Below are 45,227 nucleotides of genomic sequence, written 5' to 3'. Positions count from 1 at the left end.
CAGTACGAGAAAGTACGCAAGAAATATATACAAAAATTTGACAAAAAAATAGCGCTATATCAACGATTAGAGCACTTTTGTGTCATTCAAACTGTCAAACTCCCGAGCTGAGAAAACTTGAAACAGGAAGGCTATTTTTCTAGGAATTTGATTCCATAAATAAACATGCAAGGATAGGTATGAGACGGACTCGCTATTTAATGAAAAGGAAGTTGGAGGAAGAAAGTCGCGATGGTGACAGAAATTAGAGTAGGAACAAGTGAAGGTAGTCTGAGCTTTCATGATGCAGTATTGAATCACTCAGGCGATGTCAGAATATATCTAGAACCAGGTCACTATGAGTTTGACAATGGTTTTATCCTGCGAAGTAATTATGAGTTTATTGCTGAAGGTGATGAACTCGGATCGGTCGTATTTCAAGGTACATTTAGGCTCGAAAATAACGCAAACCTTATCCTTCGCAATATTCTCCTAGCTGGAGATTTTAAAAATAATATCATTCATGTTACTTCGGGCTGTTCACTGACCTTGGATAATTGTGAAATACATCGAACAGAATTGGCCCAAGATTATCCGGATTATCCTAACTCTACCTACTATCCACTTGTTTATGTTGATGGTGGAACAGCAACCTTAGAACAGACCAATCTTTTTGATGATCATTTTCAATATCCAATTCAAGTTCAAAATAATGGGATGATTCATCTTAATCAGTCCAATTTAGATGCCCTTCATCTAATAAACCAATCACAGGCCGACGCTATCGACTCGACGATTTATCGAATTTTGTCGGTTGAAGGTCAGTCCACCCTCCAAGCAAGTGGTTTTCTATCTATTTTTCAAGAGGATAATCGGTGGGTAGGCTTGCATGCAACAGGTCAGAGTAATATTCAGATTGAACACCTTCACTGTGGAAGCCATCACCGGCTTGAAGCGAAAATTTTTAATAGTCAATTACAGATAAATGAGCTAGAATTACAGGAAGAACAAACTTTTCTCATCAATCGAACGGAAACTTCAGGGGTTTATGCAAATTTTGAGACAGTTCAATGGGGAATCCTGCCTCCGACGCAACCAGTGGTTAAGGAAACGTTACCTCCACAAGCTAAGAAACCTGCAATTGAAGGAGAGTTAGTTGAAATTGATGTCCGTCCTATCAACCAATATGAACGAACTGAGTTAATGGATGTTTTTGTTTTCTTGGAACACCATTTGGCTAATGTCCAGGCTCTTCGAAATCGAAATCAAGAGATAAGAAATTGGTATGCAAATCAAATTGAAATTGCAGGGACGGAGACTTTTTCTGAAAAAGTGGGATCAGGTATTATTACTGCCACATTAATTATTAGTGCAATCTTATTTATTTCAAATTTCTTTACAGGAGTGGGTGCATTTGGGGTTATTGTTTCCATAATATTCCTATCTGTTGTAATTTATGTTGTTGCAGAATATGTTGCGCCGATTATTTCCAGTATCGTTAGAGCGATTGATCCTACTAAGGGAGCCCGTGAAAATGAAATGAATCGATTACGTGACGAGTTGAATCAGAGTGCAGAAATTGCAGCTAATAATAGAGAAATCTCAAATATTCTAAATGAAAATGCCTACCAATTTTACATTAAAAAAATCCCTGAAAGTTTTCAGAATCTGAATGACATTGTTGGAATTTGGGTTTTGTTGAGGGATTTGCGTGCTGATAATTTTAAAGAGGCTGCAAATCTAGTAAGGGAAGAACAATTTAGAAATAAGATGTTGTCCTCACTCAATATCTTTCAGCAACAATTGGCAAGCATTTCTGTCCAATTGGATGAAGTTAACGAAAATATTACTGAGTTGAATCGTTTAAATAAAGCTCAACTTGCAATGCTGGCGAAAGTTGATGCTTCAATTTCGGCTGGTAATCACCTTGCTAAAGAAAATAATAGAATTGCCGAGGAAAGAAATAGATTATTAGAGCAAGGGATTACTATTAAGTGGTAGTATACTAAACTATCGATATATTAGTTGTAACCAAGTCTCTGAGGGGGCTTGGTTTTATCTGTAACTTGATTTTTGCGAATTGCCGTATTGTTCGGATTTTTCAGAAAATTTCCATTTTTCTGTTGACAAGTGAAAATAAGTGAGGTATCATAGTAAACAATTAGAACACAGAGAGGAAAAGTCAAATGAACACTGTCACTACAAAATTCTTTACTTTGTTGTTGCGACGGTCGGGCTAGTGCTGAAAGAATGCATTAGTCCTGTTTGGCATACCAGGCGGGCGCTGTTGACAACATCTCGCGGGTAGTAATCCTCGAGGTGTTTTCTTTTATTTGGTTTGCTTAGAAAACTAAGAAAGAGAACCAAATATTTACGTTAGGGTTATTTAGAAAGGTATTCTTATGCGTGTGATTGAATTTTTAGATACGACTTTACGGGATGGTGAACAGACGCCTGGTGTGAATTTTTCAATCAAGGAAAAAGTGACCATTGCCAAGCAGTTGGAGAAATGGGGAATTTCTGCCATTGAAGCGGGTTTCCCAGCGGCCAGTCCTGATTCTTTTGAAGCGGTTCGTCAGATTGCGGCGGCTATGACCAAGACGGCTGTGACAGGTTTGGCTCGGTCAGTCAAATCAGACATTGATGCTTGTTATGAGGCTCTGAAAGATGCCAAGTATCCGCAGATTCATGTTTTCATTGCGACCAGCCCCATTCACCGTGAATTTAAACTTCAAAAGTCCAAAGAAGAAATTTTGGCACAAATCACTGAACATGTCAGCTATGCACGCGAGCGTTTTGAGGTAGTGGAGTTCTCACCAGAGGATGCGACGCGGACGGAATTGGATTATTTGTTAGAAGTGGTGCAGACAGCGGTAGATGCAGGTGCGACCTATATCAACATTCCAGATACAGTCGGCTTTACGACACCTCAGCACTACGGAGAAATTTTCCGTTACTTGACAACAAACGTCAAATCGGACCGTGAGATTATTTTCAGTCCGCATTGCCACAATGACCTAGGTATGGCTGTTGCCAATACCCTTTCAGCTATTAAAAACGGTGCCGGTCGTGTTGAGGGGACAATCAACGGTATCGGTGAGCGAGCAGGAAATGCGGCCCTTGAAGAAGTAGCTGTTGCCCTTGAAATTCGGAAAGATTTCTATGATGTGACTAGTCCGATTGTTCTAAAGGAAACGCTCAATACTTCGGAATTAGTATCTCGTTTTTCTGGGATTGCCATTCCACGCAATAAGGCGGTAGTTGGTGGCAATGCCTTCTCTCATGAGTCAGGTATCCACCAAGATGGTGTCTTGAAAAATCCATTGACCTATGAAATCATTACACCTGAGTTGGTAGGGGTCAAGAAAAATTCTCTGCCATTGGGTAAACTTTCTGGTCGCCATGCCTTTGTAGAAAAACTGAAAGAACTAGACCTGTATTTTGAAGAGAGTGATGTTGCTGGTCTCTTTACTCGCTTTAAAAATCTGGCAGATAAGAAAGAAAAAATCACGGACGCAGATATTCGTGCCTTGGTAGCTGGGACAGAAATCAGCAATCGTGATGGTTTCCAATTTAAAGATTTGCGTTTGGATAGTCAGTCTGACGGAAGCATTCAGGCACAAGTTACCTTTATCAATCAAGATGAGGAAGAAGTGGTGGTTGTTGAGTCAGGCAAGGGTTCGGTTGAGGCTGTCTTTAATGCCATTGACCAATTCTTCCAGCAGGAAATCAGCTTAGAACGCTATCATATTGACGCTATTACCGATGGAATTGATGCCCAAGCGCGTGTGCTTGTCGCCGTAGAAAACAAGGCAACAGAAACCGTCTTTAACGCCTCTGGTATTGACTTTGACGTATTGAAGGCTTCTGCAATTGCCTATATTCATGCCAATGTCATGGTACAGAAAGAAAATAGCGGACAGATTGATAAGAAACTATCTGAGAAAGAGTTGCCAACTAGCTAGGAGGAAATATGACGAAAAAAATTGTAGCCTTGGCTGGTGATGGAATCGGTCCTGAAATCATGGAGGCTGGCCTAGCAGTCCTCGAGGCTGTTGCTGGGCAAGTAGGATTTGATTATGAGATTGAGGAGAGAGCTTTTGGTGGCGCTGGGATTGATGCGGCTGGCCATCCTCTACCAGATGCTACCTTACAAGCCTGCCGTCAGGCGGATGCGATTTTGTTAGCAGCTATCGGTAGCCCTCAATATGATGATGCAGCTGTTCGACCAGAACAAGGCTTGCTTCAACTTCGGAAGGAATTGGGTCTCTTTGCCAATATCCGTCCGGTGAAAATTTTTGATAGCCTGAAAGACTATTCTCCTCTGAAAGCTGACCGGCTGGATGGTGTGGATTTGGTCATGGTACGGGAGTTGACAGGCGGGATTTATTTTGGAGAGCATATTCTGGAGACAGACCAAGCCAGCGATAGCAATACCTATCAAGCTGAGGAAATCGAACGAGTTGTCCGCTCTGCCTTTGACCTAGCCCAAAAAAGACGGAAAAAAGTCACCAGCATTGATAAACAAAATGTACTGGCGACGTCAAAATTGTGGCGGAAGGTAGCGGATGAGGTGGCTAAGGACTACCCAGATGTGACCTTGGAGCACCAGTTGGTGGACAGTGCAGCCATGCTTTTGATTACCAATCCTAGTCGATTTGACGTCGTGGTGACGGAAAATCTTTTCGGAGATATTTTGTCGGATGAGGCCAGCGTATTAACAGGAACGTTAGGGGTTCTGCCTTCTGCTAGTCATGCGGTGGCAGGTCCCAGTCTCTACGAACCTATCCATGGTTCGGCACCCGATATTGCAGGTCAGGGCATTGCCAATCCTGTCAGTATGATTCTATCTGTTGCCATGATGTTGGAAGAAAGTTTTGATTTGGTCCAAGCAGGTCAGACCGTTCGCCAAGCTGTTGAAGCGGTCTTTGCCAAGGGGATTTTCACTAAAGACCTAGGTGGTAGCGCCTCTACCAAAGAAATGACAGCGGCTATTATTGAACAGCTTGAAAGGAGGTCAACATGAGTGGCAAATCCATTTTCGATAAGCTCTGGGATCGCCATGTGATTACAGGGCAGGAAGGTCAGCCCCAGCTCCTCTATGTCGATCAGCATTATGTTCATGAGGTGACCAGTCCCCAGGCCTTTCAAGGATTGAGGGATACAGGGCGACCTGTTCGGCGCCCAGACTTGACCTTTGCGACTTTTGACCACAACGTACCAACCGTTGATATTCACAATATCCGTGATGTCATTTCCAAAGCTCAGATGGACGCCTTGGCGAAGAATATAGAAGATTTCGGCATTCCCCATGCAGCCCATGGTTCGGAATATCAGGGGATTGTCCATATGGTTGGACCAGAAACAGGTCGGACCCAGCCAGGGAAGTTCATCGTCTGCGGAGATAGCCATACGGCGACTCACGGAGCTTTTGGAGCCATTGCCTTTGGGATTGGCACTTCCGAAGTGGAGCACGTTCTCGCTACCCAAACAATCTGGCAGGTTAAACCCAAGCGACTCCTAGTGGAGTTTGTCGGTCAGGCCCAAGCAGGTGTCTATGCCAAGGACTTTATCCTGGCTCTGATTGCCCGCTACGGCGTGGATTGTGGACTCGGTCATGTGGTGGAGTTTGCTGGTCCAGTCATCGACCGACTCAGCATGGAAGAACGGATGACCATTTGCAATATGTCCATTGAGTTCGGCTCTAAGATGGGCATTATGGCTCCAGACCAGACCACTTTTGACTACCTGCGAGGTCGTGAGTGTGCACCAGCGGACTTTGAGGCGGCGGTGGCAGACTGGAAGGAGCTCTACTCAGATGCCGACACCGTCTATGACAAGCATCTAGTCCTTGATGTGTCGGACTTAGCACCGATGGTCACTTGGGGAACGACGCCTGCTATGGGGGTTAGCTTTGACGAAACCTTCCCAGCCATCCGTGACCACAACGACGAGCGGGCCTACGCTTACATGGACTTGGCTCCAGGGCAAAAGGCTGCGGACATTCCCGTTGGCTATGTCTTCCTAGGCTCCTGTACCAATGCTCGCCTCAGCGATTTGCAGCTGGCAGCTAGGATTGTTAAGGGGCGGAAAATAGCAGAGCAGGTTACGGCCATTGTCGTTCCAGGTAGTCGCCCTGTCAAGCGGGCTGCAGAAAAGCTTGGGCTAGACAAGATTTTTATGGAGGCAGGCTTTGAATGGCGAGATCCAGGTTGCTCCATGTGTCTGGGTATGAATCCAGACAAGGTGCCTGCAGGTGTCCACTGCGCCTCTACAAGTAATCGAAACTTTGAAGACCGACAGGGCTTTGGGGCCAAGACCCACTTGTGTAGTCCTGCTATGGCTGCCGCAGCGGCACTTTATGGACGTTTTGTCGACACTAGACAGCTAGACATTCTCAAGGAGGGAGTTTAATGCACCAATTTACCACATGGACTGGAACGACCGTTCCGCTCATGAATGATAATATTGATACCGACCAGCTCCTGCCCAAGCAGTTTCTCAAGCTGATTGACAAAAAGGGCTTTGGCAAATATCTACTCTATGCTTGGCGGTACTTGGATGATAACTACACGGACAATCCTGATTTCATTCTCAATCAGCCTGAGTATCAAGGAGCTAGTATCCTCATATCTGGGGACAACTTCGGAGCAGGTTCCTCTAGGGAACACGCTGCTTGGGCTCTGGCAGATTATGGCTTCAAGGTCATCATTGCAGGCTCCTTCGGAGATATTCATTACAACAATGACTTGAACAATGGGATTCTGCCCATTATCCAGCCCAAAGAAGTCAGGGACCAACTAGCTCAGCTGGCTCCTGACCAAGAAATCAGGGTTGACTTGGCAGATCAGTTGATACGGACGCCTTTTGGGGAATTCCCATTTGACATCGAACAGGACTGGAAACACAAGTTGCTCAATGGCTTAGACGATATCGGTATTACCTTACAATATCAGGATTTGATTACTGAGTATGAGGGGAATCGCCCAAGTTACTGGCAAGAATAGAGTCTTTCATTTTATCTTTTATTACTGCGACGAACGAGGAAACTCCGTTTCCCTATTTCCAACTTCAAATAATTTCATCATTATTTGAACTCGCTTTGCCGTACTTTACAAGCGTGACTTACTATCGTAAGTATGATTTTAAAACTTCAACAGTCACTACTCTGACTGTTGAATCTATCTGCGGCTCGTTGACACGAACAATGTTCGTTTTATCTCCAACCTCTAACTGTCTCCCAGACAGTTAGAGCTAGTACTAAAAGCAAACTGAAAGACTCCTACAAAATATGAAGAAAACAAGCAGTTAGCTCTGCTATGAAATAAAAGAAAAGAGGAAATTATTATGACGAAACAAATTCACTGGGATGGCGCACTTTCACAAGAAGGTCTTGACATTATCAAGGGTGAGGGGGGCGTGATTGTCTGCCCGACTAAGGTTGGCTACATCATCATGACATCTGACAAGGCTGGCTTGGAGCGTAAATTTGATGCCAAAGAGCGCAAGCGTAATAAGCCGGGTGTGGTCCTTTGTGGTAGCATGGAGGAGCTTCGTGAGTTGGCTCAGTTGACTCCTGAGATTGATGCTTTCTACCAAAAACATTGGGATGAGGACATTTTGTTGGGTTGTATCCTGCCTTGGAAACCAGAGGCTTACGCCAAGTTGCAGGCTTATGGCGATGGTCGTGAAGAGTTGATGACCGACGTTCGTGGTACTTCATGCTTTGTTATCAAGTTTGGTGTGGCTGGAGAGCAGATTGCCAAGGAAATGTGGGAAAAAGAAGGCCGTATGGTCTACGCTTCATCTGCTAACCCGTCAGGCAAGGGAAATCGTGGTAAGGTAGAAGGTATCGGTGAGCGTATCGCGTCTAAAGTAGATTTGATTATCGAGGCGGATGACTATGTGGCATCTATCCAGCCAGACAAGACCATTGAAACCCGCTATGAGCAAGGGGTTATGGTGTCTATGGTAGACAAAGATGGTAAACTGATTCCAGAACAAGGTGCAGATAGCCGTTCTATCAGCCCATGCCCAGTTGTCATCCGTAAGGGTCTGGACATCGATAAAATCATGATGCACTTGTCAGACCATTTCAACTCTTGGGACTATAGACAAGGGGAATACTACTAAGATATCGTCATTTAGTTTATCTTTTATTACTTCGTTAACTCGCTTTGCCGTACTCCAGTACTGTCTGCAGCTCGTTGCCTAGTACTAAAAGCAAACTGAAGACTATAAACTATAAATAGGAACGATCCGAAAGGGTCGTTTTTTGCTCTAATCTATCTAGTATTGGTTTACAATTTTCGCAAAATGTGTTACAATGTAACACAAAGAAGTGAGGTGAACTGATGAGTACAGTAACTATCCGATTAAACAAAGAGGAAGAAGTATTTTTCAAGAGCTATGCTCAATTGACTGGTCAAAGTCTTTCAAGTTTATTTAAGAAGGCGCTTGAGCGTGATATTGAGGATGAGTATGATTTGAGCATTTACCATCAAGCCTACGAGGAGTATCAGAAAGATCCTGAAACCATCAGTCATGCTGATTTCAAGAAGGAACTTGGTCTGTAATATGTTTCATGTAGAGTATTCTAAGAAGGCGCAGAAACAAATCAGAAAATTGGATAAGCAAATCCAAAGATTATTATTTGCATGGGTGGATAAACACTTAGACGGTACAGTTAATCCGAGGTTGCATGGCAAGGGATTGACAGGGGACCATGCCAATGAGTGGCGTTATCGTATCGGTGATTATCGGCTGATTTGCGTTATTCAGGATAATAGGATGGTTATTCTGGCACTTGAATTTGGTCATCATAGAGATAGTTATTAAAAGCTGGTCTAATATAAGGTAGAACGATCCGAAAGGGTCGTTTTTTTGTACCAGAAAAAAACTGACCGAGATTTCAGTCAGTTTGGTGTTGTTTGATAAGTGATTGGAGGTTGTCGACTAGTCCTTTCTCGTCCGTCAGTTCCAAGATTTGTAGTCCTTTGTCAATTAGTTCCTGCTTATTCTCAGCAAGTCCGAGGTAAACATAGGCACGGGCTAGTTGATCATAGCGTTTTTCTTTCTTAGCTAGTTCCATGAGTTTGGTGGCAAAAAAAGTAGACTTGCTGTACTGTTTTTGTTCAAGGGAAAAAAGGGCTAGTTGTTGGTAGAAAGATAGAATGGTTGGCTGAATCCGCTTGTAATCCCTGTATTTTTCTAATCTCTCTAAGATGAGTTTGGCAGTATCTTCGATAACATCATGAGAGAGCGTGTGTGACAAGAGTGTACCTACCAAGATAATATCGTTATGGTACCAGTTGTCGTATTGTTCTAGTTGAGACCATAAAAGTTTAGAAAGGGCTCCGGCCTCGTCTGAAAACTGGGTGATAGAAGAACTTTTTCGGATAGCTACAACGGTCTCCAGGAGGTGGCACTTTCTTTGAATAGGAATATCACTGGGTTCTTTCATTAAATGGTCATGGCAACGGTTTATCAAATCCTCCATCATCTTTGTGGTTGGATTTTTGAGATTATCTATATCGTAGAGTAATTGTTGGCGTTGGCTGGGCTGGTAGTAGTTACAGAGGTATTCAAACTCTTCAAAAGTCATATCTACTTGTTTGAGCAAGAAGCGCATGAGCTCATAGCTAGGAATAGTCTGATTTTTCTCGAAGCGAACCAAAGTAGTCCGATTGATAAAATCTCCACATACTTGCTCTTGACTCAAATGCTTGCTTTTCCGAATACTTTTATAAACACTTCCGTAATCCCATCTCATGTTCAAACTCCTTCAAAAAATGTGATTATTTGCAACAAAATAAATAAACTTTATAAAAATAGTATATCATATTGGTAGAAAATATACAGAGATTTCTATCAAGTGGAAAGGAAAAAGAAGAGCGGAAACGATATTCTTGGTAGGAGTTGAGGTATTTAAGAAAAATTCCATCAGAGAGGAGGAAAGGGAAGGATGAAAAAGAAGGTTGCATATATGACAATTGCCATATTGGTCATACTTATCTCGGCCATTCGTATTTTAGGGGAAAATGAAGTACTTCCGTTAGAAACCCAACTGGCAACTCATCTGGTGGGGTAGGAAGTTACCATGTGTAAACAAAGTAGTTTGATAACGACGGGATATGAAATAGTTATCACTACTGTCTTTAATACAATCGCTCAATAATTCAGAGTAAAGGAGAAATCACTATGAAAAAAATAATATTAACTATGTTGCTGTTTGGATTTTCGCTACCGAGTGTAAATGTGTTAGCTGAAACGTCACATGATCATATGAAAAGTGAAATAGTTAGTGAAATGATGGAAAATCAGATGCGAGTGGAGGCTCAAATTGAGGTTGCTTCTGAAACTGAGACTCTATACAGTTATGAAGAGATTTTAGAAATCCCAGCTTCTGCTTTTCCAAAATCAACTGAACATGAGGTTGAAATCATTAAAGAAATGATTAGACAAACTTTATCTGAGACAGGTCATAGTAGAAAAATTCCGCTATCTATGGTCTATATTGATAAGAGCGAGGAAAATTCAGACGCTATTCTGTCCGGAGGTGGTCTTCCTTATTGTCTTGATAATAATGGTTGGGGGCCAGCAAATTTTCTTTCTTCTGATTGTGATATGGCGATGCTAGTTGTACCACAGTGCATCTACGAATCAATCATAAAAAAACCTGAGTGGCGTTATTGTCGTGCGGATTTAAATAGGAATTGCTCTCCAAGAATTGGGCATAGTCCATATTGGCATACACATTGATAATTTAGTGAATTTGAAAAATTATATTGGTGAGTAGTTTATGAAAAAATTGATAATTTTACTAGGAAATATTGCATTAATATTTGCATTTTTATTCACAATCATTTTCAATAAAGGATTGACAAGTAACCCAATTGGGCAATTCACCGGTTTTCAAATTAATCATCAGCAAACGGGTTGGGGAACTTACTTATATTATCTAAGTATAAATCCATTAGAAAATAAGTCGTCTGAAGTCAAGATTGCTGTAATAGATTCTGGAATTTCAAATGATTCATTAGATGAGTTTAATTTACAATCTGTACAGAATTTTTCATCTTCTAGTCACCCTTATGATGTGTTCGGGCATGGGACCAAAATTTCTAGTATAATTGGCGCTAAGGATAATCATGTTTTGACGCTGGGGCTTTCACCAGATAGTGCTATATTTTCATATAAAGTAGTTGATGATGATGGTATCATCAAAAATGATTACATTATTAGGGCGTTTGAACAAGCGATTAAAGATCGGATTGATATTATAAATTTAAGCATGGTACTTAAAAATCCTAGTCAAGAATTGAAGAATATTATCAGTTCATTTATTGATCAGGGGGGGTATGTGGTAACACCTGCTTATGACTTAAAAAACATTAATGCTCTAAACCCTTTAGTTGAGATTGAAGGTGTTATTAGTGTGGGCACTTTTAATGACTTCTTCCATATTTTTAATCCTCAAAAAAACATTGATTATTATGCCCCCTACTCCCAAGAAACACTTTCACTGAATAATGAAATTGTTAGAAGTGATGGTTCATCTTTTAGCACAGCATTTGTATCTGGTACGATTGCTAATTTGATGTCACAGGGAAAAACTGATTCTGAAATAACGGAACAACTACAAAAATATTTTGGAGAAGAATCTATTTATTCAAAAAGAAATATTTTTATGAGATTTTATGAGGAACACCTGGATTTAGTTAATGATTCATATATGATTTTATCAGTTGGTTTGATTTTATTATTTGTCCTAGAGGTTGTCTTAGTTATTATAGTATCTATTAAAGTAAAAAATGAAGGGAAATGGCAAATAATGGAGACGGGGTTGAGCTTTGTTGTTCTGCTTATTCTAGCTTTTCTTTTATTGCCGATGCAGATGTGAGGATATGAGATGATTTATTTGATATTATTTATGTTAACAATCTATATCTTCATGCAATTTTACTTTTCTTTGAGAGTTATAAAAAGGAAACAAAGTAGCATAGAAGTTGTTATAACGATTACGAGAACGATATTTCAAATAGTTTTTGCTATATGGCTAATATTGTTTACAGTTTTAGGTTATTTAGGAAACATTCACTTCTGATAAGGTCAGTCTAATACATTTTTAAGAATCGGATGTTCATAGGTAATGTTTATATTTTTGAGAGATTGAAACAGGCGGTGTTGATAATGCCAATGTTTCGGTATCTTCAACGTCCATTTTTGTAAAATCCCTTTATTATCGTGGAAATGTGGGCTATTAATCAATAAACAAAAAATGATTGGTATCTAACAGATTATTCTGTACTTGCTATCCTCTTTTATCGCAAGATTTTGCTGTACAAACAAATGCAGTTGACTTTTACTTTATTGTTATGTTTGTGGCTTTCCTTATCTCTGAATGGTTAGTATCTATTTTCTGGGGGCGATAGCAGAAAAGTAAGATGGTGTTTTACTAAAGGGGACAATCAATATACAAATGCTAGAGAAGATTATAACAGTCTTCTTTTTTTGCCACAGTAATACTTATTTTTACTTGTTTGTATAAACAAAAAATGCTATTGTTATTATATTGAATGGTTAACGAGAGTGTAGACTTGAATTGGAATTAGTCAGTTATGAAAAGGAGTAACCTAATGAAACAGATTGATAAAAGTACTTTATTTTTAAGTAGTGTCATTGTTCTTTCGTGTAGTGTCCTATTGTTTCATATGGACCCGATTCAGATTGTAGATAGAGAGATTTGGCTCTGGCTAAATTCATTTATTCATGTACTATTTTTAAAACCTGCTGCTAGTCTAGGCGTTCTTGTGGGGCTTTATTTGCTGTATAAGGCTTTCAAGAAGTAGTCTAGCCAATAATATGCTGATGAAAGGCTGTTGTTTTGCTCTGCCATTTCTCCAAAGAAAGGAGTTTCTATGCTAAAAGTAGTCGATGTCTGTAAGCGATACGGTGCCCACCAGGTCTTGTCCTATGTGTCCTTTGAGTTGCAAGCGGGGGACTTGGTAGCCCTAGTCGGTCCCAATGGTGTGGGAAAATCCACCCTCCTAAATATCATCAGCAATACAGAAACCGTTGATCGTGGGTCGGTAACTATCAATGGTCGGCCCAATAGTGACCGAGCGATTTTTCAGGATATGTCTGTCATGTTGGATGCTCAAGCTCTTTATCCACAGTTGACGGGTTATGACCATCTGACTTATGTGGCTGCCACCCACAAGCTGGGGAAAAAGGAAGTGGATGTCCTAGTGGAAGAACTGGGGATGGGCTACTATGTCAAAAAGCGGGTGGCTGGCTATTCCATGGGTATGAAGCAGAAGCTGCTCTTTGCCATGGCTGTCCTTCCCAAGCCCAAGCTCTTGTTGCTGGATGAACCCCATATCGGCTTGGACCCGACCAATATCATCCAGCAGCGGGAATTTCTTCTGAATTTACAGGCAGAAGGTGTTGCGATTTTGCTTTCTTCCCACCATCTGTCGGAGATTGAGAAGCTGACCAATCAGGTTTATTTTCTCAAGGCCAGCAAGTTGATTGCCACAGAAGTGGAGTTGACGGCGGATTATGATTACCATCTTGCTGTGGAAAACTCCAAGCAGGTTCAGGAATTTTTACGGGATTATCCTCAACTCTTGTGGAAAAAGGCAGAGCAGGGTCTGGTGGAAATCTTCTTACCCGAGCGAGATTTACTGGATTGTTTGGATCGTATTCCAATCCAGCAGGTGGCTGGCCTTACAAAAGCCAGCGACTATATGGAAACCCTCTATCGTGATCTCTACGTGGAGGAAGGTGGTGAGGGGATATGAGGCTGAACTTTGAAATCAAGAAAATCCTCTGGTCGCCTCTCTACTGCTTGCTCGTGCTGGTTTTTTTAGGTCTGGCCTACCTTCCCATCTCGCAAAGGCAAGTCCACCAAGCGGCCTATGTGGAAACCTATAAAGAAGAACTGAGTGAATTGGTTAGTGTCTTGGCAGATATAAAAATTGAGGAGGAGTCAGAAGAAGCACCACGGATGCTGGGCTTGAAATCCGATATAGAAAGTGTCGGTCAGGCCTTAGATGAGGGGAAGTTTGAAGCTATCCCCAACTACCGCAAACTCATGTATCAGGATTTGGACTATTTTATCAGTCGCAATCGGCAGCTTTTTCAAACGCGACAATCCTTGACGCTTAGTGAAGTCGAGTGTTTGGCCAGATGGAATGACTGGTTGCTTGCCTACCAATTGCCTGATGGTCCTGAAAACAAGGCTTGGTCAACAGGGCGTATTGTTCAAGCCTACTTAGAAAGTTTGTTTGGTTTTCTTCCTGTATTTTTGGTGCTTGGTTTTCTACTTGTCAATCAACTGTCGGAAAAGACACTTGCGCATCAAGTTTGGCAGTTGCGGCAATGGGATAGTCTGAGTTTGCAGGGGGTCAGGCGTTTGGCTGCTTCCTTGCTTTCGCTTCTGCTGGCTGTGGGGATAGGTTTGCTCTTTATCCTGGTCTATGATGGGCTGACAGGTCAGTTGGATCTATCTAGTTTTCAAGCTCCTGTTGAGATTTTGGGTCAGAGTCAGTTGATAGGCTCTTGGCTTTACGGGCTTATCTTGCTTGGTTTTTGGCTGGTCTTGCTTCTAGCTGTTCGCCTACTTTTTGGATTTTTGGACCACTTGTTAGCCAGTCGGCTGACTTTTGTGGTGACGGGGTTAATGTTAGCTCTGGGGCTTTCCTATCAGGCAGGTGCAGTAGCAGGTTGGTCAGGTCAAATTCTGCCCTTGCTTGCCTTTCCTGGTTTTTTAGACACAGCTGCATTTTCACAGGTCTTTGTAGCGGTGGATGTCTTGCTCCTGCTGACCATTGGGCTTTTCCTTGCTTATTATGCGCTGACAGAAAAGAAAAGGCTGGTCCTGACCGTGGGGCATCAGAAGGAGTTAGACACAGGGCGTTTGGACAAGGTTTGGTCTTTTGATGTTCTCATCCTTAGTCGGCTCAATTCTTGGAAGGGGCTCGTCTTAGGAAACTTGCTCCTAGCTCTGCTATTTTCCCTACTGACGGGACTAGAAAAGCAAGAGGTTGCCCAGGAGGAGAGGGTTTCGATGGAGTTGGTTGCCCAGTCCTATGAGCAAGATGGGGCCTATGTGGAGAGTTTGCAGTCGGAAATCAACCGTCTGAGGCAGTTGGTCAAAGAGGATACGAGCTATCAAGAGGAGTTGGAGCTGAGGCTTGGTCTCTTGCAAGAATATCGTGTCTATAAGGACCTCTATGTCAAGCAATGGCAGGTATATCAGGAAAAACCTCAGGCTCTGCCGGCTAGTCACCTTGCTATGCTGGAGGCAGAGCAGGTCTATCTATGGGCTAGAGAGGAGAAGGCTTTTGCCAATGGTGATATTGGGGCCAGTCAGACGGTAGATAATCTTCGCCGTTACCAGACCCGCAATCAGGTCAGTCAGTATTACTGGCAGCAGCTGATGGAGGCTGGGGTGCCTGCTACCAAGCGGGGCAAGGATGTCATTTTGACCAGCTTGGAAAATCGTTTTGATACCAATGATGCCTCGGTTCCAGTAGACGATCCTTCTTGGGACCGTTCCAGAGATCTGTCAGGTATTGGCAGTCTGCGCTCTCTCTTTGATGGTCCGGCCTATTTGTTGGTGCTCTTGCTGGCGGTTTGGCTGGGCAGTCGAGGTAAGGCGGTGGAGGTTGCAGGGAAAAACTGGCGTCTCTATCAGATCCAGCCTGTGGATTTGCGCAAGGTTCTACTCACCAAGTGGTTGCTGGGACTGGGGCAGACTCTTTGTTTTACAATGCTCTTTCTAGCTAGTCTTTTCCTAGTCAATAGTCTGGTCGGAGGAATCGGTTATCTGGAAGATGGCCTTATCTTGCTTTCGCATTCGGAGAGGGGGATTTTCCTTAATCGCTTGAGTAACCAGGATTTATGGGCTTGGTTCCTTCCTAATGCTAAGTATCTCTTATTTATGGTGCTTGGCTTGCTTGTCTTGGAAATTGTCTTGGTTAGTCTCAATCATCTCTTGCAAGTTCGGTTTTCAAATCGCTTAGTGGTTTTCATCCTACTAGCTGGTTTGCTGGCTCTGCTGGACTATCTCCTCTTTCAAGACCTGATTTTGGATGGGCAGGAAATTTTTAGGCAGTTAGCTCTGCTATTTTCATGAAAAAAGAAAAACTGGCTGAAATTCAGTCAGTTTCTTATGTTTACTCAATCACCAACATGCCTTCTTTAACGGCAAATGGGTGTTCTGGGTCAATGCGGTCGTAGAACATGACACCGTTGAGGTGGTCGATTTCGTGTTGGACCACAATGGCATTATAGCCCTTGAGCTTGATGCGGTGGGAATTGCCATTTTTGTCCAGATAATCTACAGTTACACGCGCGTGGCGGACTACGTAGCCTTGGACTTCGCGGTCAACAGATAGGCAGCCTTCTCCTCCTTCAAGGGCGGCTTCTTGGACAGAATGAGCCACGATTTTAGGATTGTACAATACTTCTTGTAGAGAGTAGGCTTGGGCAGGTGGATTTCCTTCCTCATCCTCTGGGTTTGGTACTAAAACAGCGATGATGCGTTTAGAAACATCCAATTGGGGAGCTGCAAGACCAACTCCGCCACGGAGTTTCATTTTTTCAGCCATGACAGGATCCTGCGAATGTTTGAGGAATTGCATCATTTTCTCACCTAAAATCACTTCTTGATCAGAAAGTGGAAATTGGACTTCCTCTGCAACTTGGCGTAGGGTTGGATGCCCTTCACGGATGATGTCATCCATGTCAATCAAATGGGCAGGTTTTGTAAGGTTTTCAATTACAGACATACTTCTCTCCTTTGGGTATTATTAAAATAAGTATAGCATGAAATGAGAGAGAATAAAAGCCTCACTCGCCTATCTATTCTGTAGCAAATCTGCTATACTAGTAAAAGACGAACGTTGAAAGGGAGAATGATGAAAAGAATTTTAGAAAAAGCTAGCCTATTGGCTTTATCCACCATGCTGGTATCAACATTTGCAGTATCCCCTGCTATTCCACAGATGATTGACCATTTTGCCCAAGAAGGGATTGCGGCCAGTCAAGTAGAAAACTTAATTACAGTTACCTCATTTGCTATTATGGCAGCTCTCTTGATGAATGGTCTGATTGTTCGATTTATTTCTGAACGGAATATTATCATTTTTGGGTTGTTACTCCTTGCTATCGGTGGTTCCATGCCTATGTTTTTGTCGGCTTTCCCAATGATTTTCTTGGCTAGGATTTTGCTGGGATTAGGGATTGGCTTGATAAATGCACGGGCCATTAACATTATTGGTAATTTTTTCACTGGTCAAGAACGTGTGCAGATGATGGGATTGCGTGGCTCGGCAGAAGTGTTGGGGAGTGCAGGCTTGACCCTATTGGTAGGATGGTTGACTCAATTTGGCTGGCAACCAGCCTTTATGGTCTATCTCTTTGCTTTGGTCGTTTTAGCCCTCTTTTTATTGTTTGTACCTCAAGAAGAGTTTGTGGCCCATAGCGAGTTGAAAAACGATAGTGGTTCTAAGGTCAAACTGGATAAGAAAATGTGGCAAATGGGAATCTACCTCGCATTTTTAGCTTTCTTTGTTATCAATGTCAATACTTTCTTGACCATTCGGATTCCACAGATTGTTTTGGATAAGGGAATTGGGACTGCTCAGCAAGCTAGTCTGATTCTCAGTTTGATGCAAATAATGGGGATTGTGGCAGGAACGGTTTTTAGTAGCTTGGTTGGCCGCTTGAAGGACTGGCTTTTAGCAGTTTCCTATGTAATCTTTGGACTCGCAGTTATCGGCATTGCCTTTGCGGATAATCTTTGGGTATTGGGCCTAGGCGGTATGGTATCAGGATTTTTCTATAGTATCGTTCTGACCATAGTTTTCAGCCAAGTAACGGACAGAGCACCCAAAGCTCTTCTTAATACAGTAATGACGATTGTTTTGATGGGCTGTAATATTGGTGGGGCAACATCGGCAATCTTACCAACTTTTCTGGAAAAACTCAACCCAACACCAACGGGTGCCTTTGGTATCTACGCCATCGGTTGCGCCTTGATAAGCGCAGGTTTAATCTATCAACAAATAAAGAAATAGGGAGTGGATTTCCGCTCCTTTTGGTATAATGGTCTTATGTTAGAAAACAATCAGCTCAATCAATTAATGTTGCGTTTCCCTGAAGATGTCCAATTGATTTTTAATGAAATGATCCCTTCTTATCAATTGGGTTATGCCGACTATGTCTATCAGACAGACGATGTTGCTACTCAGAACCGACGAATTAAAAATCTTGCTAAAAATTTTCGCAAGATGGATTACTTTTACATCATGCCCTTGCCCCAGGATCTGGCATTGGAAATTGCCAACCAGTGGCAGTATCCGTCGCCATATGATTTTTATTCAGTGAGCTCTCAATCAGAAACGTATACCCAGTTCATAACGCCAGAGGCGCGTGAAGACCGATTTTTTGCAGTCATTCGCAATGCAGCCCTCATGGGTTACTTTCAAGTGGAGCAAGTTGATAAGGAACTCAGCCTTCACTTAGGGATGAAGCCGTCTTTGATGGGACAGGGAAATGGCAGAGCTTTCTATCAGACGATTGAAGACTACATTGTTGAACATTATCATCCAGAGCAACTTAGCCTAAGTGTAGCCATATATAACCAACGAGCTCAAGCTCTCTTTCGAGCAGTTGGATTTTCTGTAAACGGTCATAGTATTCAAGTTTGTGATGGAAAACAGTATGAATGTGTCAGAATGGAAAAGAAATTAACATGAGATTAGATAAATTTTTGGTAGACTGTGGTGTTGGTAGTCGGACAGAAGTCAAGAAACTTTTGAAAAACAAGCAAGTCGCAGTCAACGGCCAAGTAGAGACGTCTCCTAAACAACAAATAAATGAACAGGTGGATCAGGTAGCAGTAGCTGGCGACATTCTCCACCATGAACAATTTGTTTACTACCTTCTCAATAAACCCAAAGGAGTTATCTCAGCAACTGAAGATGACCACCATCGGACGGTTTTAGATTTATTGGATGAAATAGCTCAACATAAGGAAGTTTTTCCAGTTGGACGCTTGGACATCGATACCCATGGCTTGCTACTTTTGACCAACAATGGCAAATTAGCCCATGCCATGCTCTCTCCTAAAAAACATGTTGATAAACTCTACCGTGCACAGGTTGACGGAATCATGACCCAAGAGGATGTCGCGCGATTTGCGGCAGGAATTGATTTAAAAGATTTTACCTGTCAGCCAGCCCAGTTGACTATCCTATCGACAGATGAGGCCAAAGAAACTTCACTGGTTGACATTACCATCCGAGAAGGAAAGTTTCACCAGGTCAAACGGATGGTGCAGGCTTGTGGTAAGATGGTGACGGATTTGCAACGGATATCAATGGGGCCCTTATGGTTGGACTCCGAACTAGCGATTGGAAAATACCGTAGATTAACAGCTGACGAATTGAAGCAATTAGAAGTGTTTGGTGTGGAATTATAGATAATAAAAAAGACTCGCTTCCGATTTTGGAAGCAAGTCTTTTTAAATATCCGCAGGTGCAAAAACAACCTGACCATCTTGGAATTTTTCAATACGAGCGAGTGAAGTAACAGGGACACCTGCATCTATCAAGAGTTGACGACCGTCTTGGAAGGATTTTTCGATGATAATACCAACGCCAATTACCTGAGCACCAGCCTGTTGGATAATATCAATCAAGCCTTTTGCTGCTTGCCCATTGGCCAAAAAATCATCAACGATTAGAACCCGGTCTTCCGGTGACAAAAACTTGCTAGCAATAGAAACGGTACTGGTTACTTGCTTGGTAAAGGAGTAGACTTCAGATGTCAAGATTCCTTCTGTCATCGTAATATTTTTATGTTTTTTAGCAAAAATCATTGGCACATCTAAACTTTCAGCGACATAAACAGCTGGAGCAATGCCGGATGCCTCAATAGTGACAACTTTTGTAATTTGCTTAGAACGGTATGCTTCTGCTAACACTTGTCCCATTTCTTTCATCAATTTATAATCAACCTGATGGGTCAGGAATGAATCAACTTTTAAAATATTTTCTCCTAACACCTGACCATCTTTTAAAATACGTTCTTCCAAAATTTTCATGATTCTTCCTCCAAATGATTCCTTGGTGTATTATAGCATTTTTTTATCATAAGCAAAACAATAAACGAATTATTGTTATAAAAACATGTAAAAAAACAGATTAAACGGCCAAAAGGCGAACAGAAATAAAAAAATATCATTAATTGTATTGAAATAAGTTGTTTTTTCTGATAGACTAAAAAATATTATTTAGGAACAAAAAAGGAGAAACAATGTCTCAGAAAACAACAAATGAATATTCATCAGAAATGCTCTATGGAATTGATGAACAACCGCCAAAAGGCATGGCTGTGTTGCTTGCTTTTCAGCATATCTTAGCAGCTTTTGCAGGCATCATCGCAGTGCCTCTTGTCGTTGCAAGTGCCTTGGGGCTATCAGTAGAAGATACTTCTATTATGGTATCGGCCTCAATCTTTGTTGCTGGGATTGCTACCATTTTGCAATCTAAAGGAGTTGGCCCGGTAGGTTCACGTGTCTCTGGAATGATGGGAACGGACTTTACCTTTGCCAATCCAGCTATCAGTGTTGGTAGCCAATTGGGAATTGCTGGTATCGTGGGTGCAACCATTGCGGGTTCATTTGTTGAAATCATTTTGAGTCGTTTTGTGAAACCCTTGATGCGTTTCTTTCCGCCATTGATTACAGGGACCGTTGTTTCCCTCATCGGTATTACCCTCATGCCAGTGAGTATGGACTGGGCAGCTGGTGGTGCTGGAGCTACAGATTATGCCTCTGTTGAAAATATCAGTATTGCCTTTATCGTCCTGGTCTTTACTTTGGCATTGAATCATTATGGTAAAGGAATGCTAAAAACAGCGTCAGTCTTCTTCGGTATGGTCTTTGGATATGTCCTCTGTATTTTGCTTGGAAAAGTAGATATGTCTGCTGTTGGAGAGGCAGCCTGGTTTGCTCTTCCTAAAATTTTCCATTACGGTTTAAAATTTGACCTATCTTCTATTCTAGCCTTTATTCCAGCCTATGTCGTATCTTTGATCGGTACGGTAGGGATTATGATGGCAATTGGAGAAGCATCTAACCAAAAAATTTCTTCTGAGCGGGCGGCAAATGGTGTTCTGGCAGACGGAGTTGGTTCTTTGATTGCTGGGATCTTTGGTGCAGGTCCAAATACGGCCTTCTCACAAAATGTTGGTCTCATTACCTTAACAAAAGTTGCTAGTCGTCATGTCATGATCATTGCGGGCGTTATTCTTGCCTTACTGGGTGTCTTTCCAAAATTGTCTGCCTTGATTTCCATCATGCCCCAGCCTGTTCTTGGTGGTGTTGGAATTATCATGTTCGGTTTGGTTGCTGCTCAAGGGATTAAGACGCTTGCAACTGTAAAAATTGGTGACCGTGAGCTCTTGATTATTTCTATTGCCTTTGCGCTTGGTATCGGTGTGACAGTACGTCCAGAATTGTTGAGCCATCTTCCCTCAGCGCTACAAATGGTCTTATCTTCAGGAATTTCTACAGGTACCTTAGCTGCACTCATTTTAAACATGGTTCTAAAAGAAAAATAATATTCAGATAGGCTATCCTCGTGATAGTCTATTCTTATAGATAGTCATAATTTATTGGTATTGGCCGAGAGAATTTGGTTTTGGTATACTAGGAAGAAACGACTACGGGAGGGATTTATGTCAGTTGAAGAATGGAAAAAAGCCCCGATTGCGATTCTTGGAGCGGGTGCAGTTGGAAAGGCTGTAGGAGCGGATTCTAAATTGGCTGGGAATCGGGTACATTTATTTGAATTGCCAGAATTTGCAAAAGATACACTAAAGAATATAGAAAAAACAGGGATTACCCTCACAGGTGGGCAAAACAGTCTTTACGGTTTTGAACGTAGCGGACGTGCTTTTTTTGACGTAGTGACAGACAAAATCGAGGAAGCTGTGAGTGGGGCAAAAATCATCATTGTTGCTGTACCATCTATTGCACACGACATATTTTTTGATGCCTTAGTGCCGGTATTGGAAGACGGAATGATTGTACATATCATTCCTGATAATTTTGGAAGTTTGAAACTTCGTAAGAAAATGAGAGAGTTAGGTTGTCAGAAGCAGATTATTATCGGTGGCTGGACCAGTGCCCCATATGGTGCTCGAATCATTAGGGAGGGCGGGGTTATGACTCCTAAAATTGAATTAAAATATCGGGCCATAACTTTGCGTGGTGCTGCATTGCCATTAACCGATCAAGATGTTTTTCTTGAGAGTTCAAAAGCTATTGGTGCTTTTGATGCCATTACAGAAGGCGATGGTGTTTCTGGAGGTAAGACAGTTTTAGATGTAGGTTTTAGTAATGTCAATCCAGTTTTGCACTGTCCAGGAACTATTTTAGGGGCAAGTGTGATGGAGAATTTTGGACGAATTTTTGGTGGTAACGATCCATTGCGATATTCGATTTATTCGCATGCTTATAGTGAATCGGTAGCGGAAGTGCAGTATGCCTTTTATCTTGAACAAGTTCAGTTGGCAGAGGCAATAGGAGTCGATTTGCTACGCTATCCTAAAGAAAATTTCTTATCTCGAACTAGTATCCTTGGGCCTGAATATATGGGAGATGATTGTATTGTTCCCTTTGATCAACAATTTCCGATGGCTTATGGAACGGGTCCTTTTACCATTCAAGATCGTTATGTGACAGAAGATGTTCCAGTTGGTTGCCATATCTATCATGAATTAGGAAAAAAATATGGTGTAGCTACGCCTGTTATTGATAGTATGATTGTCTTGGGATCAGTCATGACAGGTCGAAAATTTTTTGAAGAAGGGTTGACTTTAGAAGAATTAGATTTGGCTCATTTGAGCAAAGAGGAGACCTTGGCTTACCTAGAAAACGGTATTTTTCGTGAACAGGAGGTATAAATGACACACTTTAGAGCAAGCATTGAACAAGCTGGGCAATTGGATCAGTTCTATCAGGTACAAAATGCCTCTGTGGCAGGATTTTCGATTGGGATTATCACTATCGATTTTAACTACGTCAAGTTGCCGGGGAATGTAGCCAACGCGACTACTTTTTCTTTTCCAGTTGTCTATGAGGATATTGTTTTGGAAATTGAGGATCTGTTCAATGGTGAGGAGAAACTGTTGGGAATGGTCATTGAGGCAGCTAAGAAATTAGAGAAAAAGGGTGTGCGAGCCATTGTAGGCGCCTGTGGTTACTTTAACCATTTTCAGGATCAGGTGCGAGATGCTGTAGCAGTTCCTGTCTATTTGTCTAGTGTGCTTCAAATTCCCTTGATTAAAATGGGACTCAAACCAGACCAGAAAATTGCGGTACTAGTAGCAGATGGTGAGGGAGCGAGTGCAGATTTTTTCGCCAAAGCCAACGCTTCCATTGAAGACTGTATTGTCAAGGAAATCGGTAGTCTGGATAGTTTCGCTCCAATTCGCTACAATAAGCCTTTTTTGGACAATGGGCGTTTGAAGTCAGACTTAGTAGCAGTCGTTCAGGATTTGCAAGCCAACCACCCAGAAATTGGAGCCATTTTGCTGGAATGTAGTGACCTACCTCCCTATGCAGCTGCTCTGCATAGAGTAACAGGACTACCAGTTTTTGATTTTACTACTTTGATTAACTGGGTCCATTCAGCAGTCGTTCGCAGGGAATTTTACGGATATATGTAAAAAAACTCCGATTAGAAATATCTAGTCGGAGTTCTTGCTATTCTGCTTGTTGTTCTTGGTACCATTCTCCCCAGTCCGACATCGAGTCGAGGATTGGTTTTAAGGAACGACCGAGTTCTGTTAGAGAGTATTCCACACGGGGTGGAACTTCTGGGTAGACCTTTCGGTCCACAATACCCTTGGCTTCAAGGTCACGCAGGTTACTAGTTAAGACTTTCTGGCTGATAGAACCAATGGAGCGTTGTAATTCCCCAAAGCGCTTGGTATCATTCATCAGGTCACGCAGGATGAGAATATTCCACTTGCTACCAATCAAGAGCAAGGTCGTTTCGACTGGACAGGCTGGCAAATCTTGAGGTAATTTTTTACTGGTCATGGCTTCCTCCAAAATCTTTTTCAAAAAAATTAGATTGCTTTTTCTTTGAAAATATACATTTCTTACTTTGGGGTAACTACCCTACTTTAAGGTGCATACTTTCCAAAAGATACTGATAGTGTTAGTATAATGGCAGAGCTTGAAAAAAGCAAGGGAATTATATTATTTGAGGTGGAGTTAAGATGGAGATTCAAAAAATAGATCATGCTAAAAAATTGCTTGCAGAAGCAGATGCAATCGTGATTGGTGCGGGTGCTGGTTTGTCCAGTGCGGCAGGTTTGACCTATTCAGGCCCACGTTTTGAGAAACATTTTGCACCGTTTATCAAGGAATATGGGCTGACAGATATGTATTCCGCTGGCTTTTATCCCTTTGCGACCAAGGAGAAAAAGTGGGGATACTGGAGCCAGCACCTCTATCTCAATCGCTACCAGACAGGCAGCCTGCCACTCTACCAGGATTTGTATGAGCTGGTGGCGGACAAGAATTACTTTGTTATCACGACCAATGTTGATAGTCAGTTTGAAAAAGCTGGTTTTGAAAGAGAGAAAATCTTTGAAGTCCAGGGAAATTACGGTGAATTTCAATGCTCAGTGCCTTGTCATGATGGCGTTTATTCCAATAAAGAAATCTTGAAAACCATGCTTGCCAGCCGTCAAGGATTGGAGGTTAGAGCTGATGTTATTCCCAAATGTCCGAAATGTGGGGCAGATATGATGAGCCATTTGCGAGTGGACAATCGTTTTGTTGAAGATATCAACTGGCACAGACAAGAAGAAGCTTACATTGCATTTTTACAGGAAAATGCGGCGAAAAAAATTGTCTTTTTGGAGCTGGGTGTGGGCTACAATACGCCGACCATTATCAAGTTTCCCTTTGAACGCTTGAATCAGACTCTGCCAAGTGCCAGTCTGATTCGGGTCAATCTAGAAGACCCAGAGCGTGAAGGAATTCTGACCTTTCATCAAGAAATGCAGGAGGTGGTAAGTGCATGGAAAAACTAGAAAAATTGATTCACTATCTGGCACCTGACTTGGAGTTGCCTCAGACAGAGGACGAACAAGAATGGACCTTGCGAGCTTTGATGAATCTTTGGGAGCCCAAGGTACTGCCAGCACAGTTTTGGACTTTGCAAGATGCCTATTTACAGGAAAAATTGGCTCAGAAAACCGTGACTAGTCTATCCGACTTACAGGAAGTGGAGCCACAGATTTATCTCTGGCAGGGGGATATTACCAGCTTGCAGGTAGATGCTATTGTCAACGCGGCTAACAGTCAGCTCTTGGGTTGTTTTGTCCCACATCATCGCTGTATTGACAATGCCATTCATTCGCAGGCAGGGCTTCAATTGCGGTTGGCTTGTTATCAACTCATGAAGGCTCAGGGCCACTTGGAAGCAACAGGTCAGGCCAAGATAACGCCAGCTTACAATCTGCCAGCCAACTATGTTATTCACACGGTTGGACCGATTATTCAGGCGGAGGTCAGTCCTCAAGATGAGGAATTGCTCGCCTCCTCATATCAGAAAAGTTTGGAAGTGGCTGTGGAAAATGGGCTGACCAGTATTGCCTTTTGTTGCATCAGCACAGGCGAGTTTCGTTTCCCTAATCAGCTGGCCGCGGAGATTGCGGTAAAAACTGTTCGCTCTTTTATCAAGAGACACCCGAATATTAAGGTTGTCTTCAATGTTTTTAAGGAATTAGATCGGGAAATCTACCAAGAACTCCTGCAGAGATAAGTAGTCAAAAAACTTGACTATCTTTCTTTTTCTGATAAAATAGTAAAAAAGATTGACTAATTACAAAGGAGTGGGCAGATGAAAGCTGTTGTGGTTTCAAAAGCTGGTGGTCCAGAAGTTTTGGAAGTAAAAGAAGTGGCTAGACCGCAGGTCAAAACAGGCTGGTCTTTGGTGAAAATCAAGGGCTTTGGCATCAACCATTCGGAGATTTTTACCAGACAGGGACTGTCACCAAGCGTGATTTTTCCACGTATATTGGGGATTGAGCTGGTCGGTGTGGTCGAGGACACAACAGAGCCAGAGAGATTACCGGTCGGGCAAACAGTCGTGTCCATCATGGGCGAGCTAGGTCGGGCTTTCGACGGTGGTTATGCAGAGTATGCTCTGGTGCCCAATCGGACTCTCTACCCCATCCAGACTGATTTGGGCTGGGCGGAGTTAGCTAGCGTCCCTGAAACCTACTACACTGCCTACGGCTCCATGAAAAATCTCAAGCTGGAAGCGACAGATCGAATCTTGGTGCGTGCGGGGGCTAGCGGGGTTGGACAGGCCTTTGTCAAATTGGTGCGGAGCCAGTTTCCAGACCTGCCTATCTACGCTTCTGTCCGCAATCTAGAAAAGACGGATCAGCTGCTTGCCTCTGGTTTTAGCCAAGTCATCCTTGAAAAAGACGGACGTTTGCAGACGGACCAGACCTTTAGCAAGATTTTTGAGCTGGTTGGTCCTGCTACCCTGTCGGATTCGCTGGCTCATCTAGAAGAGGGGGGTATTGTCTGTTCGACGGGGCAGCTGGGTGGCAAGTGGTATCTGGAGGACTTTGATCCCATTGAGCAGTTGCGAAAGAATGTCTACCTGACTACTTTTTATTCGAACAATGTCAATCAGGTCAAGTTGCAGGAGATGTTTGATTATATTGCACATTATCAGGTGCCAGTTGGGCCTGAGAAGGTTTTTAGCTTGGACACCATTCAGGAGGCTCATCACTATTTAGAGGGGCCAGAGGCTTTTGGCAAGGTGATTGTGCTAAATGAGGAGAGAGACGATGACAGAACTACAAAAACGCAGTAAAGCCTATGCTCGCATCTTTGACCAGCAAGTCGGTCTCTATGAAGGCTACGCTCGCCGGCAGGGGCTCAATGGTAAGTGCTTGTCCATTCTCATGTGGATTTATTATAATCCCGGAGGTGTGACACAAAATTGGGTCAGTAAGAAGACTTACTCTAGTAAGCAGGTGGTCAATGCGACTATTAAGAAATTTATAGAAAATGGTTATGTTTACCTTGAGGAAAATCCAGCAGACAAACGGCATAAGAAGGTCAAATTGACAGAAGCGGGCAAGCAGTTTGCCAGTCAGATTTTAGATCCCTTGGAAGAAGCCGAAAAAACAGCCCTGTCCCAGCTCAGCTTGGAAGACCAGGAACGCTTGCTAGAGCTGACCGAGCGGTATAGCCAGGCTTTGACGAAATTATTACAAGGAGAAAATGATGATTGATTACCAAAATGTGTCCTTGACCTGTAAGGTCAGTGGGCCAATCTTGAAGAATTTGACCTTTGACATTCAAGAAGGGGAGTTCTTTGTCCTGATTGGACCAAGTGGTAGCGGAAAAACAACCACGCTGAAATTGATTAACCGCTTGATCGAGCAGACAGAAGGAGATATTCTTTTTCAGGGCAAACGACTCAAGGATTTTGATCTGCGTGACTTGCGACTGGAAACAGGCTACGTCCTCCAGCAGATTGCTCTTTTTCCAAACATGACAGTGGCAGAAAATATTGCTCTCATTCCTGAGATGAAGGGGTTGAAGAAGGATGAAACCTTGAAAAAAACAAGAGAATTTTTAACTAAGGTTGGCTTGGATCCAGATAGTTATCTGGGGCGTCTACCCAAGGACTTGTCTGGGGGAGAAAAGCAACGGATAGGGATTTTGCGGGCAATTATTGCCAATCCAAAGGTTCTGCTCATGGACGAGCCTTTCTCAGCCTTGGATCCAATTAGCAAGGGGCAGTTGCAAGACTTGATTAAGGAGTTACACGAGGAATTCAAGATGACAACGGTTTTCGTTACCCATGATATGGATGAGGCAGTTAAGCTGGCAGACCGTATCTGCTTGATGAGGGAAGGCGAAGTGGTTCAATTGGGCACGCCTGATGAACTTCGTAACCAGCCTGCCAACGACTTTGTCATCGAATTTATGAAAAATAGGGGAGGTGCCTAATGGATCAGTTGATTGCAACTTTTATCGAACGCAAGGCAGACTGGTTGACAGCCCTCTTTGAGCACCTGCGGATTTCCCTCTTGGCATTGATCATCGCCATTGCTATTGCGGTGCCACTGGGCTTGGTCTTGTCCAACAAGAAAAGGCTGACTGAGTGGAGCTTGCAGGTGACAGGTGTTTTCCAAACCATTCCATCCTTAGCTCTTTTAGGGCTTTTTATTCCCTTTATGGGTATAGGTACTTTACCTGCAGTAGTGGCCTTGGTCATCTATGCAATTTTCCCCATTTTACAAGGGACTTTAACTGGACTTTCGGAAATCGATCCTTCGCTGGAAGAAGCTGCGACAGCCTTTGGGATGACTAAGCTAGAAAAACTGCGTAAATTCGAGCTGGCCTTAGCTATGCCTATTCTTATGTCTGGTATTCGGACGGCTTCTATTATGATTATCGGGACGGCTACGCTTGCGGCCTTGGTCGGTGCAGGTGGTCTAGGCTCCTTTATCCTCTTGGGAATTGACCGAAATGACTCGGCCTTGATTTTGATTGGAGCAGTGTCGTCAGCTGTTTTGGCAGTTCTCTTTGGCTCGATTATCAAGTTCTTGCAGGACAAGAAGCCACGGACCATTTTAGCGGCTCTTTTGGTGACACTCTTGGCGGTCGGAGCTAGTTATGTTCCGCTCAATCAGTCTTCATCGAAAAAGTTGGTCATCGCTGGGAAATTGGGTGCCGAGCCTGAAATCCTCATCAATATGTACAAACTTTTGATTGAAGACCAGACCGATATCGAGGTAGAGGTGGAGCCAAACTTTGGCAAGACCAGCTTCCTCTATGAAGCCCTCAAGGCAGGCTCAATTGATATTTATCCAGAGTACACTGGAACCATTACGACCACCCTTTTGACCAATCCGCCGTCTGACCTGTCCAATAACCCTGAGGAAGTTTACACTTACGCCAAGGAAGCAATTTTGAAGCAGGACAGCTTGGTTTACCTAGCTCCGACAGACTTTCAAAATACCTTTGCCCTGGCGGTGACAGAAGATTATGCTCAGAAAAATGGCATTGAAAAGATTTCGGATTTGGCAAAAGTGCAGCAGACTGCTGTTGCAGGTTTCTCATTAGAGTTTAACGACCGTGAGGATGGTAATGTCGGATTGACCAATCTTTATGGACTAAACCTCAATGTCAAAACCATGGAGCCTGCCCTTCGCTACGAAGCCATTAAAAACGGAGATGTGCAGATTGTAGAAGCCTTCTCGACAGACAGCAAGGTGGTTACTTACAAGCTGAAAATCCTTGAAGATGACAAACAGCTCTTCCCACCCTACCAGGCCGCTCCGCTATTGTCCAAAGAAACCCTAGAGAAATATCCTGAGTTGGAGCAAGTCCTAGGGGTCCTGGCGGGCAACATCTCGACCGAGGAGATGACCCAGATGAACTATGCGGTCGATGTGGAAGGCAAGTCGGCAGAGCAAGTGGCTAGGGAATACTTAAAGCAAGAGAATTTAATAAAATAGGAGATCATCATGTCACATCAACTAGATAACGCTAAAAATCTTTACCTCCGTGGCATTCACGACGGGGAAATCAAGGAAGTTCATGAAAACTATATGGGAGCCACTTACACTCAGCACAGTACGGGTGTGCCTGATGAGAAAGAGGGCTTTGCGGCTTTCTTTGAGGACTTTTTCAAACGCAATCCCAAGCGGGAAATCAGCATTGTGCGTGCCATTGAAGATGCAAACTTTGTCTTTGTCCATGTTCACCAGAAACTCAATGATGGTGAGGCTGAGTGGGTGACGGCGGACATCTTCCGTTCGGATGAAAATGGTCGTATCGTTGAGCATTGGGATGTTATTGATTCCTATCCAAAAACTATTGGTGAAACAGACCCGATTTACGCAGACTTTGAGCTGACAGACTTAGACAAGACCGAGGATAACAAGAAAATCGTCCGTCGTTTCTTGGTAGATGTCCTTCAAAATGGGGAAATCGACAAGTTTGACGACTATGTGGCAGCAGGCCTGATTCAGCATAACCAAGAAATCGCCCAAGGCGGTGCAGCCTATAAGAGCTATCTGGTAGAGAATCAAGTCAACTACGATTTTGTCTTTAAGGTGATGGGACAGGGGGACTATGTCGTGGCTTATTCGAAAGTCTGGATTGCAGGTCAGGACTACGCCCACTTTGACATCTACCGCCTCAAAGACGGAAAGATTGTCGAGCACTGGGACAACAAAGAAGTCATGCCAGACAAAAAAGATTTGACGAATTTAGGGAAGTTTTAAGGGAAAAAAGCAGAGCAGGCAGAAGATTTTCTGTCTGTTTTTCTTCTTGTAAAAATATGCTATAATGGGAAAATCTGTTTGGAAAGGACTATTTTTGCATGAATTTTTATGATTTAGATTACATTATTCAGAATCAATCTTTCAATCTTGTTTTGCGGTCGATTCTGCTGATCGGTTTGCTGATTGTGGCTACGGCGACGGGCCTCTACTATATGCGAAACCGTATCAACACTCGCCTACGGGACATTAGTATCGGCATGGTAATTTTGATGTTTATCATCTTGGGTATTCAAATTGAAGACTATATGCAAAATAACCAAGACTTCACACAATCTCAGGTATTGACACAATTTATCAAAAGTGTCGCCATAGATAATCAAGTATCAGAGAAAGAGGTCTATGTCAACTCGACCACTCTTAAAGACGGCATCATCGTGCGGTACAATGAGGAAAATTACACCGTTCACCTCAATAGTGACAACAATTCCTATACCTTGGTCCGTACGCATGTTATTGACCACAATGTTTATATCAACGGGGAGAAGTAGACTATGGATTTGTATTTATTAGTAGCCTGTAAGTTTATTCTTGGGATTTTTGTGATGATTTTGCAAATCAATATCCTAGGGAAATATGAGTTTTCTGCCAATACACCACTCAATCAAATCCAAAACTATGTCCTCGGTGGCATCATTGGAGGGGTTATCTACAATAACACCATTTCCCTGCTGACCTTTATCATCGTCCTCTTAATCTGGTCCTTGGTGGTCATTGTTGTGAAATTATTGGTCAATCAAAAGTGGATTAAGTCCTTGGTGGTTGGAAATCCTGTCGTGTTAGTGAAGAACGGTCAGGTCAATGTTGAAAATTGTACCCGTGTCGGTCTGTCAGCTGACCAACTCATGCTCCATATTCGTATGGCAGGCTTGCAATCAACCAGAGATATTAAAAGTGCCATTATGGAGCCCAATGGTAGCTTGACGATTTTGGACAAACATTCTCAAAATCCCAAGTTCCCCCTTATCAGCAATGCCCACATCAACGAAGATGTGCTGGATTTGATAGGGAAAAATCAGGATTGGCTGCAAGAACAACTGGAACAGGAAGGTTATCAACTCAAAGATATTTTCCTGGCAGAATACCTTGACGGACAGGTCTATATCACGCCGTATGTGGAGAAGGAATCGGATAAATAGCAGAAATCGCCTGGTGGCATAGAGCTCGCTCCTCGCCTGTCATTTTCCTAAAAAATAAAACTTTTTAAAATTTCTTGCCAAAAGTTGAATGATTATGCTACAATGTCAAAAGCGTAGGTTTTTAAACTCATCCCGTGAGGTGAGAAAGACAACAGGATAATTCATTAAGGGCCTATGACTATGTAAATTTAGAAAGTCTGGGTCTTTTTGTGTACCCAGAGCGGGAGAATGATGAATACAAAAGCCAACCTTTTGTTTGATGTCGATGAGAAACCAGCTCCTCTTCAAGGGATTTTGCTCAGTTTCCAACACGTGTTTGCCATGTTTGGTGCAACGATTTTAGTACCTTTGATTTTGGGAATGCCCGTATCCGTGGCCCTATTTGCATCTGGTATTGGAACCCTGATTTACCAAGTAGCTACTCAATTTAAAGTACCGGTTTATCTTGGTTCTTCATTTGCCTATATTTCAGCTATGGCCTTAGCTATCAAAGAAATGGGCGGAGATGTCTCAGCAGCACAAACAGGTATTTTCTTTGTTGGTCTGATTTATGTACTGATTGCAGGTCTTGTCAAAGCCATTGGTACAAAATGGATTGATACTCTTTTACCACCCGTGGTTATTGGGCCTATGATTATCGTTATCGGTCTTGGCCTTGCCAATTCGGCAGTTACTTCTGCAGGTTTTGTGGCGGATGGTGACTGGAAAAATGTTGTCGTAGCTATAGTCACTTTCTTGATCGCGGCTTTTGTCAATACCAAAGGGAAAGGCTTCGCCAAGATTGTTCCATTCTTAATTGCCATCATCGGTGGTTATATTGTTGCTCTCTTGCTTGGTCTGGTGGATTTCACACCTGTGCTCGAAGCAGCATGGTTTGAGTTGCCAGGATTCTATTTACCATTTGAAACAGGTGTATTCAAATCGTATAATTTTTACTTCGGACCTGAGATGGTTGCCATTTTACCAATTGCTGTAGTGACTGTAGCTGAACATATCGGTGACCATACCGTTCTCAGCCAAATCTGTGGTCGTCAGTTCTTGAAAAACCCAGGTCTCAGTCGTACCTTGATTGGTGATGGTGTAGCGACAGCTGTTTCAGCTTTAATCGGGGGTCCTGCCAATACGACTTATGGAGAAAATACAGGGGTTATCGGTATGACTCGCATCGCGTCAGTATCGGTTATTCGCAATGCTGCTTTTATTGCAATTGCTTTCTCATTCTTGGGTAAATTTACAGCACTCATTTCTACCATTCCAAGTGCCGTTCTCGGAGGAATGTCCATCTTACTATATGGTGTTATTGCATCAAATGGTTTGAAAGTATTGATTGAAAGTCGAGTAGATTTCGGTCAAGTTCGTAACTTAATTGTTGCAAGTTCTATGTTGGTATTAGGACTTGGTGGTGCAGTTCTGAATATTGGTGCGATTACCCTTTCAGGAACAGCCCTCTCGGCAATCGTTGGGATTATCCTTAACCTCATTTTGCCAAAAGCTGAAAATGCCAAGTAATTTCACTCAATTTTGAAGTCAGCTCAGGCTGGCTTTTTTTATGGATTGTGCTATAGTAAAGGAAAATAGGAGACGCTCATGAAAGAATTAGCAAAAGAAATGTATAGCAACACTCTTCATATTTGGTATGAGACAGATGTAATGGCAGACCACGAATATGGTCGAATTTTTGATACTAGTTCAGCCAGCTTAAATGAAGTTGCGGTCAGAATACAGGCAGATGTTGTGGACAATCCAGGTGTCGAAGCGATCTATTGGTATATGGGGCAAGGGTTGGATCAAATCGTGCTGATGGCTCGTTACCAAAAAGACAGATTGCAGGTTCAAGTGAATCTCAAGGATTTTGATTTTGCCTTGCATGTAGATGCGATTGAAATATGGAAAAACGACTTAATTGAAGCAGTTCAAACAGGTCTGTCGGAGAAATAGCAGAGCAGCTCAGCAATTGCTCAAATCAGTTGACAAAAGCACCGTTCCTTGATAGAATGGATAAGGTCCAAAAGGACAAATCTAGCTTTTTCTTGGTCACAGGTCGCCAACCTGTCACTCGGATTGAGCTCAATAAAAAGGAGTATACATTATGGCAATCTCAAAAGAGAAAAAAAATGAAATCATGGCACAATATGCGCGTCATGAAGGCGACACAGGTTCAGTTGAAGTACAAGTAGCAGTACTTACTTGGGAAATCAATCACCTTAACGACCATATCAAACAACACAAAAAAGACCACGCAACTTACCGTGGTTTGATGAAAAAAATCGGTCGCCGTCGTAACTTGTTGGCATACCTCCGCCGCACAGACGTTAACCGTTACCGCGAATTAATCAATTCACTTGGCTTGCGTCGTTAATTAGCAGGTATAGAAACAAAAAAACACAGCACCAGTATCTTGTATACTGAGCTGTGTTTTTTGTTTTTTCACTATTGTATGAGTTGCTTCAATTAAAGATTCGATTGAGCTTAGAGGATTTGCTTTTGTAGTGGATTTATCAGGTGGTCTATTTGATTGCTTCTGTAAGACGTTTTGTTTGTTCTAAGATAGCTGTAATTTCTTGTTTGTGATTTTGGATAAGTGCTAGGTAAAGCAAGTCGGTTAGGAAAAGTGAGTTGCTTCGTGATGTAATAGCCCCGACTCGAAGTTCATGCTCATGTCGTGGGATTCTAAATGTAATATCGGCTAAATCTGCTAATTGATTCTTACCAGTTCCAGTGATAGTTATCGTTGAAACTCCATTTTCTTTTGCGAAACGAAGTGGCTCAACGACTTCTTTTGTCATTCCGCTATAACTAATTCCGATTGCTAAGTCACCGTTTCCAGCGGTTGCAATATTAGCCATCTGAATATGCGTATCTTGTGCAAAAATACATGTTTTACCTATTCTACTCAGCTTGTAGTAAAAGTCACTACAAACAATACCTGATGCCCCAACTCCAAATAAATAAATTCGAGAAGCGCTTTGTAACAATTTTACAGCGGCTTTTAATTCTTCTAAGTTTAGAAAACTGATGGTTTGTTGATTTGAAATTGTTATTGAATGAATTAATTTAGTAGAAATATCGTCAATCGAATCTGATGGCGTGAAGTGAGCATTAAGTAAATCATCATATTTCGATTTGGCTATCTCTATCTTTAACTTATTAAAGTTAGAATAGCCCATTTTTTTACTGATTCGACTGATTGTAGCTGTTGATACTCCGGCGTTATCGGCTAATTGATAGATATTCATTGTTTCAATACGATGGATGTTCTCTTCAATATAATCCAATAATTTGTTTTCGGTAGGGGTTAAATTCTCTATCGAGTGATTTAAAATGTTTCTATTCATAATGATTCCCTTCTAACATGGCTTGTTACAAAGTTTCTTTTATTTCTAAAAAATATTGAAATAATAATACATAAGTTGTATAATACGATTATAGCAAACGTTTACAAAAAAAGAAAGGAGAATAAGATGGATATTGAACGATTGAATACAGAGCAGTCCAATCCAGACTCATTTGCTATTGAGACAATGTCTATCGGGGAAATCACCGCCTACATAAATCGTGAAGATGGCCTGGTTGCTTTAGCTGTACAACGTATATTGCCGCAAATTAATGCAGTAATAGAAATAGTCGTTGACTGCTTGAAAAAGGATGGCAGACTAATCTACATCGGAGCGGGAACCTCAGGAAGGCTAGGAGTTTTGGATGCTTCGGAGTGTCCGCCGACTTTTGGAGTTTCTCCAGAGTTAGTGCAAGGACTTATTGCTGGAGGAAATGGGGCTGTACGTGCCGCCAAAGAGGGGGCAGAGGATAACCGAGCAGCAGCTGTAGAGGATCTGCAACAAATTGGTATATCGCCGAAGGATGTGGTTATCGGGCTTGCTGCTTCAGGAAGAACTCCATATGTCCTTGAGGCGGTCACATATGCTCGTGAAATTGGAGCAAAGACGGCCAGTATTTCCTGTGTACAAGATGCGGAAATCTCCCCATTGGTAGATGCTCCGATTGAAGTATTGGTTGGACCAGAGGTTGTAACGGGATCTAGTCGAATGAAAGCTGGGACAGCTCAAAAAATGATTCTGAATATGATTTCTACCACCTCGATGATACAACTAGGAAAAGTTTTTCGAGGATTCATGGTAGATGTGCAACCGACCAATCAAAAACTGATTCAACGAGCAAAAAGAATTATTTGTGAAACAACTGGCTGTACAGAGATGGAGGCGGAACATATTTTTCAACAAGCCAACCAAGATGTGAAATTAGCCATCTTGATGCAGTTGAGTCAACTTGATCAAATAGAGGCAAAAAAACTTCTGGAAAACTATCATAATCACATTTCATTCGCAATTCAATCAATTTTGGATAAGGAGAATTAAAATGAAAAATACGAAAGATGTTGCAAAGCAAGTTCTTGAAAATGTTGGTGGCAGGGAAAATATCCTAGGGAATGCAGTTTGTATGACACGACTTCGTTTACAGTTACGAGATGACAAGCTGGTTCACCTTGATAGTCTCAAAAACATAGAAGGTGTTTTGGGAGTTGTTGAGGCAGATACACTTCAAATTGTTTTTGGGCCTGGAACAGTGACAAAGGTTGGCCAAGCATTTTCAGAACTGACAGGTATATCATTGGGAAGTGTTGAAGAAGATTACACAACAGCGGATGTTGCTGCTACAAACAAAAGGATAAATAAAGAGAAGTACGACAAGCCAGTTCAACGATTCTTGCAAAAAATTGCTAATATTTTTATACCTATATTACCTGGAATAATTGCGGCAGGATTGATAAATGGGATTACAAATGTCATTAATGTATCAACCGGGAATGCTTTTGCAATGGAATGGTGGTATCAATGTATTAGGACTATGAGTTGGGGACTCTTTACTTTTTTGCCAATCTATGTTGGAATGAATGCGGCAAAAGAATTTAAAGGAAGTCCGATTTTGGGAGCAATGGCCGGAGCTATGTCTGTGGCAGTTCCTTCAATGCCTTTGTTGACAGTAGTGGATGACAAATCAATTTTATTACCTTTTGTGGACAAGGCATTCTCACCTAGTGCAGGCGGTTTGCTAGCGGCTCTATTTGTTGGGATTTTCTTTGCATTTCTAGAAAGAAATATCCGAAAATATATGCCTAGTTTTTTAGACACTTTTTTGACTCCTCTTTGTACAGTCATATTGGGTGGACTGGTTGCTTTGTTAGTCATTCAGCCTCTTGGAGAAGTATTAACCACAGCTATTTATAGTGGATTAAATTTTGTATATGAGAAACTAGGTATAGTAGGTGGGTATATTTTGTCAGCAGGCTTCTTACCATTGGTATCAGTTGGACTACACCAAGCATTGACTCCAATACATGTTTTGTTGAATGATCCGTCTGGGCCAACAGGTGGTATAAATTATCTCTTGCCTATTTTGATGATGGCAGGTGGTGGACAAGTCGGGGCTGGTTTAGCACTCTTTTTGAAAACAAAAAATAAAAAGTTGAAACAACTAACACGAGATTCTATTCCAGTCGGAATATTGGGAATTGGTGAACCGATGATGTACGCTGTCACTTTGCCTTTGGGCAAACCTTTCCTAACCGCTTGTTTAGGTTCAGGTTTTGGCGGAATTTTGGCAGTATTATTCCATTTAGGGACTGTATCTCAAGGAGTTTCTGGTTTGTTTGGACTGTTAATCATGGTACCTGGAAGCCAACTGCAATTTGTTATAGCGATGCTGGCTGCATATGTAGGTGGTTTTGTACTAACTTGGTTCTTTGGTGTGGATGAAGATAGAATTGAGACCGTATATGGAAGTTAATGATTTCTTCAGTCGTTTTGGTTTTTCACTCTATTTATCTAACTCATTTGCTGATTCGGAAAAGTGGTTTATAGAATATCAAAATGCAGGATTTTCCTTTGTTTTCTCTTCGCTTAATATAAACGAAGAAGAGAAGGGAGACGAAAAAATTCGTCATATAGTAACAAAATGTCAACGAGAAGGGCTGATCTTGATTGTGGATATCAATCAAGATAGTTTGAAGCGATTTGGGAAAGAAGGGATTAAAAAGCTCGGTATTAAAGCACTTAGGATTGATGATGGAATTACTATTGAAGTCATGAAATCATTGTCGGAAGATTTTTTACTTGTCTTAAATGCATCTACATTGTCAGATGCCCTTCTGAGAAAGATGATGGAAAATGGTGTTGAGAAAACAAGAGTTTTAGCATGTCATAATTATTATCCTAAACCCTATACAGGTTTGGGAAGGAATAGTGTTCGTGACCTAAATAGTCGGTTACACTCTTATGGAATAAAGGTCATCACATTTATTCCTGGGGACAACAAGCGTTTTCCACTTTTTGAAGGGCTTCCAACCGTTGAAGAACATAGAGCATCTCATCCAATTCAATCTGCGCTCGATTGTATGATGTATTGTGAAAGTGATTATGTATGTATTGGGGATAATGCCTTATCAAGTGCTTCCTTAGAACGATTTTCATATCTGACAAAAGGCATAATAGCTCTATCAGCACAGGTTCCAAAGCAATTGAAGGAAATGTATTTTGAAAATAGAATTGATGCTAGCGACTATGTCATACGTGCTAGCCATTCAAGGAATCAGTTAAAAGGGTATGCAATTCAAGGGCCAGCAAAACATCGGAAACGAGGAGATATTGTTCTTGCTAATGAACGGTTTCTACGCTATCAATCAGAACTAGAAATTTGTTTGGTCGACTTGCCTCAGGACGACCGCCAAATGGTTGTTGGCTATGTCCATGAAAGCGATATCCCTTTGTTGGATTATGTGAAACATCCATTTCATTTTACCTTTATATAAAACGAGTATTTGTGCTGAGAGTTCAATAATTGGTAACTCAAAAACCTCCAAGCGATTTAGTATCATTGGAGGTTTTTATATTACAAATTTTCAATCCAATATCGAAGCATACGCTCGCTACTATTAGGGTCAATACGGGTATCCTCATAAACCCCACCATTTGCAAGGATGGTTTTTTGAGAGGCAATATTCCAATCTGCAGCGGTGATTAAGACTTGGTCAATTCCCAAATTCTTAGCTTCCAGTAGGGCAAGTCGAAGTTGTTCAGTCGCATAGCCTTTTCTTCGCTCTTCTGGGTGAATAGAATAGCCGATATGACCAATATAATTCTTTAAATGCTCGTGATTAAGATCGTGGCGAATAGTGCAAATGCCAACCATCTGTTGATCCATTTCACGAATACAAAGAAATGTAGAAAAAGGAGAACGTTCTGTATGACTTGTCCCATAAGATGACACTGCTTGAATGTGTTCTAGCCATTCCTCAACTGCTTCAAATTGTTGCAGTTTGCCACCACCATGAAGATGTTCATTGCTAAATGCTTCTTTATAGGCTAAGATTTGATTCTTCCATTTTAAACTAGGAACTACAAGATGGCAAGTTTCCATTTTCTACCTCCAACTATTTTGAAAACTTTTTAATTGAGTTTGTCATGAGTATGTTTTCTTGTCAAAAATAGTTTCAAGCCTTTATTTCTACCTAAAATATGATAAAATAAGAATTATGCGTGATTTTGTGCAAAAGAGAGTGAAACAAGCTGTTTGATTGTCTTTTGTAGAAAACACGCAAGAAAAATTTCAGAAAAAAACAGGAGACAATTCATGTCAAAACAAGTATTTGAAACGGTTTTTGCTGGCAAGAAACTAGTCGTTGAAACTGGTCAGGTTGCCAAACAAGCCAATGGTGCAGTAGTTGTTCGTTATGGAGATTCAACAGTACTAACTGCAGCTGTTATGTCTAAGAAAATGGCAACTGGTGATTTCTTCCCCCTCCAAGTTAACTACGAAGAAAAGATGTATGCTGCAGGGAAATTCCCAGGTGGCTGGATGAAGCGTGAAGGCCGTCCGTCAACTGATGCTACCTTGACAGCTCGTTTGATTGATCGTCCGATTCGTCCAATGTTTGCGGAAGGTTTCCGTAACGAAGTTCAAGTCATCAACACAGTGCTTTCTTATGATCCAGATGCATCTGCTCCAATGGCAGCCATGTTTGGTTCCTCATTGGCATTAGCAATCTCAGACATTCCATTCAATGGTCCAATTGCTGGTGTTCAGGTTGGTTATGTTAATGGCGAATTGATTATTAACCCAGATCAAGCTCAACAAGAAGCATCCCTTTTAGAATTGACAGTTGCTGGTAACAAAGACGCTATCAACATGGTTGAATCGGGTGCCAAAGAATTATCAGAAGAAGTGATGTTGGAAGCACTCTTGAAAGGTCATGCGGCTATTCAAGAACTTTTGGATTTCCAAAATCAAATCGTGGCAGCGGTTGGTAAGGAAAAAGCAGATGTGGAGCTTCTTCAAGTGGACCCAGAATTGCAGGCTGAGATTGTTGCAGCTTACAATGACGATTTGAAAAAAGCGGTGCAGGTTGAAGAAAAATTGGCCCGTGAAGATGCGACCAATGCCGTTCGTGAGACTATCATCGCAGCTTACGAAGAAAAATACGCTGAACACGAAGAATTTGACCGTATCATGCGTGATGTCCATGGAATCTTGGAACTCATGGAGCATGCAGAAGTTCGTCGTTTGATTACTGAAGACAAGGTCCGTCCAGATGGTCGCCGTGTGGATGAGATTCGTCCTTTGGATGCAGAAGTAGACTTTTTGCCAAATGTTCACGGCTCAGGTCTCTTTACCCGTGGTCAAACGCAAGCCCTCTCTGTCTTGACCTTGGCACCAATGGGAGAAACCCAAATCATCGACGGTTTAGATGATGAGTACAAGAAACGATTCTTGCATCACTACAATTTCCCGCAATACTCAGTTGGCTCAACTGGTCGTTACGGTGCACCAGGTCGTCGTGAGATTGGTCACGGTGCTCTCGGTGAGCGCGCTCTTGAGGAAGTCTTGCCTAGCTTGGAAGACTTCCCTTACGCTATCCGCTTGGTAGCAGAAGTCTTGGAGTCAAACGGTTCTTCTTCACAGGCATCTATCACAGCTGGTACCCTTGCCCTTATGGCAGGTGGTGTGCCAATCAAGGCACCCGTTGCAGGGATTGCTATGGGTCTGATCTCAGATGGTACCAATTACACCGTCTTGACCGATATTCAAGGTCTTGAGGATCACTTCGGCGATATGGACTTCAAGGTAGCTGGTACTCGTGACGGTATCACAGCCCTTCAAATGGACATCAAGATTGACGGTATCACACCACAAATCTTGGAAGAAGCCTTGGCACAAGCTAAGAAGGCACGTTTTGAAATCCTTGATGTCATCGAAGCGACTATCCCAGAAGTTCGTCCTGACTTGGCACCAACTGCACCGAAGATTGACACTATCAAGATTGATGTGGATAAGATCAAGATTGTTATTGGTAAGGGTGGTGAAACCATCGATAAGATTATTGCAGAAACTGGCGTGAAAATTGATATCGACGAAGACGGTCTTGTGGCGATCTTCTCACCAGACCGTGCTGCAATTGAGCGCACAAAAGAAATCATCGCTGGTCTTGTCCGTGAAGCAAAAGTGGACGAAGTCTTCCAAGCAAAAGTGGTTCGTTTGGAGAAATTCGGTGCCTTTGTCAACCTTTTTGACAAGACCGATGCCCTCGTCCACGTTTCTGAAATGGCTTGGACACGTGTCAATAAACCAGAAGATTTGGTTGAGGTTGGCGATGTTGTAGATGTTAAGGTGATAAAAATTGATGATAAGGGACGTATTGATGCTTCTATGAAAGCTCTTCTACCAAAACCAGAAGGCTATGTGGAACCAGAAAAACGTGAACGTTCAGAAAAACCTCGTCGTCATAAAGAACACAAAGAGAAAAAAGATAATAACTTTGGTGAATTTAAATTTCATAAAGTAGATAAAAAATAATGGTGAAGTAGGCAAGTCCCGAAATGGACTTGTCTTCTCGCTAGAAGGAGAAGTCATGGGTTGGTGGAAGGATACCATAGAAATTGTAAAAGAAAAAGATCCGGCGGCACGGAACTCCTTGGAAGTCCTTTTGACCTACCCAGGAGTCAAGGCACTGGCTGCTCATCGTCTCTCTCACTGGATGTGGCAAAATGGTTTTAAATTATTAGCTCGGATGCACAGTCAGTTTTGGCGATTTTGGACCAACATTGAAATTCATCCAGGTGCAGAAATTGCCTCGGGAGTCTTTATTGATCATGGCGCAGGATTGGTAATTGGTGAGACTGCAATTGTCGAATCTGGTGTAATGTTATACCATGGAGTAACTCTTGGAGGAACAGGGAAGGATACAGGGAAGCGTCATCCAACAGTTCGAAAAGGGGCACTCGTTTCTGCACATGCCCAGGTGATTGGCCCTGTTGAAATCGGAGAAAATGCGAAAGTAGGTGCAGCTGCCGTTGTCCTAGCCGATGTGCCAGCAGATGTGACAGTGGTCGGCATGCCAGCTAAAATTGTCCGTGTTCATGGGAAAAAAGATGAGCAAGCCATTCATGATATGGAAGGCGGTCGTGAATACTACACAACCAAGCTAGCAGAACTGAGAGAAGCTAGCCATCGCTCCTCACATTTGTAGAGTTGTAAGGGACAAGATTCGGAGGGGAAATGCTACTAGAAGAATTTGAAAATACCTCTGCGGTCATTGAACCGACAGATGCCTCTATTCGGGGTGGTGGTGAAACCTGTAATACTTTAATTCTGTCATTTAATGGGGAAATTATTGAGAGAGTTGCCGAGTTCGAAAATGTATATGAGGGTGGAGCTCTTCACAATCTAAATGGCCGGTTGCCATGGTATATTTATGAAGAAAGTGGAGTGAGAGTTGGTGTCATGTTAGCCCCAATTGGAGCTTCTATGATTGTTGGGAACCTAGAAGAATTGAAAGCCAAAGGGTTTCAAAATTTTATTGTATTTGGTACTTGTGGAGTACTGGATCGGTCTATTGCAGTAGATAAGATTATCCTACCAAGCTCAGCCTTACGCGATGAGGGAACTAGTTATCATTATGCACCAGCCAGTGATGAGATTAGCTATCATTCGGAACTATTATTGACCGTGGAAGAAGCCTTGGATCAAGCAGGAATTGAACATGTTCGGACTAAGACATGGACGACAGATGCATTTTATAGAGAAACAGCAGCTAAGGTTAAACGTCGCTTGACTGCTGGGGCAATGGTGGTTGATATGGAAGCATCAGCTATTATGGCATGGTCCCAGTTCCGACAGGCTAATGTCTATCAATTTTTCTACACAGCTGATTATGTGGACCACCATAACAATGAGTGGGATACTCGTCGTGAGGAGAGAAATGTTGACTGTATGACTTTCTTTGAAATCGCGATGGACATTGCTAAAAAATTAGAAAGTACAGTATGTTAAAAGAATTAGTGAAACAGAATTGGCCCTATATCTTGACTTCTATCGTTGGAACGATTCTATTTATCGTTAAATTTTCACAAGGTAATTGGCAGGTTGGGATGATTTGGTTGGCAGCAACAGCCTATTGGCTAGTAAAACTGTATCAAAAATACCAAACCTTGAAGAATGTTCAGAAGTAAAGGAGAATCTATGATTAAAATTTACGATACCATGACCCGCAGTTTACGTGATTTTGTACCCTTGGAAGAAGGCAAGGTAAAAATGTATGTCTGCGGACCAACGGTTTATAACTATATTCATATCGGTAATGCACGAAGTGTGGTAGCTTTTGATACCATCCGCCGTTATTTTGAATACCGTGGCTTTGATGTAGCTTACATTTCAAACTTTACGGACGTGGATGACAAGATTATCAAAGCTGCAAATGAAGCTGGTATGACAACAAAGGAATTATCTGATAAGTTTATTGCGGCATTTAAGGATGACGTGGCAAAATTAGGAGTTAAACCTGCAACCAAGAATCCTCGTGTTATCGATTATATGGACCAAATCATTGATTTTGTCCAAGCTCTATTGGATAAGGGCTATGCATATGAAGCAGAAGGGGATGTTTATTTCCGTGTTGAAAAGGCAAAGAATTATGCCCGTTTGGCCAATAAAACTTTGTCAGAGTTAGAAGCTGGAGCATCTGGGCGTGTCGATGGAGAGGGGCAATTGAAAGAACATCCATTTGACTTTGCCTTGTGGAAATCAGCTAAGCCAGGAGAAGTGTCATGGGAAAGTCCTTGGGGTCTAGGTCGTCCAGGCTGGCATATCGAGTGTTCGGTTATGGCAACAGAGATATTGGGAGATACCATAGATATTCATGGTGGCGGAGCAGACTTGGAGTTTCCGCACCATACCAACGAGATTGCCCAATCAGAATGTAAAACAGGCCAGACATTCGCAAATTACTGGATGCATAATGCTATGCTGAATATCAATGATGAAAAAATGTCCAAGTCATTAGGGAATTTTTTAACTGCACATGATATGTTGGAGAACATTGATGGGCCAGTTTTACGGTTTTTCCTTGCGACCCAGCACTATCGCCGACCACTGAACTACACGGAGAAAGCTATCTCCGATGCGGAAACTAATTTAAAATACTTAAAAAACACCTATACTCAACCAGTGCTGAATGTGTCTAATCACACGGTATTAGCTAAACATTTAGCGGCGTTCGAGACTGCAATGGATGATGATTTTAATGCTGCAAATGGCATTACAGCAATTTTCGACTTTGCCAAATGGATCAACTCCGGAAACTATGATGCCATTGTCAAGGAAGCCTTTGGAAAAATGTTGGCAGTCTTTGGAATTGTCTTTGAGGAAGAGGTCTTAGACAGTGAGATTGAAGCCTTAATTGAGGAGCGGCAAGTAGCGCGTGCCAATAGGGACTTTGCAACAGCGGACCGTATTCGGGATGAATTGGCGGAGCAAGGGATTAAATTATTAGATACAAAAGATGGCGTGAGGTGGACACGTGACTAGTGTAGTTGATGTGAACCTTATCAACGGAATTGCTCTTGCTTTTGAAGGTGACGCAGTATATTCTATGTATATCAGGCGACATTTGATATTCAAGGGATTGACCAAGCCCAACAAATTACACAGTGAAGCAAATAAATACGTCTCGGCAAAGGCACAAGCCAGTCTTATCGTAGCTCTCTTAGAAACTCAGCTATTAAATGAGAAAGAAGAAGAAATCTATCGAAGAGGTCGTAATGCAAATAGCCACACAAAGGCTAAAAATGCAGATATTGTGACTTATCGTATGTCTACAGGTTTTGAGGCAGTTTTGGGCTACCTCCATATGACAAATCAATTTGAACGACTCGATGAGCTTATCACTTGGTGTATTGAAACAGTAGAAAACAAATCCATATAAAGAAGATAGTCTGATGAGATTGTCTTCTATTTTTTTATCAGATAAGATCTTGAATAGAATTTACACTCCCTGCTAACTGAAATTCTCTAGTAGCACCTTCCTTCTGCAACCGTAAAATAAGAAACAAACATAGCTCTAGCTTCAACCAGTAGACATGAACAATGCTGACTCTCATTCCTACATTCCATTACCTACAAAAAGGGTAATACATAACCAATGTTTATTGAATTGTCAAAGGATATAAACTTTGCTATGACACTCTGATTTTTCAACTCTAAACGATTTACTGGATCGTCAAAAATAAAAAAGGGTAAATTCTCAAAGTAAGTTCTAGTTCCCGTTCTTCCAGAAGTTACTCTGAGAAAACTGCATAAAATCAACAGAATTTAGTCTCAGACTAAGTTCTGTTTTTTGAC

Annotated in this window: 47 protein-coding genes; 41 read left to right on the top strand and 6 right to left on the bottom strand. The window is 42.1% G+C overall.

The window, feature by feature from the left end; all coding sequences use genetic code 11:
* Nucleotides 1-231: 231 nt before the first annotated feature.
* The 8 genes from K6V43_RS06750 (at nt 232) to K6V43_RS06715 (ending at nt 8,817) form a co-directional block, all read left to right on the top strand.
* Nucleotides 232-1,980 (top strand): hypothetical protein, encoded by a 1,749-nt coding sequence (locus K6V43_RS06750; RefSeq protein WP_222382374.1) that lies wholly within the window; start codon nt 232-234, stop codon nt 1,978-1,980.
* 401 nt (nt 1,981-2,381) lie between these two features.
* Complete coding sequence (locus K6V43_RS06745; protein ID WP_222382372.1) at nt 2,382-3,944, top strand: 2-isopropylmalate synthase; 1,563 nt, start codon at nt 2,382-2,384, stop codon at nt 3,942-3,944.
* A gap of 8 nt (nt 3,945-3,952) precedes the next feature.
* The gene (gene leuB, locus K6V43_RS06740; RefSeq protein WP_222382370.1) at nt 3,953-5,005 is read left to right on the top strand and encodes a 3-isopropylmalate dehydrogenase; all 1,053 of its coding nucleotides are present in this window, start codon (nt 3,953-3,955) and stop codon (nt 5,003-5,005) included.
* Entirely contained in the window at nt 5,002-6,393 is a 1,392-nt protein-coding gene (gene leuC / locus K6V43_RS06735; RefSeq protein WP_172019439.1) for a 3-isopropylmalate dehydratase large subunit, read from the top strand. The genes leuB and leuC overlap by 4 nt, the downstream gene beginning before the upstream one ends.
* A complete protein-coding gene (gene leuD / locus K6V43_RS06730; RefSeq protein WP_222382368.1) occupies nt 6,393-6,986 on the top strand; it encodes a 3-isopropylmalate dehydratase small subunit in 594 nt (197 codons plus the stop codon). The genes leuC and leuD overlap by 1 nt, the downstream gene beginning before the upstream one ends.
* 340 nt (nt 6,987-7,326) lie before the next feature.
* On the top strand, nt 7,327-8,112 hold the full coding sequence (locus tag K6V43_RS06725; RefSeq protein WP_024391429.1) for an L-threonylcarbamoyladenylate synthase: 786 nt from the start codon (nt 7,327-7,329) through the stop codon (nt 8,110-8,112).
* A gap of 221 nt (nt 8,113-8,333) precedes the next feature.
* Nucleotides 8,334-8,555, top strand: a complete 222-nt coding sequence (gene relB, locus K6V43_RS06720) for a type II toxin-antitoxin system RelB family antitoxin (RefSeq protein WP_024391430.1) — start codon at nt 8,334-8,336, stop codon at nt 8,553-8,555.
* A 1-nt stretch (nt 8,556) separates the two neighbouring features.
* The gene (locus tag K6V43_RS06715; RefSeq protein WP_105126400.1) at nt 8,557-8,817 is read left to right on the top strand and encodes a type II toxin-antitoxin system RelE family toxin; all 261 of its coding nucleotides are present in this window, start codon (nt 8,557-8,559) and stop codon (nt 8,815-8,817) included.
* 73 nt (nt 8,818-8,890) lie between these two features.
* Here the strand turns inward: K6V43_RS06715 and K6V43_RS06710 are convergent, their stop codons facing one another.
* Nucleotides 8,891-9,751, bottom strand: a complete 861-nt coding sequence (locus K6V43_RS06710; RefSeq protein ID WP_222382366.1) for a helix-turn-helix domain-containing protein — start codon at nt 9,749-9,751, stop codon at nt 8,891-8,893.
* A 192-nt stretch (nt 9,752-9,943) separates the two neighbouring features.
* On the opposite strand from K6V43_RS06710, the gene K6V43_RS11540 reads away from it, so the two are divergent.
* From K6V43_RS11540 to K6V43_RS06685, 6 genes are all read left to right on the top strand, one after another.
* Nucleotides 9,944-10,069, top strand: coding sequence for a hypothetical protein (locus K6V43_RS11540; protein ID WP_261311798.1), 126 nt, complete (start codon nt 9,944-9,946; stop codon nt 10,067-10,069).
* Nucleotides 10,070-10,179: 110 nt separating this feature from the next.
* Nucleotides 10,180-10,740 carry a hypothetical protein gene (locus K6V43_RS06705; RefSeq protein ID WP_050572975.1) on the top strand — a complete coding sequence of 187 codons (561 nt, stop codon included), beginning with the start codon at nt 10,180-10,182 and terminating at the stop codon, nt 10,738-10,740.
* A gap of 40 nt (nt 10,741-10,780) precedes the next feature.
* Complete coding sequence (locus tag K6V43_RS06700) at nt 10,781-11,881, top strand: S8/S53 family peptidase (RefSeq protein WP_222382364.1); 1,101 nt, start codon at nt 10,781-10,783, stop codon at nt 11,879-11,881.
* Nucleotides 11,882-12,617: 736 nt separating this feature from the next.
* On the top strand, nt 12,618-12,830 hold the full coding sequence (locus K6V43_RS06695; RefSeq protein ID WP_024391433.1) for a hypothetical protein: 213 nt from the start codon (nt 12,618-12,620) through the stop codon (nt 12,828-12,830).
* A 69-nt stretch (nt 12,831-12,899) separates the two neighbouring features.
* On the top strand, nt 12,900-13,784 hold the full coding sequence (locus K6V43_RS06690) for an ATP-binding cassette domain-containing protein (RefSeq protein WP_222382362.1): 885 nt from the start codon (nt 12,900-12,902) through the stop codon (nt 13,782-13,784).
* Complete coding sequence (locus tag K6V43_RS06685; protein ID WP_222382360.1) at nt 13,781-16,123, top strand: hypothetical protein; 2,343 nt, start codon at nt 13,781-13,783, stop codon at nt 16,121-16,123. The genes K6V43_RS06690 and K6V43_RS06685 overlap by 4 nt, the downstream gene beginning before the upstream one ends.
* A 40-nt stretch (nt 16,124-16,163) precedes the next feature.
* Here the strand turns inward: K6V43_RS06685 and def are convergent, their stop codons facing one another.
* The gene (gene def, locus K6V43_RS06680; protein WP_222382359.1) at nt 16,164-16,778 is read right to left on the bottom strand and encodes a peptide deformylase; all 615 of its coding nucleotides are present in this window, start codon (nt 16,776-16,778) and stop codon (nt 16,164-16,166) included.
* Between the two features lie 129 nt (nt 16,779-16,907).
* Here def and K6V43_RS06675 point away from each other — a divergent pair, with 129 nt between their 5' ends.
* From K6V43_RS06675 to K6V43_RS06665, 3 genes are read left to right on the top strand one after another with little or no spacing between them, the layout of a single operon-like run.
* Nucleotides 16,908-18,068, top strand: coding sequence for an MFS transporter (locus K6V43_RS06675; RefSeq protein WP_222382378.1), 1,161 nt, complete (start codon nt 16,908-16,910; stop codon nt 18,066-18,068).
* A 36-nt stretch (nt 18,069-18,104) separates the two neighbouring features.
* Nucleotides 18,105-18,749, top strand: coding sequence for a GNAT family N-acetyltransferase (locus K6V43_RS06670; protein ID WP_222382357.1), 645 nt, complete (start codon nt 18,105-18,107; stop codon nt 18,747-18,749).
* Entirely contained in the window at nt 18,746-19,474 is a 729-nt protein-coding gene (locus K6V43_RS06665) for a pseudouridine synthase (protein WP_222382355.1), read from the top strand. Before K6V43_RS06670 ends, K6V43_RS06665 begins: the two co-directional genes overlap by 4 nt.
* 42 nt (nt 19,475-19,516) lie before the next feature.
* Here K6V43_RS06665 and K6V43_RS06660 read toward each other — a convergent pair whose 3' ends face one another.
* Nucleotides 19,517-20,098: a xanthine phosphoribosyltransferase gene (locus K6V43_RS06660; RefSeq protein WP_222382353.1), complete on the bottom strand. Its 582-nt coding sequence runs from the start codon at nt 20,096-20,098 to the stop codon at nt 19,517-19,519.
* A 212-nt stretch (nt 20,099-20,310) separates the two neighbouring features.
* Between K6V43_RS06660 and K6V43_RS06655 the strand changes: the two genes are divergently transcribed.
* The 3 genes from K6V43_RS06655 (at nt 20,311) to K6V43_RS06645 (ending at nt 23,730) form a co-directional block, all read left to right on the top strand.
* Nucleotides 20,311-21,618, top strand: coding sequence for a nucleobase:cation symporter-2 family protein (locus K6V43_RS06655; RefSeq protein ID WP_222382351.1), 1,308 nt, complete (start codon nt 20,311-20,313; stop codon nt 21,616-21,618).
* 117 nt (nt 21,619-21,735) lie between these two features.
* A complete protein-coding gene (locus tag K6V43_RS06650) occupies nt 21,736-22,965 on the top strand; it encodes an NAD/NADP-dependent octopine/nopaline dehydrogenase family protein (RefSeq protein WP_172006733.1) in 1,230 nt (409 codons plus the stop codon).
* Nucleotides 22,966-23,730, top strand: coding sequence for an aspartate/glutamate racemase family protein (locus tag K6V43_RS06645; protein ID WP_222382349.1), 765 nt, complete (start codon nt 22,966-22,968; stop codon nt 23,728-23,730). It abuts the gene before it with no gap.
* Between the two features lie 37 nt (nt 23,731-23,767).
* On the opposite strand, the gene K6V43_RS06640 is transcribed toward K6V43_RS06645, so the two are convergent.
* Nucleotides 23,768-24,106, bottom strand: coding sequence for a winged helix-turn-helix transcriptional regulator (locus tag K6V43_RS06640; RefSeq protein ID WP_105126854.1), 339 nt, complete (start codon nt 24,104-24,106; stop codon nt 23,768-23,770).
* 182 nt (nt 24,107-24,288) lie between these two features.
* Between K6V43_RS06640 and K6V43_RS06635 the strand changes: the two genes are divergently transcribed.
* The 12 genes from K6V43_RS06635 to rpsO all read left to right on the top strand — a co-directional run bounded on the left by K6V43_RS06635 (nt 24,289) and on the right by rpsO (nt 33,900).
* The gene (locus K6V43_RS06635; protein WP_222382347.1) at nt 24,289-25,110 is read left to right on the top strand and encodes an SIR2 family NAD-dependent protein deacylase; all 822 of its coding nucleotides are present in this window, start codon (nt 24,289-24,291) and stop codon (nt 25,108-25,110) included.
* A complete protein-coding gene (locus K6V43_RS06630; protein WP_222382345.1) occupies nt 25,098-25,844 on the top strand; it encodes a protein-ADP-ribose hydrolase in 747 nt (248 codons plus the stop codon). The genes K6V43_RS06635 and K6V43_RS06630 overlap by 13 nt, the downstream gene beginning before the upstream one ends.
* Nucleotides 25,845-25,922: 78 nt before the next feature.
* Nucleotides 25,923-26,912 carry a zinc-binding dehydrogenase gene (locus K6V43_RS06625; RefSeq protein ID WP_222382343.1) on the top strand — a complete coding sequence of 330 codons (990 nt, stop codon included), beginning with the start codon at nt 25,923-25,925 and terminating at the stop codon, nt 26,910-26,912.
* Complete coding sequence (locus K6V43_RS06620; RefSeq protein ID WP_222382341.1) at nt 26,887-27,336, top strand: MarR family winged helix-turn-helix transcriptional regulator; 450 nt, start codon at nt 26,887-26,889, stop codon at nt 27,334-27,336. The genes K6V43_RS06625 and K6V43_RS06620 overlap by 26 nt, the downstream gene beginning before the upstream one ends.
* Complete coding sequence (locus tag K6V43_RS06615) at nt 27,329-28,060, top strand: ABC transporter ATP-binding protein (RefSeq protein ID WP_222382339.1); 732 nt, start codon at nt 27,329-27,331, stop codon at nt 28,058-28,060. Before K6V43_RS06620 ends, K6V43_RS06615 begins: the two co-directional genes overlap by 8 nt.
* Nucleotides 28,060-29,574 (top strand): ABC transporter permease/substrate-binding protein, encoded by a 1,515-nt coding sequence (locus K6V43_RS06610; RefSeq protein ID WP_222382337.1) that lies wholly within the window; start codon nt 28,060-28,062, stop codon nt 29,572-29,574. The genes K6V43_RS06615 and K6V43_RS06610 overlap by 1 nt, the downstream gene beginning before the upstream one ends.
* A gap of 9 nt (nt 29,575-29,583) precedes the next feature.
* The gene (locus K6V43_RS06605; RefSeq protein ID WP_222382335.1) at nt 29,584-30,345 is read left to right on the top strand and encodes a nuclear transport factor 2 family protein; all 762 of its coding nucleotides are present in this window, start codon (nt 29,584-29,586) and stop codon (nt 30,343-30,345) included.
* Nucleotides 30,346-30,443: 98 nt separating this feature from the next.
* Nucleotides 30,444-30,893, top strand: a complete 450-nt coding sequence (locus K6V43_RS06600) for a DUF3290 domain-containing protein (RefSeq protein WP_222382333.1) — start codon at nt 30,444-30,446, stop codon at nt 30,891-30,893.
* Between the two features lie 3 nt (nt 30,894-30,896).
* The gene (locus K6V43_RS06595) at nt 30,897-31,541 is read left to right on the top strand and encodes a YetF domain-containing protein (protein WP_222382331.1); all 645 of its coding nucleotides are present in this window, start codon (nt 30,897-30,899) and stop codon (nt 31,539-31,541) included.
* A gap of 231 nt (nt 31,542-31,772) precedes the next feature.
* A complete protein-coding gene (locus tag K6V43_RS06590) occupies nt 31,773-33,050 on the top strand; it encodes a solute carrier family 23 protein (RefSeq protein ID WP_222382376.1) in 1,278 nt (425 codons plus the stop codon).
* A gap of 78 nt (nt 33,051-33,128) precedes the next feature.
* The gene (locus tag K6V43_RS06585; RefSeq protein ID WP_222382329.1) at nt 33,129-33,479 is read left to right on the top strand and encodes a hypothetical protein; all 351 of its coding nucleotides are present in this window, start codon (nt 33,129-33,131) and stop codon (nt 33,477-33,479) included.
* 151 nt (nt 33,480-33,630) lie between these two features.
* Nucleotides 33,631-33,900, top strand: coding sequence for a 30S ribosomal protein S15 (gene rpsO, locus K6V43_RS06580; RefSeq protein WP_024391455.1), 270 nt, complete (start codon nt 33,631-33,633; stop codon nt 33,898-33,900).
* 148 nt (nt 33,901-34,048) lie between these two features.
* Here the strand turns inward: rpsO and K6V43_RS06575 are convergent, their stop codons facing one another.
* Nucleotides 34,049-34,876, bottom strand: a complete 828-nt coding sequence (locus K6V43_RS06575) for a MurR/RpiR family transcriptional regulator (RefSeq protein ID WP_105126866.1) — start codon at nt 34,874-34,876, stop codon at nt 34,049-34,051.
* Nucleotides 34,877-35,002: 126 nt separating this feature from the next.
* Between K6V43_RS06575 and murQ the strand changes: the two genes are divergently transcribed.
* The 3 genes from murQ to K6V43_RS06560 are packed head-to-tail and all read left to right on the top strand — an operon-like array spanning nt 35,003 to nt 38,364.
* Nucleotides 35,003-35,914: an N-acetylmuramic acid 6-phosphate etherase gene (gene murQ / locus K6V43_RS06570; RefSeq protein ID WP_222382327.1), complete on the top strand. Its 912-nt coding sequence runs from the start codon at nt 35,003-35,005 to the stop codon at nt 35,912-35,914.
* A gap of 1 nt (nt 35,915) precedes the next feature.
* Nucleotides 35,916-37,343: a PTS transporter subunit EIIC gene (locus K6V43_RS06565; RefSeq protein WP_012775345.1), complete on the top strand. Its 1,428-nt coding sequence runs from the start codon at nt 35,916-35,918 to the stop codon at nt 37,341-37,343.
* A complete protein-coding gene (locus K6V43_RS06560; RefSeq protein ID WP_222382325.1) occupies nt 37,333-38,364 on the top strand; it encodes a MupG family TIM beta-alpha barrel fold protein in 1,032 nt (343 codons plus the stop codon). The genes K6V43_RS06565 and K6V43_RS06560 overlap by 11 nt, the downstream gene beginning before the upstream one ends.
* A gap of 80 nt (nt 38,365-38,444) precedes the next feature.
* Here K6V43_RS06560 and K6V43_RS06555 read toward each other — a convergent pair whose 3' ends face one another.
* A complete protein-coding gene (locus tag K6V43_RS06555) occupies nt 38,445-38,972 on the bottom strand; it encodes a GNAT family N-acetyltransferase (RefSeq protein WP_222382323.1) in 528 nt (175 codons plus the stop codon).
* Nucleotides 38,973-39,185: 213 nt separating this feature from the next.
* Here K6V43_RS06555 and pnp point away from each other — a divergent pair, with 213 nt between their 5' ends.
* The 6 genes from pnp to K6V43_RS06525 are packed head-to-tail and all read left to right on the top strand — an operon-like array spanning nt 39,186 to nt 44,811.
* Nucleotides 39,186-41,405 (top strand): polyribonucleotide nucleotidyltransferase, encoded by a 2,220-nt coding sequence (gene pnp / locus K6V43_RS06550; RefSeq protein ID WP_222382321.1) that lies wholly within the window; start codon nt 39,186-39,188, stop codon nt 41,403-41,405.
* Between the two features lie 55 nt (nt 41,406-41,460).
* Nucleotides 41,461-42,078: a serine O-acetyltransferase gene (gene cysE, locus K6V43_RS06545; RefSeq protein ID WP_024403247.1), complete on the top strand. Its 618-nt coding sequence runs from the start codon at nt 41,461-41,463 to the stop codon at nt 42,076-42,078.
* 29 nt (nt 42,079-42,107) lie between these two features.
* Nucleotides 42,108-42,881 carry a nucleoside phosphorylase gene (locus K6V43_RS06540; protein WP_222382319.1) on the top strand — a complete coding sequence of 258 codons (774 nt, stop codon included), beginning with the start codon at nt 42,108-42,110 and terminating at the stop codon, nt 42,879-42,881.
* Complete coding sequence (locus tag K6V43_RS06535) at nt 42,875-43,060, top strand: hypothetical protein (protein WP_222382317.1); 186 nt, start codon at nt 42,875-42,877, stop codon at nt 43,058-43,060. The genes K6V43_RS06540 and K6V43_RS06535 overlap by 7 nt, the downstream gene beginning before the upstream one ends.
* Nucleotides 43,061-43,070: 10 nt before the next feature.
* Complete coding sequence (cysS, locus tag K6V43_RS06530; RefSeq protein WP_160863988.1) at nt 43,071-44,414, top strand: cysteine--tRNA ligase; 1,344 nt, start codon at nt 43,071-43,073, stop codon at nt 44,412-44,414.
* Nucleotides 44,407-44,811 carry a Mini-ribonuclease 3 gene (locus K6V43_RS06525; protein WP_024391466.1) on the top strand — a complete coding sequence of 135 codons (405 nt, stop codon included), beginning with the start codon at nt 44,407-44,409 and terminating at the stop codon, nt 44,809-44,811. Before cysS ends, K6V43_RS06525 begins: the two co-directional genes overlap by 8 nt.
* The last annotated feature ends 416 nt before the right edge of the window (nt 44,812-45,227 follow it).

The organism is Streptococcus suis (assembly GCF_019794615.1).
Taxonomy (GTDB): domain Bacteria; phylum Bacillota; class Bacilli; order Lactobacillales; family Streptococcaceae; genus Streptococcus; species Streptococcus suis_AI.
Note: the sequence above shows the minus strand (reverse complement) of the source record. Positions and strands in the feature narration are given on the sequence as shown.

What these genes read in the sequence shown, in the direction of transcription:
- K6V43_RS06750 (WP_222382374.1), top strand. Translation starts at nt 232, where the DNA reads ATGGTGACAGAAATTAGAGTAGGAACAAGTGAAGGTAGTCTGAGCTTT.
- K6V43_RS06745 (WP_222382372.1), top strand. Translation starts at nt 2,382, where the DNA reads ATGCGTGTGATTGAATTTTTAGATACGACTTTACGGGATGGTGAACAG.
- leuB (WP_222382370.1), top strand. Translation starts at nt 3,953, where the DNA reads ATGACGAAAAAAATTGTAGCCTTGGCTGGTGATGGAATCGGTCCTGAA.
- leuC (WP_172019439.1), top strand. Translation starts at nt 5,002, where the DNA reads ATGAGTGGCAAATCCATTTTCGATAAGCTCTGGGATCGCCATGTGATT.
- leuD (WP_222382368.1), top strand. Translation starts at nt 6,393, where the DNA reads ATGCACCAATTTACCACATGGACTGGAACGACCGTTCCGCTCATGAAT.
- K6V43_RS06725 (WP_024391429.1), top strand. Translation starts at nt 7,327, where the DNA reads ATGACGAAACAAATTCACTGGGATGGCGCACTTTCACAAGAAGGTCTT.
- relB (WP_024391430.1), top strand. Translation starts at nt 8,334, where the DNA reads ATGAGTACAGTAACTATCCGATTAAACAAAGAGGAAGAAGTATTTTTC.
- K6V43_RS06715 (WP_105126400.1), top strand. Translation starts at nt 8,557, where the DNA reads ATGTTTCATGTAGAGTATTCTAAGAAGGCGCAGAAACAAATCAGAAAA.
- K6V43_RS06710 (WP_222382366.1), bottom strand. Translation starts at nt 9,751, where the DNA reads ATGAGATGGGATTACGGAAGTGTTTATAAAAGTATTCGGAAAAGCAAG.
- K6V43_RS11540 (WP_261311798.1), top strand. Translation starts at nt 9,944, where the DNA reads ATGAAAAAGAAGGTTGCATATATGACAATTGCCATATTGGTCATACTT.
- K6V43_RS06705 (WP_050572975.1), top strand. Translation starts at nt 10,180, where the DNA reads ATGAAAAAAATAATATTAACTATGTTGCTGTTTGGATTTTCGCTACCG.
- K6V43_RS06700 (WP_222382364.1), top strand. Translation starts at nt 10,781, where the DNA reads ATGAAAAAATTGATAATTTTACTAGGAAATATTGCATTAATATTTGCA.
- K6V43_RS06695 (WP_024391433.1), top strand. Translation starts at nt 12,618, where the DNA reads ATGAAACAGATTGATAAAAGTACTTTATTTTTAAGTAGTGTCATTGTT.
- K6V43_RS06690 (WP_222382362.1), top strand. Translation starts at nt 12,900, where the DNA reads ATGCTAAAAGTAGTCGATGTCTGTAAGCGATACGGTGCCCACCAGGTC.
- K6V43_RS06685 (WP_222382360.1), top strand. Translation starts at nt 13,781, where the DNA reads ATGAGGCTGAACTTTGAAATCAAGAAAATCCTCTGGTCGCCTCTCTAC.
- def (WP_222382359.1), bottom strand. Translation starts at nt 16,778, where the DNA reads ATGTCTGTAATTGAAAACCTTACAAAACCTGCCCATTTGATTGACATG.
- K6V43_RS06675 (WP_222382378.1), top strand. Translation starts at nt 16,908, where the DNA reads ATGAAAAGAATTTTAGAAAAAGCTAGCCTATTGGCTTTATCCACCATG.
- K6V43_RS06670 (WP_222382357.1), top strand. Translation starts at nt 18,105, where the DNA reads ATGTTAGAAAACAATCAGCTCAATCAATTAATGTTGCGTTTCCCTGAA.
- K6V43_RS06665 (WP_222382355.1), top strand. Translation starts at nt 18,746, where the DNA reads ATGAGATTAGATAAATTTTTGGTAGACTGTGGTGTTGGTAGTCGGACA.
- K6V43_RS06660 (WP_222382353.1), bottom strand. Translation starts at nt 20,098, where the DNA reads ATGAAAATTTTGGAAGAACGTATTTTAAAAGATGGTCAGGTGTTAGGA.
- K6V43_RS06655 (WP_222382351.1), top strand. Translation starts at nt 20,311, where the DNA reads ATGTCTCAGAAAACAACAAATGAATATTCATCAGAAATGCTCTATGGA.
- K6V43_RS06650 (WP_172006733.1), top strand. Translation starts at nt 21,736, where the DNA reads ATGTCAGTTGAAGAATGGAAAAAAGCCCCGATTGCGATTCTTGGAGCG.
- K6V43_RS06645 (WP_222382349.1), top strand. Translation starts at nt 22,966, where the DNA reads ATGACACACTTTAGAGCAAGCATTGAACAAGCTGGGCAATTGGATCAG.
- K6V43_RS06640 (WP_105126854.1), bottom strand. Translation starts at nt 24,106, where the DNA reads ATGACCAGTAAAAAATTACCTCAAGATTTGCCAGCCTGTCCAGTCGAA.
- K6V43_RS06635 (WP_222382347.1), top strand. Translation starts at nt 24,289, where the DNA reads ATGGAGATTCAAAAAATAGATCATGCTAAAAAATTGCTTGCAGAAGCA.
- K6V43_RS06630 (WP_222382345.1), top strand. Translation starts at nt 25,098, where the DNA reads ATGGAAAAACTAGAAAAATTGATTCACTATCTGGCACCTGACTTGGAG.
- K6V43_RS06625 (WP_222382343.1), top strand. Translation starts at nt 25,923, where the DNA reads ATGAAAGCTGTTGTGGTTTCAAAAGCTGGTGGTCCAGAAGTTTTGGAA.
- K6V43_RS06620 (WP_222382341.1), top strand. Translation starts at nt 26,887, where the DNA reads ATGACAGAACTACAAAAACGCAGTAAAGCCTATGCTCGCATCTTTGAC.
- K6V43_RS06615 (WP_222382339.1), top strand. Translation starts at nt 27,329, where the DNA reads ATGATTGATTACCAAAATGTGTCCTTGACCTGTAAGGTCAGTGGGCCA.
- K6V43_RS06610 (WP_222382337.1), top strand. Translation starts at nt 28,060, where the DNA reads ATGGATCAGTTGATTGCAACTTTTATCGAACGCAAGGCAGACTGGTTG.
- K6V43_RS06605 (WP_222382335.1), top strand. Translation starts at nt 29,584, where the DNA reads ATGTCACATCAACTAGATAACGCTAAAAATCTTTACCTCCGTGGCATT.
- K6V43_RS06600 (WP_222382333.1), top strand. Translation starts at nt 30,444, where the DNA reads ATGAATTTTTATGATTTAGATTACATTATTCAGAATCAATCTTTCAAT.
- K6V43_RS06595 (WP_222382331.1), top strand. Translation starts at nt 30,897, where the DNA reads ATGGATTTGTATTTATTAGTAGCCTGTAAGTTTATTCTTGGGATTTTT.
- K6V43_RS06590 (WP_222382376.1), top strand. Translation starts at nt 31,773, where the DNA reads ATGAATACAAAAGCCAACCTTTTGTTTGATGTCGATGAGAAACCAGCT.
- K6V43_RS06585 (WP_222382329.1), top strand. Translation starts at nt 33,129, where the DNA reads ATGAAAGAATTAGCAAAAGAAATGTATAGCAACACTCTTCATATTTGG.
- rpsO (WP_024391455.1), top strand. Translation starts at nt 33,631, where the DNA reads ATGGCAATCTCAAAAGAGAAAAAAAATGAAATCATGGCACAATATGCG.
- K6V43_RS06575 (WP_105126866.1), bottom strand. Translation starts at nt 34,876, where the DNA reads ATGAATAGAAACATTTTAAATCACTCGATAGAGAATTTAACCCCTACC.
- murQ (WP_222382327.1), top strand. Translation starts at nt 35,003, where the DNA reads ATGGATATTGAACGATTGAATACAGAGCAGTCCAATCCAGACTCATTT.
- K6V43_RS06565 (WP_012775345.1), top strand. Translation starts at nt 35,916, where the DNA reads ATGAAAAATACGAAAGATGTTGCAAAGCAAGTTCTTGAAAATGTTGGT.
- K6V43_RS06560 (WP_222382325.1), top strand. Translation starts at nt 37,333, where the DNA reads ATGGAAGTTAATGATTTCTTCAGTCGTTTTGGTTTTTCACTCTATTTA.
- K6V43_RS06555 (WP_222382323.1), bottom strand. Translation starts at nt 38,972, where the DNA reads ATGGAAACTTGCCATCTTGTAGTTCCTAGTTTAAAATGGAAGAATCAA.
- pnp (WP_222382321.1), top strand. Translation starts at nt 39,186, where the DNA reads ATGTCAAAACAAGTATTTGAAACGGTTTTTGCTGGCAAGAAACTAGTC.
- cysE (WP_024403247.1), top strand. Translation starts at nt 41,461, where the DNA reads ATGGGTTGGTGGAAGGATACCATAGAAATTGTAAAAGAAAAAGATCCG.
- K6V43_RS06540 (WP_222382319.1), top strand. Translation starts at nt 42,108, where the DNA reads ATGCTACTAGAAGAATTTGAAAATACCTCTGCGGTCATTGAACCGACA.
- K6V43_RS06535 (WP_222382317.1), top strand. Translation starts at nt 42,875, where the DNA reads ATGTTAAAAGAATTAGTGAAACAGAATTGGCCCTATATCTTGACTTCT.
- cysS (WP_160863988.1), top strand. Translation starts at nt 43,071, where the DNA reads ATGATTAAAATTTACGATACCATGACCCGCAGTTTACGTGATTTTGTA.